Source organism: Magnetospirillum sp. LM-5 (genome assembly GCF_902729445.1).
Lineage (GTDB): Bacteria > Pseudomonadota > Alphaproteobacteria > Rhodospirillales > Magnetospirillaceae > Magnetospirillum.
The window spans coordinates 57,269-112,484 of the sequence record NZ_CACVCE010000012.1; the positions used below are offsets into that span (position 1 = coordinate 57,269).

At 65.6% G+C, this 55,216-nt stretch carries 58 protein-coding genes and 1 tRNA gene (2 of these 59 cut by a window edge); 31 read left to right on the forward strand and 28 right to left on the reverse strand.

All coding sequences use genetic code 11. The features are described 5' to 3' along the window. The 6 genes in view from MTBLM5_RS06335 to MTBLM5_RS06360 are tightly spaced (at most 21 nt apart) and all read left to right on the forward strand, a layout consistent with a single transcriptional unit that may run on beyond the window. Positions 1–24, forward strand: partial view of a hypothetical protein gene (locus tag MTBLM5_RS06335; RefSeq protein ID WP_254430934.1) — the 3' portion only. It extends 333 nt beyond the left edge of the window; the window shows 24 of its 357 coding nt (coding positions 334–357); its start codon lies beyond the left edge, outside the window; it ends in the stop codon at positions 22–24. Beyond that, positions 21–551: a hypothetical protein gene (locus MTBLM5_RS06340; protein WP_173974922.1), complete on the forward strand. Its 531-nt coding sequence runs from the start codon at positions 21–23 to the stop codon at positions 549–551. Before MTBLM5_RS06335 ends, MTBLM5_RS06340 begins: the two co-directional genes overlap by 4 nt. Continuing rightward, entirely contained in the window at positions 536–739 is a 204-nt protein-coding gene (locus MTBLM5_RS06345; RefSeq protein ID WP_173974923.1) for a hypothetical protein, read from the forward strand. Before MTBLM5_RS06340 ends, MTBLM5_RS06345 begins: the two co-directional genes overlap by 16 nt. A 1-nt stretch (position 740) precedes the next feature. Beyond that, entirely contained in the window at positions 741–2,267 is a 1,527-nt protein-coding gene (locus tag MTBLM5_RS06350) for a portal protein (RefSeq protein ID WP_173974924.1), read from the forward strand. Beyond that, on the forward strand, positions 2,260–2,532 hold the full coding sequence (locus tag MTBLM5_RS06355; protein ID WP_173974925.1) for a hypothetical protein: 273 nt from the start codon (positions 2,260–2,262) through the stop codon (positions 2,530–2,532). Before MTBLM5_RS06350 ends, MTBLM5_RS06355 begins: the two co-directional genes overlap by 8 nt. Before the next feature lie 21 nt (positions 2,533–2,553). Beyond that, positions 2,554–3,282, forward strand: coding sequence for a hypothetical protein (locus MTBLM5_RS06360; protein ID WP_173974926.1), 729 nt, complete (start codon positions 2,554–2,556; stop codon positions 3,280–3,282). A 36-nt stretch (positions 3,283–3,318) separates the two neighbouring features. On the opposite strand, the gene MTBLM5_RS06365 is transcribed toward MTBLM5_RS06360, so the two are convergent. After that, complete coding sequence (locus MTBLM5_RS06365; protein WP_173974927.1) at positions 3,319–5,004, reverse strand: ATP-binding protein; 1,686 nt, start codon at positions 5,002–5,004, stop codon at positions 3,319–3,321. A 151-nt stretch (positions 5,005–5,155) separates the two neighbouring features. On the opposite strand from MTBLM5_RS06365, the gene MTBLM5_RS06370 reads away from it, so the two are divergent. Further along, positions 5,156–6,937, forward strand: a complete 1,782-nt coding sequence (locus MTBLM5_RS06370) for an ATP-binding protein (protein WP_173974928.1) — start codon at positions 5,156–5,158, stop codon at positions 6,935–6,937. Here MTBLM5_RS06370 and MTBLM5_RS06375 read toward each other — a convergent pair. Beyond that, positions 6,906–8,603, reverse strand: a complete 1,698-nt coding sequence (locus tag MTBLM5_RS06375) for a sensor histidine kinase (protein ID WP_254430935.1) — start codon at positions 8,601–8,603, stop codon at positions 6,906–6,908. The genes MTBLM5_RS06370 and MTBLM5_RS06375 overlap by 32 nt on opposite strands. A 224-nt stretch (positions 8,604–8,827) precedes the next feature. On the opposite strand from MTBLM5_RS06375, the gene MTBLM5_RS06380 reads away from it, so the two are divergent. Further along, entirely contained in the window at positions 8,828–9,064 is a 237-nt protein-coding gene (locus MTBLM5_RS06380) for a hypothetical protein (RefSeq protein ID WP_173974929.1), read from the forward strand. Between the two features lie 192 nt (positions 9,065–9,256). Here the strand turns inward: MTBLM5_RS06380 and MTBLM5_RS06385 are convergent, their stop codons facing one another. The 5 genes from MTBLM5_RS06385 to MTBLM5_RS06405 all read right to left on the reverse strand — a co-directional run bounded on the left by MTBLM5_RS06385 (position 9,257) and on the right by MTBLM5_RS06405 (position 15,630). Continuing rightward, a complete protein-coding gene (locus MTBLM5_RS06385) occupies positions 9,257–9,811 on the reverse strand; it encodes a hypothetical protein (protein ID WP_173974930.1) in 555 nt (184 codons plus the stop codon). A gap of 84 nt (positions 9,812–9,895) precedes the next feature. Continuing rightward, positions 9,896–12,508, reverse strand: coding sequence for a bacteriohemerythrin (locus MTBLM5_RS06390; RefSeq protein ID WP_173974931.1), 2,613 nt, complete (start codon positions 12,506–12,508; stop codon positions 9,896–9,898). An 80-nt stretch (positions 12,509–12,588) separates the two neighbouring features. Further along, positions 12,589–13,419, reverse strand: a complete 831-nt coding sequence (locus MTBLM5_RS06395; protein WP_173974932.1) for a LysM domain-containing protein — start codon at positions 13,417–13,419, stop codon at positions 12,589–12,591. Positions 13,420–13,675: 256 nt separating this feature from the next. After that, a tRNA-Leu gene (locus tag MTBLM5_RS06400) sits at positions 13,676–13,759 on the reverse strand. Between the two features lie 98 nt (positions 13,760–13,857). Next, positions 13,858–15,630, reverse strand: coding sequence for an HD family phosphohydrolase (locus tag MTBLM5_RS06405; protein WP_173974933.1), 1,773 nt, complete (start codon positions 15,628–15,630; stop codon positions 13,858–13,860). Positions 15,631–15,760: 130 nt separating this feature from the next. On the opposite strand from MTBLM5_RS06405, the gene MTBLM5_RS06410 reads away from it, so the two are divergent. Further along, positions 15,761–17,275, forward strand: a complete 1,515-nt coding sequence (locus MTBLM5_RS06410) for a UbiD family decarboxylase (protein WP_173974934.1) — start codon at positions 15,761–15,763, stop codon at positions 17,273–17,275. Between the two features lie 122 nt (positions 17,276–17,397). Here the strand turns inward: MTBLM5_RS06410 and MTBLM5_RS06415 are convergent, their stop codons facing one another. Genes MTBLM5_RS06415 through MTBLM5_RS06425 form a run of 3 tightly spaced genes read right to left on the reverse strand, consistent with a single transcriptional unit; the run spans position 17,398 to position 19,961 of the window. Further along, positions 17,398–17,991 carry a hypothetical protein gene (locus MTBLM5_RS06415; protein ID WP_173974935.1) on the reverse strand — a complete coding sequence of 198 codons (594 nt, stop codon included), beginning with the start codon at positions 17,989–17,991 and terminating at the stop codon, positions 17,398–17,400. Positions 17,992–18,039: 48 nt separating this feature from the next. Continuing rightward, entirely contained in the window at positions 18,040–19,023 is a 984-nt protein-coding gene (locus MTBLM5_RS06420; protein WP_173974936.1) for an alpha/beta hydrolase, read from the reverse strand. Then, positions 19,020–19,961: an ABC transporter ATP-binding protein gene (locus tag MTBLM5_RS06425; RefSeq protein ID WP_173974937.1), complete on the reverse strand. Its 942-nt coding sequence runs from the start codon at positions 19,959–19,961 to the stop codon at positions 19,020–19,022. Before MTBLM5_RS06425 ends, MTBLM5_RS06420 begins: the two co-directional genes overlap by 4 nt. A gap of 52 nt (positions 19,962–20,013) precedes the next feature. Here MTBLM5_RS06425 and MTBLM5_RS06430 point away from each other — a divergent pair, with 52 nt between their 5' ends. Genes MTBLM5_RS06430 through MTBLM5_RS06440 form a run of 3 tightly spaced genes read left to right on the forward strand, consistent with a single transcriptional unit; the run spans position 20,014 to position 23,301 of the window. Further along, on the forward strand, positions 20,014–20,217 hold the full coding sequence (locus tag MTBLM5_RS06430; RefSeq protein WP_173974938.1) for a zinc-finger domain-containing protein: 204 nt from the start codon (positions 20,014–20,016) through the stop codon (positions 20,215–20,217). A gap of 5 nt (positions 20,218–20,222) precedes the next feature. Then, positions 20,223–23,000 carry a DNA polymerase I gene (gene polA / locus MTBLM5_RS06435; protein WP_173974939.1) on the forward strand — a complete coding sequence of 926 codons (2,778 nt, stop codon included), beginning with the start codon at positions 20,223–20,225 and terminating at the stop codon, positions 22,998–23,000. A 58-nt stretch (positions 23,001–23,058) separates the two neighbouring features. Then, entirely contained in the window at positions 23,059–23,301 is a 243-nt protein-coding gene (locus MTBLM5_RS06440) for a hypothetical protein (RefSeq protein WP_254430936.1), read from the forward strand. Between the two features lie 18 nt (positions 23,302–23,319). Here the strand turns inward: MTBLM5_RS06440 and MTBLM5_RS06445 are convergent, their stop codons facing one another. Continuing rightward, entirely contained in the window at positions 23,320–24,588 is a 1,269-nt protein-coding gene (locus MTBLM5_RS06445; protein ID WP_254430937.1) for a DUF2336 domain-containing protein, read from the reverse strand. Positions 24,589–24,598: 10 nt separating this feature from the next. After that, entirely contained in the window at positions 24,599–26,278 is a 1,680-nt protein-coding gene (locus tag MTBLM5_RS06450) for a diguanylate cyclase domain-containing protein (protein WP_173974941.1), read from the reverse strand. A 130-nt stretch (positions 26,279–26,408) separates the two neighbouring features. Between MTBLM5_RS06450 and MTBLM5_RS06455 the strand changes: the two genes are divergently transcribed. From MTBLM5_RS06455 to MTBLM5_RS06485, 7 genes are all read left to right on the forward strand, one after another. Continuing rightward, positions 26,409–27,101, forward strand: coding sequence for a pyrimidine 5'-nucleotidase (locus MTBLM5_RS06455; RefSeq protein WP_173974942.1), 693 nt, complete (start codon positions 26,409–26,411; stop codon positions 27,099–27,101). 139 nt (positions 27,102–27,240) lie between these two features. Further along, positions 27,241–27,426 (forward strand): hypothetical protein, encoded by a 186-nt coding sequence (locus MTBLM5_RS06460; RefSeq protein WP_173974943.1) that lies wholly within the window; start codon positions 27,241–27,243, stop codon positions 27,424–27,426. A gap of 130 nt (positions 27,427–27,556) precedes the next feature. After that, entirely contained in the window at positions 27,557–27,739 is a 183-nt protein-coding gene (locus MTBLM5_RS06465) for a hypothetical protein (protein ID WP_173974944.1), read from the forward strand. 111 nt (positions 27,740–27,850) lie between these two features. Beyond that, complete coding sequence (gene dapD, locus MTBLM5_RS06470; RefSeq protein WP_173974945.1) at positions 27,851–28,693, forward strand: 2,3,4,5-tetrahydropyridine-2,6-dicarboxylate N-succinyltransferase; 843 nt, start codon at positions 27,851–27,853, stop codon at positions 28,691–28,693. Further along, positions 28,690–29,826, forward strand: a complete 1,137-nt coding sequence (dapE, locus tag MTBLM5_RS06475; RefSeq protein ID WP_173974946.1) for a succinyl-diaminopimelate desuccinylase — start codon at positions 28,690–28,692, stop codon at positions 29,824–29,826. Before dapD ends, dapE begins: the two co-directional genes overlap by 4 nt. After that, a complete protein-coding gene (locus MTBLM5_RS06480) occupies positions 29,823–30,380 on the forward strand; it encodes a hypothetical protein (RefSeq protein WP_173974947.1) in 558 nt (185 codons plus the stop codon). The genes dapE and MTBLM5_RS06480 overlap by 4 nt, the downstream gene beginning before the upstream one ends. After that, on the forward strand, positions 30,352–30,843 hold the full coding sequence (locus MTBLM5_RS06485) for a GNAT family N-acetyltransferase (protein ID WP_173974948.1): 492 nt from the start codon (positions 30,352–30,354) through the stop codon (positions 30,841–30,843). The genes MTBLM5_RS06480 and MTBLM5_RS06485 overlap by 29 nt, the downstream gene beginning before the upstream one ends. Before the next feature lie 4 nt (positions 30,844–30,847). Here the strand turns inward: MTBLM5_RS06485 and MTBLM5_RS06490 are convergent, their stop codons facing one another. Next, on the reverse strand, positions 30,848–31,282 hold the full coding sequence (locus tag MTBLM5_RS06490; RefSeq protein WP_068497718.1) for a MaoC family dehydratase: 435 nt from the start codon (positions 31,280–31,282) through the stop codon (positions 30,848–30,850). 141 nt (positions 31,283–31,423) lie between these two features. Between MTBLM5_RS06490 and MTBLM5_RS06495 the strand changes: the two genes are divergently transcribed. Together MTBLM5_RS06495 and MTBLM5_RS06500 are read left to right on the forward strand one after the other, a co-directional pair. Continuing rightward, complete coding sequence (locus MTBLM5_RS06495; RefSeq protein ID WP_173974949.1) at positions 31,424–31,693, forward strand: hypothetical protein; 270 nt, start codon at positions 31,424–31,426, stop codon at positions 31,691–31,693. Between the two features lie 8 nt (positions 31,694–31,701). Further along, a complete protein-coding gene (locus MTBLM5_RS06500; protein WP_173974950.1) occupies positions 31,702–32,136 on the forward strand; it encodes a hypothetical protein in 435 nt (144 codons plus the stop codon). A gap of 3 nt (positions 32,137–32,139) precedes the next feature. Here MTBLM5_RS06500 and MTBLM5_RS06505 read toward each other — a convergent pair whose 3' ends face one another. Next, a complete protein-coding gene (locus MTBLM5_RS06505; protein ID WP_173974951.1) occupies positions 32,140–32,670 on the reverse strand; it encodes a hypothetical protein in 531 nt (176 codons plus the stop codon). 111 nt (positions 32,671–32,781) lie between these two features. Here MTBLM5_RS06505 and ispH point away from each other — a divergent pair, with 111 nt between their 5' ends. The 3 genes from ispH to rnhA all read left to right on the forward strand — a co-directional run bounded on the left by ispH (position 32,782) and on the right by rnhA (position 35,262). Continuing rightward, the gene (gene ispH / locus MTBLM5_RS06510; protein ID WP_173974952.1) at positions 32,782–33,726 is read left to right on the forward strand and encodes a 4-hydroxy-3-methylbut-2-enyl diphosphate reductase; all 945 of its coding nucleotides are present in this window, start codon (positions 32,782–32,784) and stop codon (positions 33,724–33,726) included. A 109-nt stretch (positions 33,727–33,835) separates the two neighbouring features. Then, a complete protein-coding gene (locus MTBLM5_RS06515) occupies positions 33,836–34,816 on the forward strand; it encodes a homoserine kinase (RefSeq protein WP_173974953.1) in 981 nt (326 codons plus the stop codon). Then, a complete protein-coding gene (gene rnhA / locus MTBLM5_RS06520) occupies positions 34,813–35,262 on the forward strand; it encodes a ribonuclease HI (protein ID WP_173974954.1) in 450 nt (149 codons plus the stop codon). Before MTBLM5_RS06515 ends, rnhA begins: the two co-directional genes overlap by 4 nt. On the opposite strand, the gene dcd is transcribed toward rnhA, so the two are convergent. The 12 genes from dcd to ffh form a co-directional block, all read right to left on the reverse strand. Continuing rightward, on the reverse strand, positions 35,263–35,880 hold the full coding sequence (gene dcd / locus MTBLM5_RS06525; protein ID WP_173974955.1) for a dCTP deaminase: 618 nt from the start codon (positions 35,878–35,880) through the stop codon (positions 35,263–35,265). Then, positions 35,871–37,241 carry a hypothetical protein gene (locus MTBLM5_RS06530; protein WP_173974956.1) on the reverse strand — a complete coding sequence of 457 codons (1,371 nt, stop codon included), beginning with the start codon at positions 37,239–37,241 and terminating at the stop codon, positions 35,871–35,873. Before MTBLM5_RS06530 ends, dcd begins: the two co-directional genes overlap by 10 nt. Positions 37,242–37,250: 9 nt before the next feature. Continuing rightward, positions 37,251–37,667: a hypothetical protein gene (locus MTBLM5_RS06535; protein ID WP_173974957.1), complete on the reverse strand. Its 417-nt coding sequence runs from the start codon at positions 37,665–37,667 to the stop codon at positions 37,251–37,253. A 196-nt stretch (positions 37,668–37,863) separates the two neighbouring features. Then, positions 37,864–38,970: a 3-isopropylmalate dehydrogenase gene (gene leuB, locus MTBLM5_RS06540; RefSeq protein WP_173974958.1), complete on the reverse strand. Its 1,107-nt coding sequence runs from the start codon at positions 38,968–38,970 to the stop codon at positions 37,864–37,866. A gap of 157 nt (positions 38,971–39,127) precedes the next feature. Beyond that, positions 39,128–39,733, reverse strand: coding sequence for a 3-isopropylmalate dehydratase small subunit (gene leuD / locus MTBLM5_RS06545; protein WP_173974959.1), 606 nt, complete (start codon positions 39,731–39,733; stop codon positions 39,128–39,130). 17 nt (positions 39,734–39,750) lie between these two features. Beyond that, positions 39,751–40,146 (reverse strand): endonuclease domain-containing protein, encoded by a 396-nt coding sequence (locus MTBLM5_RS06550; RefSeq protein WP_173974960.1) that lies wholly within the window; start codon positions 40,144–40,146, stop codon positions 39,751–39,753. A 48-nt stretch (positions 40,147–40,194) separates the two neighbouring features. After that, positions 40,195–41,598, reverse strand: a complete 1,404-nt coding sequence (leuC, locus tag MTBLM5_RS06555) for a 3-isopropylmalate dehydratase large subunit (RefSeq protein WP_173974961.1) — start codon at positions 41,596–41,598, stop codon at positions 40,195–40,197. Between the two features lie 187 nt (positions 41,599–41,785). After that, positions 41,786–42,274 (reverse strand): 50S ribosomal protein L19, encoded by a 489-nt coding sequence (gene rplS, locus MTBLM5_RS06560; RefSeq protein ID WP_173974962.1) that lies wholly within the window; start codon positions 42,272–42,274, stop codon positions 41,786–41,788. After that, complete coding sequence (gene trmD, locus MTBLM5_RS06565; RefSeq protein WP_256367161.1) at positions 42,271–42,987, reverse strand: tRNA (guanosine(37)-N1)-methyltransferase TrmD; 717 nt, start codon at positions 42,985–42,987, stop codon at positions 42,271–42,273. Before trmD ends, rplS begins: the two co-directional genes overlap by 4 nt. After that, a complete protein-coding gene (gene rimM / locus MTBLM5_RS06570) occupies positions 42,984–43,517 on the reverse strand; it encodes a ribosome maturation factor RimM (RefSeq protein WP_173975174.1) in 534 nt (177 codons plus the stop codon). Before rimM ends, trmD begins: the two co-directional genes overlap by 4 nt. Positions 43,518–43,523: 6 nt before the next feature. Beyond that, the gene (rpsP, locus tag MTBLM5_RS06575) at positions 43,524–43,889 is read right to left on the reverse strand and encodes a 30S ribosomal protein S16 (protein ID WP_173974963.1); all 366 of its coding nucleotides are present in this window, start codon (positions 43,887–43,889) and stop codon (positions 43,524–43,526) included. A gap of 47 nt (positions 43,890–43,936) precedes the next feature. Continuing rightward, positions 43,937–45,301, reverse strand: a complete 1,365-nt coding sequence (gene ffh, locus MTBLM5_RS06580; RefSeq protein WP_173974964.1) for a signal recognition particle protein — start codon at positions 45,299–45,301, stop codon at positions 43,937–43,939. 238 nt (positions 45,302–45,539) lie between these two features. Here ffh and MTBLM5_RS06585 point away from each other — a divergent pair, with 238 nt between their 5' ends. Both MTBLM5_RS06585 and MTBLM5_RS06590 read left to right on the forward strand, forming a co-directional pair. Then, the gene (locus MTBLM5_RS06585; protein WP_254430938.1) at positions 45,540–48,047 is read left to right on the forward strand and encodes an EAL domain-containing protein; all 2,508 of its coding nucleotides are present in this window, start codon (positions 45,540–45,542) and stop codon (positions 48,045–48,047) included. Between the two features lie 4 nt (positions 48,048–48,051). Next, entirely contained in the window at positions 48,052–48,768 is a 717-nt protein-coding gene (locus MTBLM5_RS06590; RefSeq protein ID WP_173974965.1) for a J domain-containing protein, read from the forward strand. Between the two features lie 144 nt (positions 48,769–48,912). Here the strand turns inward: MTBLM5_RS06590 and ubiB are convergent, their stop codons facing one another. Beyond that, positions 48,913–50,448, reverse strand: a complete 1,536-nt coding sequence (gene ubiB / locus MTBLM5_RS06595) for a 2-polyprenylphenol 6-hydroxylase (protein WP_173974966.1) — start codon at positions 50,446–50,448, stop codon at positions 48,913–48,915. Beyond that, positions 50,449–51,210: a bifunctional demethylmenaquinone methyltransferase/2-methoxy-6-polyprenyl-1,4-benzoquinol methylase UbiE gene (gene ubiE, locus MTBLM5_RS06600; RefSeq protein ID WP_068496609.1), complete on the reverse strand. Its 762-nt coding sequence runs from the start codon at positions 51,208–51,210 to the stop codon at positions 50,449–50,451. 142 nt (positions 51,211–51,352) lie between these two features. Between ubiE and MTBLM5_RS06605 the strand changes: the two genes are divergently transcribed. The 5 genes in view from MTBLM5_RS06605 to MTBLM5_RS06625 are tightly spaced (at most 40 nt apart) and all read left to right on the forward strand, a layout consistent with a single transcriptional unit that may run on beyond the window. Continuing rightward, positions 51,353–52,066 (forward strand): LuxR family transcriptional regulator, encoded by a 714-nt coding sequence (locus MTBLM5_RS06605; protein ID WP_173974967.1) that lies wholly within the window; start codon positions 51,353–51,355, stop codon positions 52,064–52,066. A 40-nt stretch (positions 52,067–52,106) separates the two neighbouring features. Next, positions 52,107–52,946 (forward strand): diaminopimelate epimerase, encoded by an 840-nt coding sequence (dapF, locus tag MTBLM5_RS06610; protein WP_173974968.1) that lies wholly within the window; start codon positions 52,107–52,109, stop codon positions 52,944–52,946. Further along, positions 52,943–54,202, forward strand: coding sequence for a tRNA (N(6)-L-threonylcarbamoyladenosine(37)-C(2))-methylthiotransferase MtaB (gene mtaB / locus MTBLM5_RS06615; protein ID WP_173974969.1), 1,260 nt, complete (start codon positions 52,943–52,945; stop codon positions 54,200–54,202). The genes dapF and mtaB overlap by 4 nt, the downstream gene beginning before the upstream one ends. After that, on the forward strand, positions 54,199–55,182 hold the full coding sequence (gene ftsY, locus MTBLM5_RS06620; RefSeq protein WP_173974970.1) for a signal recognition particle-docking protein FtsY: 984 nt from the start codon (positions 54,199–54,201) through the stop codon (positions 55,180–55,182). Before mtaB ends, ftsY begins: the two co-directional genes overlap by 4 nt. 6 nt (positions 55,183–55,188) lie before the next feature. Beyond that, positions 55,189–55,216 carry the beginning of a trimeric intracellular cation channel family protein gene (locus MTBLM5_RS06625; RefSeq protein ID WP_173974971.1) on the forward strand. Its footprint extends 608 nt past the window's final position, so 28 of the gene's 636 nt are visible here — the first part of the coding sequence; the start codon lies at positions 55,189–55,191; its stop codon lies off the right edge, out of view.

Consider the following 55,216-nt stretch of genomic DNA (forward strand, 5'->3'; position numbering starts at 1 on the left):
CGCCAGCGGGGGATCGTGGCGTGACCGCGCGGGCCTTGGTGTTCTTCGGCGATGGCACGGGCTTGTGGTGGCTGAAATTGCTGCGGCCGGGATTTCGCCATTGCTTTGTCGCCGTCGAGGGTGCGGGGGGCTGGGTGGTGGTCGATCCCTTGTCCGATCGGACCCGGGTGGCGATCGTCCCGGCGGCAAGCGCCGACGAGCTACGTCGATGGTATGCGCGCCACAACTATCAGGCTGTTTTCGCAGAAGTTCATGAGCCCAATGAACGAGCGATGCCGTGGCGACCATACTCATGCGTTGAAGAGGTCAAGCGCGTTCTGGGAATTAACGCCGGGCACATCCTCACGCCATGGCAGCTATATAAGTATATGTCCCGTAATAGGAAAAATACCCTTGCTTTTAACCCGCCTTTGGCATATATCCAAAAGCGTGGTGCCCGAAAAGACCGGGTTTCGCCTGTTACCAGAAGTGCCGATGCGGAATTTTTGCGACGGCAAAAGGAACAAAACAAGATCATTCAGCATAGGAGGTTCCCATGGGTGGTTTTCTAGGTGGCTCGCCCGAGCCGCCGGCTCCGCCGCCGATGCCGGCGGTGATTGATCCCGAGGTCGAGGCGCGCAAGGCCCGGCAAGAGTCCATCGCCCGCAATCGGCGCGGCCGCGCCGGTATGGTTGCCGGCGACGAACGCGGAATCCTGACCCCGGTCGCCGGGCAGGGCAAAAGTCTGTTGGGGGAATGACATGACCGCACCCATCGTACCGTTGGTCGGCCCGGACGACGACGCCCGCGCGTTGCTCGCCCGTTTCCGCAAGGCCAAGGAACGCCGCTCGACCTGGGAGGCTCATTGGCAGGAATGCTACGACTACGCCCTGCCGCTGCGCGATGGCGCCATGCAGGCGACCAATCCCGGCGAGAAGCGTGGCGACCGGCTGTTCGACGGCACCGCCCCGGATGCCGTGGATCAGTTGGCCGCCAGCTTGCTGTCGGAACTGACGCCGCCGTGGGCGCAATGGTTCGGCCTGACCGCCGGCGCCGCCCTCGACGCCGCCGAGGCCGAACAGGCGGCCCAGGTGCTGGACCGTGTCGGGACCGCGCTGCAGGGTCACTTCGACCGCTCGAACTTTGCCGTCGAGATGCATCAATGCTATCTGGACGTCGTCACCGGCGGCACCGCCTGTTTGCTGTTCGAGGAGGCGCCGCCGGGTGAGCCGTCGGCCTTTCGCTTTACCGCCGTGCCGCTGGCCCAGGCGGTGCTGGAGGAAGGCCCCACCGGCCGACTGGATGCCACCTGGCGTCGGTCCGAACTGACCCTGGCCCAGATCGGGGCTCGCTTTCCCGCCTACTCGGTTCCGGACAACCTGGCCCGCCAGGCCACGGACGACCCCGAGGCCAGGTTCGCGGTGATCGAGGCGGTGATTCCCAATCCGGCCGGCACCTACGATTATGCCGCCGTGCTGGAACAAGACGGCGCCGACGAGCCTTTGCTGGCCCAGGGCCGCTTCGGCAGCAGCCCCTTCATCAATTTCCGCTGGCTGAAGGCGCCCGGCGAAATCTATGGCCGTTCGCCGGTGATGAAGGCGCTGCCCGACATCAAGACCGCCAACAAGGTGGTGGAACTGGTGCTGAAGAACGCCACCATCGCGGTGACCGGCATTTGGCAGGCCGACGATGACGGCGTGCTGAACCCGGCCAACATCAAGCTGGTGCCGGGCACCATCATCCCCAAGGCGGTGGGCTCGGCGGGGTTGCAGCCGTTGGAAGCGCCCGGCCGCTTCGACATCTCGCAATTGGTGCTGGACGACATGCGCGGACGCATCCGCCATGCCCTGCTGGTCGATAAGCTGGGCCAGCCCAACGCGCCCGGCATGACCGCCACCGAGGTCATGGAGCGTTCCGCCGAGATGGCCAGGCTGCTGGGCGCCACCTTCGGCCGCCTGCAAAGCGAGCTGCTGACGCCGTTGATCATGCGCGCCGTCCACATCCTGCGTCGGCGCGGCGAGATTCCGCCCCTGCTGATCGACGGCCACACCGTCGATTTGCAGTACCGCTCGCCCTTGGCGCAAAGCCAGGCCCAACGCGATGCCCGCAACATGCTGACCTGGCTGGGCTCGCTGGCCCAGCTGGGGCCGGCCGGCATGCAGGCGGTCGATGCCGCCGCCGCCGCCCGTTGGCTGGGCCGGGCCTTCAACGTGCCGGCCGAGTTGATCACCCGCGCCGATCTTGCCCCCGAGATGGCGGTTCCCGCCAACGAGGTGAGCCATGCCTAAGCCCGAACCCGGCTGGGGCTGGTTCGCCCTGCCGCCGCCGCCGCCCGACGAGGCGGACCGCCACGCCGTCGCCCGTGCCTTCACCCGGGCCTTCGCCGGCCCGGACGGGGCGGTGGCGCTGGATCATCTGAAGGCTCTGACCCTGGACCGTTGCCTGGGCGCCGATGCCAGCGAAGCGCAATTGCGCTGCCTGGAAGGGCAGCGCCAGTTGGTGGCGCACATCCTGAACCTGATCGAACGTGGCCGTCACGAACCCGGCCTGTGAACCCTCGAAAGGAGACATGTCATGTATTACGAAGATTCCCTCGAACCCGGCCCGGCCGAGGCGCCCGTCCTGCCGCAATCGGTGCCCGACAAGTTCCGTGACCCCGAAACCGGCGCGGTGCGGGTCGAGGCCCTGTTGAAGGCCTATCAGGAACTTGAACGCCGTCTGGGCGGCATGGTCCGCGTGCCCGGCGAGCAGGCCGGCGAGGATGAGATCCGGGCGTTCCACCGCGCCGCCGGTGTGCCCGAAAAGCCCGAGGATTATTGCATCGAGTGCCGGCACCCGATGCTGGAAAGCGACCCCGAGGTCAATCGTCGCCTGCACCAGGCCGGCTTCACCCCGGCCCAGGCGCAGTTGGTCTATGATTTGGCGCACGAGCGGGTGATTCCGACCTTCGAGCACATGGCCGGCGAGCACCAGGCCAGCAGCCATCTGAGCCGCCTGCGCGAGCATTTCGGCGGCGACGCCAAATGGACCGAGACCGCCCGCCAGCTGGCGGCCTGGGGCCAGGCCAACCTGCCGCCCGAGGTCTTCCAGACCCTGTCCTGCTCGGCCGACGGCATCATTGCCATGCGCCACATGATGGCCTCGGGCGAGCCGGGCCTGGGGGCGCTGCCGGCCGGCCGCGACGACCAGCCCGACGAGGACGAGCTGAAGCGCATGCTGCAGGACCCGCGCTATTGGAAGAAGAAGGACCCGGCCTTCATCGAGAAGGTCTCGGCGGGCTTTCGCCGTCTGTACGGCGAATAGGGCTGCCGCCCCCCGGACCGACCGCGTCCGGGGGGCTCAGTCCTTTTGGTCTTCCACCTTGGCGTCTTGCAAGGTGAAGAAGAAGGTGGTGCCGATGTCGGGCTTGGATTCCACCCAGATGGTCCCGCCGAAGCGGGTGACGATGCGCCGGCACAAGGCCAGCCCGATGCCGGTGCCGCCGGGAAAGCGGTTCGGCTCCAGTCGCTGGAACACCCCGAAGATCTTGTCGAAATATTGCGACTCGATGCCGATGCCGTTGTCGGCCACCGCGAAACGCCACATGCCGGTCGGCCCCGGCTCGGCGGTGACGGAAATCCGCACCGACCGGTCGGGGGTGCGGTAGGTCAGGGCGTTCTCGATCAGGTTCTGGAACAGGCTTTCGACCTGGCGCGGTTCGGCCCGGACGCTCGGCAGCGGGCCGACGGTGATTTCGGCCCCGGCGGCGGCGATGGTCGAGCCAAGGTTGGTCTGTACCGATTGCAAGATCTCGTCCAGTTTGACCTCGGACAGGACCTGCGGCGCGGTCGAGGCGCGGGCGTAGTTCAACAGATCGGGGATCATCGCCGACATGTGCTGGGCGCCGCTGACGATATAGTCGATGAACTCGTCGGCATCCTCGTCCAGCCGGCCCTTGTAGCGCCGGGCCAGCAATTGGGCATAGCCGCTGATGTTGCGCAGCGGCGATTGCAAATCGTGGCTGGCGACATAGGCGAACTGTTCCAGGTCGGCGTTGGACCTGGCCAGTTCCTCGGTCCGCCGCTCAAGCGTGCGCCAGGTCCGAAGAAGGCCGATGCCGCTTAGGACTGTGACCAGCAGGAAGGCGCCGGCCAGGCCGGCCAGCTTGGTCGCTTCCTTGCGCCACTCGCCGACGTAATCCTCGGTCGCCAGGCCGACCAGGGTGATCAGCGGGTAGTTGGCGATCGGGCGGTACGAGAAGGTCCGGTGAATGCCGTCGGCTCCGGCCGCCGCCTGGTAGGTGTCGCCCTCGGGCTTGGCGGTGATGCGGGCGCGGAAGGTCTCGGACACCTTGGTCTGGCCGACATAGCCGGCATGGGGGACGCGCGCCAGCAGATCGAAGTCGCGGCTGGCGTCGCCGCGCATCACCACCGTCCCGCCGACGCCGACCTCGAGGCCGTTGAACTTCTGCTCGAACCAGTCGATGGTGACCGACGCGAAGACGATTCCGCCGAAGCCGCCATCGGCAAGATCGACCCGTCGCGCGAAGATCAGCACCCATTTGTTGCTCACCCGCCCCAGAATCGGCTGGGAAATCACCAGCCCGGTGGCGGCCTTGTCGCGCAACTTCGCGAAATACTCGCGATCCGCGACGGTGATTCCGGCCGGCACACCGCCCGAGCCGTCGATGACCGCGCCGTCGGGGCCGGCCAGGCGGACGCTGTCGGCCATGGGCAGGCGTCCCTGCAGGCGGGTCAGAAACGGGGTCAGGGTGCCGGGGACCAGCATCGGCGAGGTCTGCCGCAGACGTCCGATTTCGTCGATGGTGGTCAGCAGGGCCAGGTCGATGCGGTCGATGTCGCCGGCGATGCTTTGCGCGACCAGGCGGTTGGTGTTGCGAGAGGTGATTTCGGCCCGATCCTGGTATTGGCGACGGCTATTGTCGAGAGACACCCAGATCAACGCCAGGACCGACAGGTTGACGAACACCAAGAGGGCGACGATCGGCCATTTTGCGGCCACGAATCGCAAGGCGTTCAACGGCATCCCCCCAATGGTTCCCTGCACCTTCGATACCACAATACCCGAAGCCGGGGTCGGGGAGAACAGGGTGCCGACGCGGTCTGGACCTTTTTCGGGGTTCTGCTAGGCAGGCCTAGGCGAAGGGTCTATATTCCTCTGGCGTGGGGAGGAAGTGGTGGTCGAGACTCGCAGCATCAGAGCTGAATTGCTCGTATTGTTGGCGGCGGCCACCATCCCGCTATTCGCGTTGCTGGCCTACGCGATCTATTCCAGCGCGGCCACCGGCGTCGCGCTGGCGGAATCGAACGCGCGCAACCTGGCCAAGATCACCGCGTCCGACACCGATCGGATCATCCGCACCAACCGCGAGGCGCTGGCGCGGATCGCGCTGCGTCCGATGATCCGCAATGCCGCCCTGGGGCATTGCGACGATTTCCTGAACGATTTTCACGCCGTCTTCCCGGTCTTCGCCAACGCCACGGTGATCGATCCGACCGGGCTCGCGGTCTGCTCGGCGGTGGCACAGCCGGGCGGCAAGCCGGTCAACGTCGCCAAGGCCGAATGGTTCCAGCGGGCCCTGGCCAGCCAGGATTTCGTCGTCGGCCGGCCGTTCCTGGAACCGATCACCGGCCGCTGGGTGTCGGTGCTGATCTCGCCGGTACGGGGCGAGGGGGGCGATATCAGTGGCTATCTCGGCTTTCCCATCGACCTGGCCGCCTATCGCCCCAGCGTTTCCCAGGCCGATCTGGGGGAATACGTCACCGTCGGCATCCTGGACGACCAGAGCACCTTGATCTGGCGAAACATCGATCCCGAGAATTGGGTGGGCAAGAATCTGGCCCATATGCCGGCCTCGCAGCGCATGATAGAAGGCGAGCGTAAATTCACCGAGACCGGCGTCGATGGAATCGAGCGGGTCTACTTCGTCGAGAGTTTGACCGAGGCCGATTGGCACGTTTTCGTCGGCGTGCCCAAGCACACCCTTTACCAAGGCGCCATCCGAAGCGGCCTGATCAATGCCGGAATCGGCATCGTGGTGCTGGTGCTGGTGCTGGTGCTGGCGGCCAGGATCGGGCATCGGATCAGTTCGCCGATGCGCAAGCTGGCCCAGGTCGCCGTCGGCATCAAGCACGGCGACGTGGCGCTCAGGGCCACCCTTGACGGCCCGCGCGAGTTGGTCGAGGTCGCCCGTGAGTTCAACGCGATGATCGAGGTCCGCGAGGATCAGCGTCGGCGCATGAGCGAACGGGAGGAAGCCTTGCGCCAATCCAACGCCGAATTGGAACGCTTCGCCTATGTCGCCTCGCACGATCTGCAGACGCCGTTGCGCAATATCGCCAGCTACAGCCAGTTGCTGGAGCGGCGCTACAAGGGCCGGCTGGACCAGGACGCCGACGACTTCATCACCTTCATCGTCGATGGCGCCAAGCATATGTCGCGGCTGATCAACGACCTGCTGTCCTACTCGCGCATCACCAGCCAGGGCCGCCCGCTGGTGCCGGTGTCGGCCCATCAGGCGGCGGCCCTGGCGCTGGACAACCTGCAACTGGCCATCGACGAGGCCGGCGGCCAGGTCGAGCTGGCGCCGTTGCCCGAGGTCCTGGCCGACGAGCAGCAACTGGTCAGCCTGTTTCAGAACCTGATCGGCAACGCCATCAAGTATCGCGCTTCCGATCGGCCCCCGGAGGTGCGTATTTCTGCAGGCGACCATTCGGCCTCGCACTGGATCTTCACGGTCGCCGATAACGGGATCGGGATCGACAGCCAGTATTTCGGCAAGATCTTCGAACTGTTCCAGCGTCTGGCGCCGTCCGGCGACGTCGATGGCACCGGCATCGGCCTGGCCCTGTGTCAGCGCCTGGTGACCCGGTTCGGCGGCACGATCGGCGTGGACTCGATTCCCGGCCAGGGCAGCACCTTCTGGTTCACCCTGCCGAAGGTGGGCAATCCCCGCTGATCGATCCCGCATCGCGCAGGGTGAAATGAAAGGTCGAGCCCTCGTCGGGTTGGGACTCGACCCAGATGCTGCCGCCGAAGCGGGTGACGATGCGCCGGCACAAGGTCAGGCCGATGCCGGTGCCTTCGGCCTTGGCGGTCGGGTCGAGACGCTGGAAGATCTCGAAGATCTTGTCGTGGTACTGGGCCGGAATGCCGATGCCGTTGTCGGCGACCGAGAAGCGCCATTGGGTTGGGCTGATGGGCGCGGCGGTCACCTCGATCTTCACCGGGCGGTCGGGGCTGCGATACTTGATGGCGTTGCCGATCAGGTTCTGGAACAGGCTGACCAGCCGGGTCTGGTCGGCGATCACCCGAGGCAATTCGCCGACATTGATGGTCGCGGCGGTCTTTTCGATGTCGGTGCGAAGATGCATGAGCGCCATGTCCACCGCAGCACGGGCCGACACCGGCAGAAGCGGCTTGGCCTGGCTGGTGACGCGCGAATATTCCAGCAAATCGTTGATCAGCCGCGACATCTGCTTGGAATTATCGACGATGAAGGTGATGAAATCGTCGGCGTCCTTGTCCATCTGCCCCTTATAGCGCCGCTCCAGCAACTGGGTGTAGCCGACGATGTTGCGCAGCGGTGTCTGCAGATCGTGCGAGGCGACGTAGGCGAACTGTTCCAGGTCGGTGTTGGATTGCGCCAGCTGGTGGGTCCGTTCCTGCAATTCGGCCTTGGTTCGCTCCAGCACCTCGATCTGCTGGCGCATGTCGTTGGTGTGCACGATCATGCTGCCGGTCAGCGGCCGCAGCACCAGCATCAGGCCGACCACCCCGAACAACGCCAGCAGCAGGGCCGACAGCGTCACCACCAGCACCAGCCGATCGACCGAGGCGGTGGCCTGGGCGGCGCTGGTGCGCATCACCATCACCCACTCGGCGCTGGGAAGTGCTGCCGACACCAGGATCGGGTCGCCGGTCGAATCGATCGTGGGCGGGGCGCCGGTGACGGCGGCGGTGGCGGCGCGCGAGACCGGATCGTCCTCGGGCAGGCTCATGCCCGGCTGGATCGGGCTTTGTCCGAAGGGGATCAGCAGGCGGGGCGGCTGTTGCTTGCCGACGATGGCGATGTCCCCGGTATCGCCCAGGCTTTGGCCGTCGCGCAGGATGTTCAGCAGGCGCTGGGCGTTGATCAGCAACAGGTCCGACCCGATGCGCTCGCCGCTCCGACTGAACAAGGGGGCGCCCACCACCAGATGCGGCACACCGTCGATCATTTCCGGCGGCGACAAGGTCGGCCCGCGGCTATCGGCGGCGGGAACCGCGCCACGCGGCCAGACAAAGGCCTTGCCGACCGCCACCACCAACTGGTTCTGGGCGTCCAGCCGGGCGATCCCTTGCAACTCGGTCGACAGACCCAGCGAATCTTGCAGCTTGTCCCGGGTGAAGTCCGCCAGGGCCTCGCGGGTCATGCGGCCCTCGTGGAAGTCGGCCAGTTTGTCGCGGATGACGGTGCGGCTGGTGACCTGCTGCGCCAGCATGCGCCCGCGCGACAGGAACTCCTCGGCGGCCATGACCTTCAACTCGACGACGTGGCTGAGCGAGGCGTAGCTGCCAGCCCGAAGCGTCAGTGCCAGAGGTCCGACGCTGGCACCGGCGACCACCAGGCAGATGGCGGTCATCACAACGGCCGAATAGAGCGCGATGGAACGGCGTAGCCGCTCCGCATTGACTTCGGTCAGGCCAACCTCCCCGAATATGAACAATTTGGAATGCTATGCGAATCGGCCGCGCAAGTGAACGGGATTTAACCAGCGGGGGCGGGAATTGTCGGCTTGGCGGCCCGGATGGTGAACATCGATCGCCGACCGGCTATTGTGTCCGACCCGATGCGGAGACGAGATCGATGACCTGTAAAATCTGCGGCGCGCCGACCGAAGGACGTGACCATTGCGGCGAACCCTGCCGGCTCAAGCTTGAATGCCTGCGCATCGCCTGGGACCGCGCCGCCCGCATGGTCGGGGTCAACGGCTATTACGACCGCCGCACCCGCGAGCATCTACGCAATCACAACAGCCGCGGCGCCAAGGTCATGTACAAGGAATGGGAAGCGGCCAAGGCCCGGCTGGGCGAGCGGCCGTGATGCGCTTGCATGGCGGGTTGGGGCGGCGAAAGACGCGGATTATACCAGCGGCCGCAATGCCTGACCTTCGGTCCGTCATTACGGCGCCCTCACGCGCCGGGCGGCGGACCTCCGTCCGCCTTGGCTTCCGCGCCATAAGGCGCGCGGCCGCACTTGCGGCCGTCCAACGGTCGAAGGCTTCGACCGTTGGTATTATACCTCGTCGTTCATGTTCAGCGTGGGGGGCGGCTCTTCCTGTTTGATCACGCCGCCCAGGCGCAGGCCGGGGACCGGGATGTCGGCGACGAAGCGGGTGTTGACCAGGTCGGTGCGGGCCTTGGTCAGGGCCAGCTGGGTCAGGATCAGCGCCACCAGATTGGCGACGAACAAAGCGGCGGCCGGCAGCAACGCCGCCCTGGACAACGCGCCGAACAGCGGGATGGCAAACAGTGCCGGCACGGCGGCGAACATGCAGGCGTCGCGCCAGCGCTTGGCCTTGACCATCCGGGCCGCCCGCCAGGCGGCCGGGGATTTCAGCACCAGCTTGGTGCCGGCCTGGGCCACCAACTGGGCGGCATAGCCGGCATAGGGGGCTGGCAGGTCCTTGAACTTGCCGATCAGGTAAAGCCCGTCGGCCGACGGCGTGAAGGGGACGTGAAGCGCGTTGATCGGCCACTTCCCGCGCGGCACATGCGGGCCGATGATCTTGAACACTTCGATCGAGAACGCCGTGTTGGCGTTCAGCACATAAACGTCGATACCGCTCACGTCCACCCCCGCCTGGTGTGGTGATTCCAAAGCTCACGTCATCATGCGGATTTCGGAAACACCACACAATTCAATGAATGAACCTCAATAGACGCCGGCAGCGTTCAACGCCGCCGCATATTTCCGATCCTCGATCAGGATGTGAGTCACGATCCAATCGTGCAGGAACTCCAGGACTTCGACGGCCTGGACCGGCTCGCGCGCGATCCGCTCCTCCAGTTCCAAGACCTGTTTCGTCAGCTTGACGTGGCGTTGCTTGTGCTCTGGCGTGTCGCCATAGCCGTAGCGCTGCATCAAGGCTTCTTCCTCGGCGAAGTGATATTTGGTGTAGGTGATCAGGAAGTCCAGTGCGGCGGCGACCTCTTCCCGGCTGCGTTCGCTTTCGACCGCGTCCAACAGGTGGTTGGCGGTGGCGAACAGCCGGCGGTGCTGCGCGTCGATTTGCTGGATGTTGATGCTGTATTCGTCGTTCCAGGCCAGCACCGTGCGGCCGGCCTGCGACACCGACGATTCCTGGCGGTTGCGCCGTTCGAAGGTCTCGAACAACTTCCAGCGGACGTTGGGGATGGCGCCCAACAGGTTGGCGGGGATCGAATGGATCTCGGTCGGTTCCTCGGTGCGCAGGCGGGCGATGCCGGGGGCGTCGAACACGGCGGCCTCCTCGCCGAAGAACTCGCCCTCGCCCAGGGTCTCGATCACCTCGCCGCCCAGCACGCGGCTGACCCGGCCCGAGCGGATCAGGCCGACAGCGCGCTCGTTGTGGTCGATGAAGCTGCCGGGCTCGTAGACGCGGCGCCGCATCGATTTGGTCAGGGCGTTCAAGGTGCCGGTCGAGACCACGCCGCCCAGCAGCCAGGTGCGCGACAGGAACTCGCGGCCCTCCATCAGGGTGGAAATGCCGCTGAACAATTGGTGGCGCAGGACGAAGGTGGTGTAGACGTCGCAAGGGATCTCGAGGACCTGGACGAAGCTGACGGCGCGGCAGGTTTCGGCGGCCGGCAGGCCGTGCAGGCCGGTCAGCTCGCCCAGAAGGGCGCCCGCCGACAGGGCGGCGCGGGCCTCGCCGTCCTCGTCCAGCATTTCGACCTGGCCGGTCAGCAGCAGATAGATGCAATCCTGCGGCTGGCCGTTCTTGTAGATGATGGTCTCGGGATTGAACATGCGCATCGGGCCGTTCAGGATGGCCTCGATGTGGTCGGGATTGACCTGCGGGAAATAGGCGGTCAGCAGCTTGAAGGCGGTCCGGCCCAGGAAGTCGCGGTGCGCCGAGATCAGCACGTCGACGGTGCCGAAACTGGCCCCCGAGCCGATGCGCTTTTGTTCCGGCGTCAGGGCCTGGGCGGTGTGGGCCAGCAAGATCTTGCCCGATTTGTCGGCGATGAAGTCGGTGGCGACGCCGTGGATCAAGCCCCCGCCGATATCGACCTTCTTGATGTCGGCCGGTTCATGGTAATTGGCGGCCACTTGGTCGAAGGCCGCCTGCGACAGGCCGGGCTTGGACTCGTCGTCGGTGACGAAGCCCTTCAGCACCGCCAGGCTGACCAGGTCGGCGTAATGGGCATAGGTCCTCAGGCCCCCGGCCCCCATGGCGCGGAACTGGAAGATGGTGTTCTCGACCGGATGCGGCGAGAACAGCGGCTTGACGTCCATGCCGTCGATGTCGTTCCACTGCCCCAGCGCCAGATCGTGGACATCGAAATATTCGTGGAACTCGCTTTCCTCGATGGACAGCAGTGCCGACAGCTTCTTGGCCACCGAATGGCGCACCATCGGCACGGCGAAATACTTGATGCGGTGGTCGGCCTGCATCAGCGAGGTCAGGCCGGCGAAATGGTCGTCATGGCCGTGGGTGTGGAAGATACCCTCGATCTCGTTGATGCCGATGCCCAGGGCGGTCAGGCTGTGATCCAGGTTCGGCCCGGCATCGACCAGGTAGACCCGGCCCTGGAACACCACGACCGACCCCATGCTGGGGCGGCGGATGTCCCAGCCGTCGCCTTCACCCAGATGGACCACGGCGAAATAGTCGCGGCGGAACTGGAAGCTGCCCAGCGGATAGGGACAATCGTGACTGCGGTGCGGCGCCAGGTTCAGATCGACGATGGCGGTGTCGTCGCCATAGCTCACCTCGAAGACGTTCAGGCTGACGCGGCGGATGGTGACGCCGTTCTTGATCTCCATCGGGCGGTCGTCGAGGATCAGGCCGTTCAGCAATTCGCGCGGATGCTGGATGCGGCCGAAGGCGAACTTCAGCTTCAGGCGCATCATCTCGCGGGCCTGGTCGGCGGGCACGCCGGCATCCATCAGTTCCAGCTCGGAAATCAGGCCGTAATTGCCGCGATAGATGTATTGCATCTGCGCTTCGACCTGCTCGCGCCGGCCGATCAGGATCGGCTTGGCCCCGGAATTGTTGGGGTGGCCGGGCAGCAGCAGGCCCTGGCGATAGAACATCTGCAGGACGGGGAATTCGGCCAGGTTGCACACCTCGCCGTTCTGGACCATGACGTCCGACAGCAAGATGGCGTTGGGGCCGGTCTCGCACATCACGCCGCCGACATTGATCGGCCGGATCAGGCCGCGCCGCATCAGGTGCTTGACCGAGTCGGCCGGGCATCCGCACAGGATGCGCAGGTCGGCATCGGGGACCGCCAGCCAGATGATTCCCGGTTCGATCTCGATGGTGACGATGCTGGCCATGCCGGCGGCTCCCTTTATTCCCCGGCCACGAGTCTAGCGCATGAAACGTGGCGGGGAAACCGGGACGTGCAAGGCGAGTTTCAGCAGTTCCAGACGACGTAGCCCTGGGTGGTGACGCCGGCCTGGGCCAAGACTGTCTTCGCGTCGGCATAAAGCGAGGCGGTGACGATGCTGGGGATCACCGCCGCCTTGGCCGTGCCATAGCTTTGCCAGGTCACGCCGGCGGTCGTCGCCCAATCGTTGGCGGTTTCGCTGCCCGAGGTATAGAGCTGCGGCGACAGGAAGTCGATATTGCCGTCCTGGAAAAAGCCTTCCATCAGTTGGGCGGCGTCGGCGATGCCATAGGGCCCCGAATGGCTGACGGTGACCAGGACCTTCAGACCGGCGGCCTTGGCGGCGGCGAAGGATTGCGCGAACGGCACCGACAGGCCGCTGTCGCCTTCCTCGACGTCATAGGCCAGGCCCTGATAGGCGGCAAAGCTGCCGGCGGCGATGGCGGAATTGATCTTTTGCAGCAGGTCGGCGCTGAAACGGCCGTTTTCATTGCCGCCCCCCAGGCCCAGATACTTGGTGCCCACCAGGCCGGCGACGGTGGCGGCGCTGTTGGAAAGGGCCTGGTCGGGATCGGTCCAGCCGCTGAAGGCGATGCCCAGATTGGCCCCGGCCGGCGGGGTGACGCTCAGCCAGGTCCGGCGCCAATAGCCGATATTGGCGGCCGCGACCGGCTGCGGCTGCGGTTGCGAGCCGGCGGGGATCACGATGGTCTGGCCGACCTGCAGCGCCGATGCCGGCATATTGGGATTGGCGGCGGCGATCTGGTCGGCGGTGACGCCCTGGCAGCCATTGACGGCCTGGGCGATCGACCAATAGGAATCGCCCGGTTGGATGGTGTACTTCAAGCCCTCGGTCATGATCAGCCCCCCCGCCCTGGTTTCGTCGGTATCGGCCGAACGGTCGATCCGGCCCCAGGATGGCACTGATACCGGCCAGTAAAAAGGGAAAAAGTAGAACTTAAATACCATGTTACATTACGCGCGCCGGTGGGGCCGCTTCTTCACGGCGCCATGAACCTGCATCGGGCGTCTGAAAATTGGTGAGGAATGCGGGACTTGAACCCGCGCAGGCGCAGCCTGCAAAACCAACACCCTTGCGGGTTCGTCTGAAAGTTGGTGGGGACGGCGGGACTTGAACCCGCAAGGCCGAAGCCGGGCGATTTTAAGTCGCCAGTGTTTACCGTTTCACCACGTCCCCTTGATCCGCCGTGGCGGCTCAAGATTTTGCCTGGGGCGCGCCCGTGCCGGGCGGCTCAGACGCCGCTCGGGCTGTGTGCGCGAGGTGGGGCGGCCGTCCTACGGGGCGGCCTTGGGGAGATATTTCGAGATATCGACGTCGTCGATCTGCTCGGGCTTCAGATATTGCTCGGCATAGTCCTTCCACACGCCGGACTGCAGGAACAGCACCCACAGATCGGGGTCGATGTGGGCATCCTTGACCATGAACGACATGATCTTCAGGGATTCCGACAGGGTCTTGGGCTTCTTGTAGGGGCGGTCGGCGGCGGTCAGCGCCTCGAAGATGTCGGCCACCGCCATCATGCGGGCCGGGTCGCTCATCTGCTCGCGCATCAGGCCCTTGGGATAGCCGCGGCCGTTCATCTGTTCGTGGTGGCCGCCGGCCCATTCGGCGACCCGGGTCAGGTTCTTGGGGAAGGGCAGGGCCTTCAGCATCAAGATGGTCTGGGTGATGTGCTCGTTGATCTTGAAGCGGTCCTCGGCGGTCAGGGTGCCGCGGCCGATCGACAGATTGTAGATTTCACCCTGGTTGTACTTGTTGGCGCAGGGCTTCATGGTGAAGCCCTCCTCGTCATAGCGGCTCCAGTCGATGGTCGCCTCGTGCGGGATGATGTGCCAGTCGTGGTCGGCCAGCACCTTTTCCACCACCGGCGGCTTGGGCTCGTCCGGCTTGCGGCGCTTCATCTCGTCGATGGACAGACCCAGATGGTCGTCGATGGTGCGCACCCAGGTCATCTCGGCGATCTGCTTCAGGCGCTCGATGCGTTCGGGCGCCATGAACTCGCCGCCGACATTGCATTCGGCGACGAAGCCGAAATCCTCGTCCAACTGGGCCAGGCGGGCTTCCATCTCGGCCTTCAACTCGGCCTCGGGCTTCTCGTCGGCGATGACCGCCTGCAGATAATCGATGACGGCGTCGCGCTTCATCACCTCGAACCGCATCCGCACTTCGTGGATCCGGTTGTAGATGGTTTCCAGCTTGGTCGCCTTGTCGACGATGTATTCCGGCGTGGTGACCTTGCCGCAATCGTGCAGGCCGGCGGCGACTTCCAGTTCGTACCACTCGTCCTCGGTCAGGTCGAAGTCGGCGAACGGGCCTTCGGTCTGGTCGCAGGCCGCCTTGGCCAGCATGGCGGTCAGGGCGGGCACGCGATTGCAGTGGCCCCCGGTATAGGGGCTCTTGGCGTCGATCGCGCCGGCGATGACTTGAATGAAGCTCTTGAACAGATGTTTCTGGGCTTCGATCAGGCGCTGGTTGTCCAGCGCCACCGCCGCCTGCGAGGTCAGGGCCTCGATCAGCGGGGTGATGTCGGGGCCGAAGGCGATGACGGTGTTCTTGGCGTCGCGGGCGTTGATCAGCTGCAGGACGCCGATCACCTCGTTCTCGTAGTTCTTCAAGGGCACGGTCAGGAACGACTTCGACCGATAGCCGGTCTTGGCGTCGAAGGCCTTGGTGCCGGAAAAGTCGAACTTGTCGACGTCGTAGGCGTCGGTGATGTTGACGGTGGTGCCCGACAGCGCGCAGTAGCTCGAGACGTTCTTGTGGTTGGGCACGCCCTGATCGTCATGCAGCCTGAGCGGCGGGAACGGGATCGGCTTGCCGGTGGTGCCGCCCATCGCCACGTCCAGCGTGTCGTTCAGCATGATCTCGAACTTCAGCGCGTCCTTCTTTTCGGTGACCAGATACAGCGTGCCGCCGTCGGCGTTGGTCATCGACTTGGCGCCCAGCAGAATCTTTTCCATCAGCCGGTTGTGATTCCGCTCGGCCGAGAGGGCGATACCCAACTCGATCAGCGTCCGATATCGCTGTTCCTGCGATGCCGCGGCCATGTGCGCAACTCCCTCATCCCTGCCCAGGGCAATATTTAAGGGTAACCGTTCTCGCGCACAAGGCCAAGGCCAAGGTTGACCTTTCCGCTCGCTTCGCGCTTCCATGGGGCGCCATCTGCCGGAGGTCTCCTTGCCCCACGATTCCTTGCGCGATTTTATCTCCAGGTTGGAAAGCACGGGCCGACTTGTGCGTGTCGGTGTGCCGGTGTCGCCGTCCCTGGAGATGACCGAGATCCAGACCCGCCTGCTGGCCGAGGGCGGCCCGGCGGTTTTGTTCGAGAATCCTGTGCGCGCCGACGGCAGCGCTTACGGCATGCCGATGCTGGTCAACCTGTTCGGCACCGTGGAAAGGGTGGCGTGGGGCATGGACCGCGAGCCCGGCCAGTTGCGCGAGGTGGGCGAGACCCTGGCCTTCCTCAAGCAGCCCGAGCCGCCGGGCGGCTGGCGCGAAGCCTTGGAAATGCTGCCTTTGGTCCGAAATGTCATGGCGATGAAGCCGAAGACGGTCGGCAACGCGCCCTGCCAGCAGGTGGTGCTGACCGGCGATCAGATCGATCTGGGCCGGCTGCCGATCCAGGGCTGCTGGCCGGGCGAGCCGGCGCCCCTGATCACCTGGCCGCTGGTGGTGACCCAAGGCCCCAACCCGCCCGAGGACAAGCGCGACGCCTTCAACCTGGGCATCTACCGCATGCAGGTGACCGCCAAGGACGAAACCTTGATGCGCTGGCTGAAGCACAGGGGCGGCGCCCAGCATTTCCACCGCTGGAAGCAGGTGAAGTCCGAACCGATGCCGGCCGCCGTGGTGATCGGGGCCGATCCCGGCACCATCATCGCCGCCGTGACCCCGGTCCCCGAGACCTTGTCGGAATACCAGTTCGCCGGCCTGCTGCGCGGCAAGAAGGTCGAACTGGTCGATTGCAAGACGGTGCCCCTGAAGGTGCCGGCCAATGCGGAAATCGTGCTGGAAGGCCATGTCCTGCTGGACCGGACCGGGCCGGAAGGCCCCTATGGCGACCACACCGGCTATTACAACAATGTCGAGGATTTCCCGGTCTTCAAGGTCTCGGCCATCACCATGCGCAAGGACCCGATTTATCTGTCGACCTTCACCGGACGCCCGCCGGACGAGCCCAGCGTGCTGGGCGAAGCCCTGAACGAGGTGTTCATTCCGCTGCTGACCCAGCAATTCCCGGAAATCGTCGATTTCTGGCTGCCGCCCGAAGGCTGCAGCTACCGCATCGCCGTGGTGTCCATCAAGAAGGCCTATCCCGGCCACGCCAAGCGGGCGATGTTCGGCATCTGGAGCTTCCTGAAGCAGTTCATGTACACCAAGTTCGTCATCGTGGTGGATGACGACATCGATTGCCGCGATTGGAAGGACGTGATGTGGGCGATCTCGACCCGCATGGACCCGGCCCGCGACATCACCGTGGTCGAGGGCACCCCCATCGATTATCTGGACTTCGCCAGCCCCGAATCGGGCCTGGGCGGCAAGATCGGGCTGGACGCCACCAACAAATGGCCGCCCGAGACCCATCGCGAATGGGGCGTCAAGCTGACCATGGCCCAAGAAATCGTCGATCAGGTGACCAGGCGCTGGGGGGAATACGGCCTGCCCGGATCGGGCAAGCCGATCTGGAAATAGTGTCCTGCCCCCGAAATTCGCATCGCGAATTCCGGGGATAAGCAGGCCACTCATTTGTTGAATTGTGTGGTGATTCTGAAATTCGCAGCCTTCTGCAAATTTCAGAATCACCACACGAGCGGTTACTTCCTGGCGGCCGGGGCCATCGCCTGCATCTTCGCGTCCATCTGGGCCTGCAGCACCAGGTCGAACATCATCAAGGTGGCGGTGTCGCCGTCCTCGTGCACCAGGACCGCTTCCTGCTTGGGGGTTTTCCAGCGGATCAGGGTGTCGCCCTGATCCTGCGGCGCGCCGAAGCGGCTGGTCAGGAACTTGCCCAGGTCGGCGAAGCCGGCGCGCGGGAACTCGATGAACAATTGCACCATGCGCCGGGTGCCGCCGGCATCGGGGCCGAAGGTGGCGGCCATCTGGCCGGGCTGGCCGGCGATCTTGCGCTTGGCCTGGCTCCACACCCCCTTGTCGTCGACGGACAACAGGGCGCAGCGGGTCGCCCCCATATTGGTCATCTGTTGCGGCATGGTCAAAAGCTTGCCCAAGGTGCCCGGCTTGTCGGGGTCGTCGCTGCAATAGACCGCCATGCCCGGCGGCCAGGCCCCGAAGCGGAACTGGCCCTGCATCATGCCCGGCCGGGCGAAGCCCAGGTCGAATTCCCTGTCGGCGGCCAGGGCGGGCGACGACAACAGCAAAAAAGCGGCCAGCAAGTGACGGAACATCATGATCCCCCGGTGGTTCGCGGGCAGTTTAGCGCAAGGTGAATGTGCGCATCATCTGTCGGAAAGCCGCGCCCGCGCCCGGGAATCCGCGCCCGACGGCAAGGGGGCGGCGCGGTCGGCCATCCAGGCGGCGATGTCGTCCAGCACCAGTTTGGCCTGCAGGTCGCGCAGCAGCATGTGCCAGCCCTGGGCGTACAGGGCGACCTGCTGGTCGCGTCCCAAGCCGGGCAGGGCGCGGATCGCCCGCCAGGTCGGCTCGGCCGGGATGACCTCGTCCTTCTCGCCATACAGGACCAGGGTCGGGCCGGAGACCTTGGGGGCCAGTTCGGCGGCGCGGTCCATCAGATCGACCACCCCCTTGATGGCATCGACACGGGTTTCCTTGATGACCAAGGGGTCGGCGCCCAGCTTCTTCAGCATCTCGATATTGTCGGACGGGCGGATGTTCAGCCCGCGCCCCGACGGCTTCCAGCCCGGCGCGACATGATAGGCCAGCCACAGGACGGCCTGCTGGTACCACGGCATGGCGGCGCGGCCCCACACCGCGGGCGCCGACAAAATTTTCGCGGTCATTTCCGCGGGCGTGCGGCCCTGGGCTTCCATCACCATCAAGACGGCCCCGCCCATGCTTTCGCCCAGGGCGAACACCGGCAGGCCGGGATGCTTGGCCGCCAACAGGCGAATGGCGGTGGCGGAATCGTCGGCCATGGCCTCGGTCGATGACCACGTGCCCGGATGCGGCCCCTGGCCGAAGCCGCGCTGGTCATAGGCATAAGAGGCGATGCCCAGCCCGGCCAGATACGCGCCCGGTTCGTCGAAGAAGTTCGAGTAATCGTTCATGCCGTGCAGGGCGACGATCACCGCCTTGGGAGGCCCGGCCGGCAGCCACTGGCGTAGCGGCAGGCGGGCGCCGTCGGCCATCAGCAGATGATCGGGGGCGAGCGCGGGGGTGACCACCGGTGGGCCGGGCGGGTGGCTCACGGCGGCGCAAGCCGACAGCAGCAGGGCGAACAGCAGGACATTGAGCCGCCTCATGCCTTGGACGAGGTCAGTTGCAGGAAGATGTCTTCCAGGTCGGCTTCCTCGGTCGACAGGTCCTGGATGACCAGCCCGGCCTCGCGCACCAGATCCAGGATCTTGCCCATGGGCAGCACCGACGGCTGATAGCGGATGACCAGCCGTCCGTCGGGCCTGATCTCGGGGGCCAGTGCCGCCAGGGCGGCTGGCACGGATTCGGGACGCCGGTCCAGGGTCAGGACCACCGCCTTGGAATCCATCCGCGCCAGCAGGTTCGGCGTGGTGTCGCAGGCCACCAGACGGCCCTGGTTGATGATGGCGATGCGGTCGCACAATTCCTGGGCTTCTTCCAGGTAATGGGTGGTCAGGACCACGGTGGTCCCGGCGGTGTTCAACTGGCGGATCATCGCCCACAGGCTTTGGCGCAGTTCGATATCGACGCCGGCGGTCGGCTCGTCCAGCACCAGGACCGGCGGATTGTGCACCATCGCCTTGGCCACCAGCAGGCGGCGGCGCATGCCGCCCGACAGGGTGCGGGCATAGGAATCAGCCTTGTCGGCCAGGCCGACGGCTTCCAGGATCGCCTCGGTGCGGCGCTCAGGTCTGGGCACGCCGTACATGCCGGCCTGGACCTCCAGCAATTCGCGCGGCGTGAAGAACGGGTCCAGGTTCAGCTCTTGCGGGACCACGCCGATGGCCGCCTTGGCGCCCCTCGGGTCCTTGTCGATATCCCGGTCCCACACCGCCACGGTCCCGGCGCTTTTCATCACCAGCCCGGCCAGGATGTTGATGAAGGTGCTTTTGCCGGCGCCGTTCGGCCCCAAAAGGCCGAAGAACGAGCCCCTGGGAATCGCCAGCGACACCTGGTTCAGCGCCTGCTTGCGGCCCTGCCTGCCGGCATAGACCTTGGAAAGGCCGTCGGCGTGGACGGCGTTGTCGGGAAGTGTTTGCTCCATCGTCAGCAATGGGTATCATCCGCCGGTTTCAACGGTCAACGGATCATCCATCATGTCCAACGCCCCGGCTGCCCAGAAGGCCCCCCAGTTCGAGACCATCACCGTCGAGTCCGCCTCGGTCGGCTGCGACGGCGGCGGCGGTCCGCTGGGCCATCCGCTGGTCTATCTGCATCTCGGCCACGACCGCCAGGTGACCTGCCCCTATTGCTCGCGCAATTTCGTGCTGGCCGAGGGCGCCAAGCTCGGCGGGCATTGATTCCGGTGGCGGACGCTCCTCGTCACGTCTTCCTGGTGGACGGCTCGGGATTCATCTTCCGGGCCTTCCACGGTCTGCCGCCGATGACCCGGCCCGACGGGGTTCCGGTCAACGCCGTCTACGGCTTCACCACCATGCTGATGAAGCTGTTGGACGACACCGACGCCGACCATGTGGCGGTGATCTTCGACGCCGCCCGCAAGAGCTTCCGCAACGATATCTACCCCGCCTACAAGGCGCACCGCCCGCCCGCCCCGGAAGAGCTGGTGCCCCAGTTCCCGCTGATCCGCGAGGCGGTCAGGGCCTTCAACGTCCCCTCGGTCGAGATGGACGGCTTCGAGGCCGACGACCTGATCGCCACCTATACCGCCCAGGCGGTGGCGGCCGGTGCGCGCGTCACCATCGTCTCGTCGGACAAGGATCTGATGCAGCTGGTGGGCGACGGCGTCACCATGCTCGACACCTTGAAGAACCGCACCATCGGCGTGGCCGAGGTGGCGGAAAAGTTCGGCGTCGCCCCCGATCGTGTGGTCGATGTCCAGGCCCTGTGCGGCGACAGCGCCGACAACGTGCCGGGCGTGCCGGGCATCGGCATCAAGACCGCCGCCCAATTGATCGCCGAATATGGCGATCTCGACACCTTGTTGGCCCGCGCAGGCGAGATCAAGCAGCCCAAGCGGCGCCAGACCTTGCTGGAAAACGCCGATGCCGCCCGCATGAGCCGCGAGCTGGTGCGCCTGAAGACCGACGTGCCGGGGGTCGAGCCGTTGGAAGGCTTCGCCAAGCGACGGGCCGACCCGGCCGAGCTGGCCGCCTTCCTGGCCGCCCAGGGCTTCAAGAGCCTGATGGCCCGCCTGGGCGTCAAGGCCCACGCCCCGCAACAGCCGCCAGACGCCGCCCCGGTGCCGGAAACGCCGCCGCCGGTGGAACGGGTCAGCCAGGATTACGAACTGGTGACCAGCGCTGACGCCCTGGCCCGCTGGGTCGAGGCGGCCACCGCAGCCGGCATCGTCGCCCTTGATACCGAAACCACCGGTCTTGACCCGCTGCGCGCCGAACTGGTCGGATTGTCGCTGGCGGTGGCGCCGGGACGGGCCTGCTATATCCCGGTCAAGCACACCACCGGCGAGGCCCAGGGCTCGCTGCTGCTGGGCGATGGGGGCGCCCCCAAGGCCCCCGACATCCTGCCCCGCGCCCAGACCTTGGCCGCGCTGGCGCCCTTGCTGGCCGACCGCTCGGTGCTGAAGGTCGGCCACAACATCAAGTACGATCTGCAGGTGCTGGCCCAGGCCGGCCTGTCGGTCGCCCCCATCGACGACACCATGCTGCTGTCCTATGTGCTGGATGGCGGCAGCCACGGCCACGGGCTGGACGAACTGGCCCAATTGCATTGCGGCCACACCAACATCGCCTTTTCGGCGGTGTGCGGCAGCGGCAAGACCATGATCACCTTCGACCGGGTGCCGCTGGACAAGGCGCTGGCCTATGCCGCCGAAGACGCCGACATCACGCTGCGCCTGCACGGCTTCCTGAAGGCCCGCCTGCTGGCCGAGCGCATGGTCACCGTCTACGAGACGCTGGAACGCCCGCTGGTGCCGGTGGTGGTGGCGATGGAAGCGGCCGGCATCAAGGTCGATGGCGCCGTGCTGGCCGGGCTGTCCGCGGAATTCGGCGGCCGCATCGCCGTGCTGGAGGCCGAGATCCAGGACCTGGCCGGCACCGCCTTCAATGTCGGCTCGCCGCAGCAACTGGGCAAGGTGCTGTTCGAGGACATGGCCCTGCCGGGCGGCAAGAAGACCAAGACCGGCCAGTGGGGCACCGGCGCCGACGTGCTGGAAGAACTGGCCGCCCAGGGGCATGTGCTGCCGGCCCGGGTGCTGGACTGGCGGCAATTGTCGAAGCTGAAAAGCACCTATACCGACGCGCTGCAGGCCCAGGTCAACCCCAATACCGGCCGGGTCCACACCAGCTATGCCCTGGCGGTGACCACCACCGGGCGGCTGTCGTCGTCGGACCCCAACCTGCAAAACATCCCGATCCGCACCGAGGAAGGCCGCAAGATCCGCACCGCCTTCGTCGCCACCCCCGGCCATACCCTGCTGTCGGCCGATTATTCGCAGATCGAGCTGCGGCTGGTGGCCCATGTCGCCGGCATCAAGGGCCTGATCGAGGCCTTCCATCACGGCGACGACATCCACGCCATCACCGCCTCGCAGGTGTTCGGGGTGCCGGTCGAAGGCATCGATCCGGCCCTACGCCGCCGCGCCAAGGCGATCAATTTCGGCATCATCTACGGCATCTCGGCCTTCGGGCTGGCCAACCAGCTGGGCATCTCGAACGGCGAGGCCAAGTCCTATATCGAGGCCTATTTCGCCCGCTATCCGGAAATCCGCACCTTCATGGAGACCACCAAAGAGGAAGCCCGGGCCAAAGGCTTCGTGGTCACCCCCTTCGGCCGCAAGGTGTGGACGCCCGGCATCAAGGACAAGAACGGCGCGTTGCGCGCCTTCGCCGAGCGGGCCGCCATCAATGGCCCGATCCAAGGGGGCGCCGCCGACATCATCAAGCGGGCGATGATCCGCCTGCCGGGCGAACTGGCGGCGGCCGGACTGACCGCGCGCATGCTGCTGCAGGTCCATGACGAACTGGTGTTCGAGGTTCCCGACGCCCAGCTGGACTCCACCGCCTCCCTGGTCAAGCAGGTGATGGAGCAGGCGGCGAGCCTAAGCGTGCCTTTGGTCGTGGAAACCGGAACAGGTCCATCCTGGGCTCTTGCCCATTGACGGGCCTGCCTCCCCTTCCAATAGTATGGAGGCGGGGTTCGGTGGAAGGGATGCGATCGTGACCGAGGATTTGGCCTTCCTGACCGCTGAAAAGAAGCGGCTGGACCAGCTGCTGGACAACGCCATGGACCAGTACGCCCTGGTCGAGGAAGATCTGAACGTCCGCATGAAGGGCAAGAGCGGTGCCGAACTGGATGCCTTGATGGCCGAACGGGCCCGCATCGAGGACACCCTGGGCATCGTCGCCCTGGTCGAACGGATCGACGTCATCCGCGAAAAGATCGAGGCGCTGCGGGGGTAGGGGCGCGCCCCTCGACCGTCAATCCGCCAGGAATTCCAACTGCCAGGTCATCTCGTCGGGCGACAGCGGGAAGCCGCCGTCGCGGGCGTGCAGGGTGCGGCTGGCCGGCAGCTTCAGCAGTCGGCTTTGCAGGGTCATGCACAAGGACATCGACAGCCCGGCCTTCCAGGCGATCGACACCATGCCCTTGGCGCTTTGGGTCTCGACCGTCTTCTTGATCACCTTGGGCGACAACTCGGCCAGCACCGCCAGCGAGGCGGTGACGAAGGCGATGTCGTTGCCCGACAGGGCCGTGTCGATGGTGCTTTCGTTCAATTGGTGCTGGGCGTGCAGGTGACGGGCGCGGATCAGGGCCGCCTCTTCGTCGGCGGCGCGCTTGGCCTCGCCCTTGGCCGGGCCCTGGACCTCGAGCTCGTCCAGGCGCTTCCTGACGGCGGCGGCCACCGCGGCGGTGGCGGCGGTGTCGAGATCGTTGCGCAAGGCCAGGCCCTGCAGCAGGTTGGCGGCGACGAAACGGGCCAGTTTGATGGCCGCCTTCGACGGCAGCGACGGGCGGTTGACCAGCGGCTGGTGCCAGGCCTCGATATCGACGGCGCGATCGACCAGCCGGTCCAGGGTCTCCTCGCGGATCTGGGCGCTGGCATTGCCCAGCAGGACGGCGATGGCATCGGTGTCGTCGGTGGCGGCGATGGCGTCGGCCACCCGCACATTGACGCCGTCGCGCTTGGAAATGGCGGTAAGCGCGCCGGGGATCGGGCTGGAGGCGATGATTTCCAGCAGATCCTCGTCGGTCAGCACCGGCGAATATTGAAGCACCGGGCCGGCCACGGCGATTTCGGCGTCGCGGGCCAGCCGGCCGATCACTTCCGGCGGGGCGTCGGCGACGTCCTTCAGGGCTTGGGACAGGATCTCGCGGACCCGGGTGATCTGGTCGCGGGCCAGGGTTTCCAGCGCCTCGTAGGCGGCGCGGCGCAGGCGGTCTTGTTCCTGCGCGGTCAGACCGCGGGCGACCCGGGCGATCTTCATGGCCAGGTCCTGGCGCACGGCGGCGTCGATGTCGCGGGCCAGCAGCAGGTTGGCCTGGGCCGGGGTCCCCGGGTTGGCGGCGACCAGGCGGCGGACGTCGGGGTCGGAATCCTCGGCCAGGAAATACAGGATCTCGGCCCGCATCTCGGGGTGGCCGGCCAGCTTCGAGCGCACAGCCGGATCGGGGTCGGCGGCCAGGTCGCGGGCTTCTTCATAGGTCACCTTGCGGTCGCCGCCCAACAGGCGCTTCAGCAGGCTCATCACCATGGGCTCAGCCTCCGGTCGCGCCAGGCGGCGGGGCCAGGCGCCAGTGGCCCTTGCCGTCGCGCTTGACCTCGTACATCGCCTTGTCGGCGCGCGCGATCAGCTCTTCCAGGGTTTCATGGCTGGGGCCGCCATGGACGGCGACGCCCAGGCTCATGGCCAGCTTCTTTTCCGGGGTGCCGGAATAGCGGACCAGCTCCTTGCTGGCCTCCAGCATGTCGGTGCAGCGCTGGATGGCGATATGTTCCTCGGCGCCTTCCAGCCAGATGGCGAATTCGTCGCCGCCCAGCCGCGCCACCAGATCGATCGGGCGGGTCGATTGCAGCAGCAGATCGCGCACCGCCAGCAGGGCCTGGTCGCCGGTCTGGTGGCCGTGCACGTCGTTGACCGCCTTGAAATTGTCCAGGTCGGCATAGATCAGGGCGGCCGGCCGGTGTTCACGCGACAGGCGGTTGAAGCGCCGGGCGATTTCCTCGAAGAAGGCGCGGCGGTTGAACAGGCCGGTCAGGCTGTCGGTGCGCGACAGCTTCAAGATGCGTTCGTGGTTGGCGATCTGCTCGTTGGCCAGGCCGACCTGGTTGGCGACATCGTCGATCAGCAGGCGGTCGTCGTCGCTCCAGCCCGGGCGGCAGGGGTCACGCCACAGCAGGACCGCCCCGTTGATCGAGGCGCGGTAGCGGCTGACCGTGGCCAACACGTTCCAGCCGCCGATGGCATCGTCGAAATGGTCGGATTCCAGGAAGCTGTCCAGGATGGTCTTCTCGTCGCCGCCTTCGCCGTATTGGGCGGCCAGGGCGAAATCCGACGCTTCGGGATGGATGCGGAAGATCTGACAGCCGGTGGCCCCCAGGGCGCGCGCGGTGGCCTCGGCGGCGGCGCGCAGCATGTCGGCGGGATCGACCTCGTCTCTGATGGTGCGCACGATATAGGACAGCAGACGCTCGCGGCTGTTGGCGCGCGACAGGGCGGCGTCGCGCAGGCGTTCCTGGGTGACGTCGCGACAGATGCCGCGCGCGCCGATCCATTCGCCCTGCTCGCCCAGGATCGGCGTGGCCGAGGCCAGCAGACAGGCTTCCGAGCCGTCGGCCTGGCGCATCCACACCTCGGCATCCTCGACCGAGATCGAGGCCAGGAACGGCAATGCGGTGGTGTGGTCGGTCGAGGCCGAATATTCCTTGGGATGGTGGGCGACCAGTTCCGAGGCGGCATAGCCCAGCGCCCCCTTGGGGCTGACGAACACGAAGCGGCCGTCGGCGCCGACTTCCCAGGCGAAGTCGGAGCTGATCTCGACCAGATCCTTGTAGCGTTGGCGCGATTCCACCAGGGCCGAGCGCAGGTTGCGCTCCAAGGTGACGTCGCGGCCCAGGATCAGAAGGTGGTTGTCCTCGGTCGGCAGCGACGACAATTCCAGGATCAACACGCCGCCGCCGGGGGCGGCCAGGGTCTCGATGGTCGCAGCCGGCTGGCCTTCGGCGGTGGCCAGCAGGGCGGGCAGGTTCTTCAGGCGGTTTCCGGCGATGGCGGCCTGCAGCGGCTCGGCGCGCCGGTTGGCCTGAACCACCGCGCCGTCGCGGGTCAGCACCAGGGCCGGACCCGGATAGGCCGCCAAGGCGCTATCGCCCAGCGTCACCGAGCGGCGCTGCGGCTCGACCGGCCTTTGGGGTCTGGTTTCTTGGCCCGAACTCATGCGACTTGGATTCCCGCCCATCCGATCATCGAAACGTCTTACCACGAAGTACCATAAGTATGGCGGCCAAACACCCCCGAAACGCGAGCGGCCATTGCTTTTCGGCGGCTAAAGCCGCACCCTGTCGGCCATGACCGCGACCCGTCCCCTCGACCAGATCGAAACCTGGGTGTTCGACCTCGACAACACCCTGTATCCGGCCTCGTCCAGCCTGTTTCCGCAGATCGATGTGCGCATGCGCCGCTTCATCTCCGAGCGGCTCCACATGCCCTTGGGCGAGGCTTTCGCCCTGCAGAAGCGCTATTACCGCGAATTCGGCACCACGCTGCGCGGGCTGATGCTGGTGCATGGGCTCGAGCCCAAGGATTTCCTGGACTATGTCCACGACATCGACCATTCGGTGCTGGCCGTTGCCCCCGATCTGGATCGGGCGCTGGCCCAACTGCCGGGGCGCAAGCTGATCTTCACCAACGGTTCCGAGCGCCATGCCGAGAAGGTCCTGGCGCAACTGGGCATCGGCCAGCATTTTTCCGGCATCTTCGACATCGAGGCGGCCCGCTATGTGCCCAAGCCGCAGCCGGAATGCTATCTGGACATGGTGGCGCGCTTCGCCTTCGACCCGCGCGCGGCGGCGATGGTCGAGGACATCCATCGGAACCTGAAACCCGCCTTCGACATCGGCATGACCACGGTGTGGGTCCGCCAGGACGACCACCCCGATGCCAAGGTGGTGATGCAAGACGATACCGATCTGGCCCATGTCGATCACGTGGTGGATGATCTGGTCGCCTGGCTGCGCATGGTCCAGGCAGGCGGAAAATGATGCTTCCGCCCTGGATTCGTTTGTAGTAGCGTGTTCCGGGTGAGTGGCAAGCAACTTGCGGATGCGAAACGTCTGCCAAGCCTTGATTTTTCGATGCGCATCGGTATGCTGCTGCCTCTGAATTTTCCGAGGGTGTCCCATGAGCCACGGCGAGACCGTATTTCCCCGGACGCTGCCTGACGAGGCGCGGCAGGCCATTCGTGCGCGGATGGCGGCCAAGGGGCTGATCATGGAACCGGAAAACGAAGGCGAGGACCTGTCCTATCTGGGGCGCCTGTTTGACCTGACCTGCGACCGTCTGGATCGCGAGACGTCCGAACGATAAGCAGTGGGGCACGCCGTGACCACCAGGGCCGAAGCCCATCAGGATCGCGCACACCAACGACGACCGACAGTTCGCCTGCGTCAACGAGCATCTGTCGCTCTGGCTGGCCTGCGAGCAGTTGAAGAGCCACATGGATGCATCCGTCGCCGACCGGGGTGAGCAGGCGCGGAAACTGCGCGACGAGGTGGTGTCGCGAATCGACCGCTCCCTCAAGGACGCCAAGGGCCTTGCCTATATCGTCCATTGCATGCGGTCGCGGACGTTCGGGCCGCACCATTATGTGATTTTGCTGCGGCAATTCACCATCCTGTGACGATCCCACCCGCGGCGGGCAGGGGTGACCCTACGCGGGCGCGCGTTGACTTGGAGCGCCGAAGCGCTATGTTTCGGCCTGTGATTTCTCGCCCTTCAAGGACACGACCCCATGAGCTTCGCCCAACTTCAGTCCGACATCGACGCCGCCTGGGAGGCCCGTGACGGCATCAACGCCCAGACCACCGGCAAGATCCGCGACGCCGTCGAGACGGCGCTCGGCATGCTCGACACCGGACATCTGCGGGTCGCCGAGAAGCTGGACGGCAAGTGGGTGGTCAATCAGTGGCTGAAGAAGGCGGTGCTGCTGTCCTTCCGCCTGAACGATTCGGCGCCGGTCGCCGGCGCGCCCAACGGCTCGACCTGGTACGACAAGGTGGCCACCAAGTTCGAGGGCTGGGACGATGGCACCTTCAAGGCCCACGGCTTCCGCGCCGTGCCGGGCTGCGTGGTGCGCCGGCCGGCCTTCATCGCGCCGGGCGTGGTGCTGATGCCCAGCTTCGTCAATGTCGGCGCCTATGTCGATACCGGCACCATGATCGACACCTGGGCCACCGTCGGCTCGTGCGCCCAGATCGGCCGCAATGTCCATATCTCGGGCGGTGCCGGCATCGGCGGCGTGCTGGAACCCCTGCAGGCCGGCCCGGTCATCATCGAGGACAACGTCTTCGTCGGCGCCCGCGCCGAGGTGGCCGAGGGCGTGGTGGTCGAAGAAGGCGCCGTGCTGTCGATGGGCGTCTATCTGGGCCAGTCGACCAAGATCGTCGATCGCGCCACCGGCGAGGTGTTCTATGGCCGCGTTCCGGCCTATTCGGTGGTGGTGTCGGGCACCATGCCCGGCAAGCCGTTCCCCGACGGCACCCCCGGCCCCAACCTTTATTGCGCCGTCATCGTCAAGCGGGTCGATGAAAAGACCCGCTCGAAGGTGTCGATCAACGAATTGTTGCGCGATTGACCACGGTCCTCACCGACCCCGTCGGCCTGGCCGCCGGCCTGATCCATTGCCCCAGCGTCACCCCTGACGATGCGGGCGCGATCGGGTTGCTGGCCGGCTGGCTGGAGCGCTTGGGCTTTACCTGTCACCGGATCGAATCCGCCACCGGCGGGCCGCCGATCCAAAACCTGTACGCCCGGCGCGGCACGGCGGGGCCGAATTTCTGCTTTGCCGGCCATACCGACGTGGTGCCGCCCGGCGCCGGCTGGACCGTCGATCCCTTCGCCGGCCAGGTGATGAATGGCCGGCTGTATGGGCGCGGCGCCGTCGATATGAAGGGCGCCATCGCCGCCTTCGTCGCCGCCATCGCCCGGCGCGGCGACAATGCCGATTCCGTCAGCCTGCTGATCACCGGCGACGAGGAAGGCCCGGCCGTCGATGGGACCGTCAAGGTGCTGGACTGGCTGACGGCCAGGGGCGAGACGCTGGATGCCTGCGTGGTCGGCGAGCCGACCAATCCGGCCCGTCTGGGCGACATGCTGAAGATCGGCCGGCGCGGCTCGATGAACACCCGCATCACCGTCCACGGCACCCAGGGGCACGCCGCCTATCCGCATCTGGCCGACAACCCGATCCCGCGCCTGCTGGACATGCTGCGCCGTCTGACCGCCGAGCCGCTGGATCATGGCTCGCCCTTGTTCCAGCCCTCGACCTTGGCGCTGACCACCATCGACGTGGGCAATGCAGCCACCAACGTCATCCCGGCCCAGGCCCGCGCGGGCTTCAATATCCGCTTCAACGACCTGCATTCCAGCGCCTCGCTCGAGGAATGGATCCGGCGCACCCTGGCCGAGATCGGCGGCGATTACGATTGTGCGATCGAGGTGTCGGGCGAGAGCTTCCTGACCCAGCCCGGCCCGCTGTCGGCGGCGGTGTCCGACGCGGTCCAGCGCATCACCGGTCTGCGGCCGGAATTTTCGACCTCGGGCGGCACCTCGGATGCCCGCTTCATCAAGAACCATTGCCCGGTGCTGGAATTCGGCCTGATCAACCAGACCATGCACAAGGTCGACGAACACGTCGCCCTCTCCGATCTCGAGCAATTGACCGAGATCTACCAGGCGGTCCTCGACCGCTTTTTCGAGGCAGAATGATCACCGCCGACGAAATCGCCCGCGGCATCACCGGGGCTTGGCTGCTGGCCAAGCGCAATCCGGCCGGCATCGAATGGTTCGACGACAGCGACGACGGCTTTTTGAAGTCGTTCTGGGCGGCGGTGCTGGTGGCGCCGGCCTTCCTGGGGCTCGACCTGCTGGCCGGCGAGTTCGCCGATGCCGGGCCGCGCCAATTGGCGGTCAAGCTGATCGCCTATGTCATCGACTGGACCGCCTTTCCGCTGGTGATGTTTTATATCGCCGCGACGCTGGGTCGGGGCGGCCAGTGGGCCCGCTATGTCGTCGCCTATAATTGGTCGGCGGTGGTGCAGGTCGGCATCTTGTTCCCCGTCGCCGTCCTCGCCACCTTGGCGCCGATGGCGGCGACCGCCCTGCTGGCCCAGGCCCTGACCATCCTGATGCTGATCTATCGCGCCTTCGTCGCCCATGTGGCGCTGAAGGTCAATCTGGGCACCGCCGCCGGCATCGTTCTGCTGGATGTGTTGCTGGCCGGGTTGCTGAAGAATGTCGCCGAACGCATCGCCGGCGGCTGAGCCCGTCTGGCGGCCGATGGGGGCGGCCGATCTGGCCCGGGTTCAGGTCATCGCCGACATCGTCCATGTCGATCATCCCGAACGCGCCGAAGTGTTCGCCAACCGTCTGGCGCTGTTTCCGGCCGGCTGCCTGATGGCGGCGGGCGGGGGCGGCTATTGCCTGGCCCATCCCGGAAGGCTTGGCTGGGCGCCGGCGCTGGATACCGTCCTGGACCGATTGCCGGCCGACCCCGATTGCCTGTACCTGCACGATCTGGCCCTGCTGCCCCAGGCGCGCGGCCTGGGCTTGGGCCGGGCGGCGGTGGCGGACCTGGCCCGGGTGGCCCGCGCCAACGGACTGCCCCGTATCGCCCTGACGGCGGTGGGCGAATCGCCGGCCTTCTGGGCGGGGCTGGGGTTCATTGAAACGGGAAAGGGCGGCGCCAGTTACGGCACCGCCCTCGCCATGGTTCTGAAGCTTTAGATATTTAGCCCTTCGACGGGACCATCAAGGTGGCCTCGCCGTCCATCACCACCTTGTCCTTGACCGAACAGGTGGTGCGGAAGGTGGCGAACTTCTTTTCCGGCACCAGGGCGGTCAGCTCGACGCGGGCGGTGACGGTGTCGCCGATGCGCACCGGGGCCTTGAACTTCAGAAGCTGCGACACGTAGATGCAGCCCGGGCCCGGCAGCTTGGTGCCGAACACGGTCGAGATGAAGGCCGCCGACAGCATGCCGTGGGCGATGCGGCCCTTGAACATGGTCTGGCTGGCGAATTCCTCGTTGATGTGGACCGGGTTGAAATCGCCCGAGATCCCGGCGAAGGCGACGATGTCGGCTTCGGTGACGGTCTTGGCGAAGATCGCCGACTGGCCGACGCTCAGATCCTCGAAATAAAGGCCGTTCAAAGTTTCGCCGCTCATCTGCTGGTCTCCCCTTATTGGCGGTGATTGCGTTGCAGTATAGACCGCGCGCCGGGACGCCACAAATGACGATTCCGGGGTTGCGTGCCCGGCCGCACTGTGGCCGAATGGCGCCGAATTTCTTGGGTTTAGAAGGTTTGCATGCGCCGTTTCGCTTCCATCGTCCTGATCTCGGCCGTGGCCGGCTGTGCCCAGCCTGCGGTGCCATGGCAGAATCCGAACGTGCCGCAGGATCAGTGGCGGACCGATTGGAACGGCTGCCGGCGCTGGTCCGACTCCCAGGTCGGCTATCAGGACACCAGCGAGGACTCGCTGTTCAAAGACTATGACCGCGCCCGTGCCCGCAAGCAGATGGATGCCCTGACCGCCGGCTGCATGCGTGACCGCGGCTACTTTCCGATCCGAAAGTGAGGACCAGGATGCGTCTCGCCATCTGCCTGACCGCCATGCTGCTGGCCGTGCCGGCGCTTGCCCAGGACTTGCCGCAATTCCCCAAGGCCGGCCCGCCCGAACCGCTGCCCGAGGCGATCTGCGACACCACCATCGCCAATAACGGCGAATGGCTGGTCGGGCGCTGGGTGGCGCCGCAGACCAAATGGGAATTCGCCCGCAAGGATGGCCGCCTGGCCTGGGCGATGGATCGCAAGGGATCGATCGCCAACGATTTCGGCTGGACCGACGGCACCCAGATCGGCGGCTTGGTCGATCAGGCCAGCGGCTGCACCGTCGCCTTGTCGGGGGGCGAGGGCGTCTTCAAGTTCGAAGGGGTGCTGTCGGACGGCGGCAAGCTTTACGGCTTCGCCACCAACAAGCGGGGCGAGCACGTCCGCTTCATCCTGCGGCGCGAAAGGTAGCGCCTATTTGCGGCCCTGGCGGTTCCGCTCGAGCTGCTCCTGGGTGGCCTGGAAGCCCAGATAGATCTCGTAATTCTGGATGATGTCGGAATCCTTGACCGGGATGCGCAGCACCAGCGGCTCGTCGGTATAGCGGACATAATTGGTCGCTTGCGGGAATTCGACGCTGAGCGGGAATTCCGCCTTGGCATCCTTGGCCGGATAGAACAGCGGAACCGCGGCGAAATAGGTGAACTCGGCCTTGCGGTCGGCATCGCCGGGGCCGCGCTTGATCGAGAACGACACCTGGATTTCCACCAGTGCGCCCTTCTCGTCATATTTGCAGTCGCCCTGGAAGCCGGTGATCTCGGCCTCGAACTCGACGTCGGTCAGGTCGCGGCCCTTGCCGTCCTTGTACTTGGTCAGCGTGCCGGCATCGCCCAGGATATAGACCGGCGGGCAGGGCGGCGGCTCCTTCTTCTGGAACACCGAGCAAGAGGCGAGCGCCGGCACCAGGGCCAGGGCGGCAAACGGCAGAAGCGGGCGAAGTTTCATCGATGATCTCGGAAAAGCCGTTGAGGAGGGGCAGGCATCCGTGGCATTGGTCGGGGCGACTTTAGAGAAGGCGGGCGCTGCCCGCAACGACGTTTGACGGAAAACCCGACCATGACCTTGCCGCCGCTGACCATCGTGCTTGCCAGCCCGCGCGGTTTCTGCGCCGGCGTCGATCGCGCCATCCTGATCGTCGAGGCGGCCATCGCCAAGTACGGGGCGCCGGTCTATGTCCGCCACGAGATTGTTCACAACCGCTTCGTCGTCGATTCCTTGAAGGCCAAGGGTGCAGTGTTCGTCGATGAATTGTCGGAAGTGCCCGACGGCGTGCCGGTGGTGTTTTCCGCCCATGGCGTGCCCAAATCGGTGCCGAATGCGGCCGAGGCGCGCGGCCTGTCCTATCTGGATGCCACCTGCCCGCTGGTCACCAAGGTCCACCGCGAGGCCGAGGCCCACCACGCCTTCGGCCGCCAGATCATCATGATCGGTCACAAGGGCCACCCGGAAGTGATCGGCACCATGGGCCAGGTCCCCGAGGGCGCGGTGATGCTGGTCGAAAGCGTCGCCGACGCCGAAGCGGTGCAGCCGGCCCATCCCGACCATCTGGCCTATATCACCCAGACCACGCTGTCGGTCGATGACGCGGCTTCCATCGTCGCCGTGCTGACCAGGCGCTTCCCGGCCATCGTCGGACCGAAGAAGGACGATATCTGCTACGCCACCACCAACCGCCAGAACGCGGTCAAGACCATCGCCGCCCGATGCGATGCGGTGATGGTGATCGGCGCCCCCAACTCCTCGAACTCGAAGCGGCTGGTGGAAGTGGCGGCCCGGGAAGGCTGCGCCAAGTCCTTGCTGGTCCAGCGCGCCGCCGAAATCGATTGGTCCGGCCTGGCCGGCATCAGCCGCCTGGGCATCACGGCGGGGGCCTCGGCCCCGGAAGTGCTGGTGGAAGAGGTGATCGACGCCGCCCGCGCCCATTTCGCCGTGACCATCGAAGAGGTCAAGGTCACCGACGAGACCATCGCCTTCAAGCTGCCGGCTCAATTGCTGGATTGATTCCGGCGCGAGGCGCGGCCCGTGCCGGGCGGCTCAGTCGCCGCTCGGGCTTGAGTAAGTGGCGTCAACATCGTACCTTCCCGGCCAATGACGGCGCCCGAGGGGATCAATGGCGGTCTATACCGAAGTTTCCGACGAAGAGATGGAAGAGTTCGTCGCCGCTTACGGCATCGGCGAACTGGTGTCGTTCACCGGCATCGCCGAAGGCGTCGAGAATTCCAACTTCCTGGTCCAGACCGAGACCGGCCCCTATATCCTGACCCTGTACGAGCGGCGGGTGAATCCCGACGATCTGCCGTTCTTCCTGGGGCTGATGGAACATCTGGCGGCGCGCGGCCTGGTCTGTCCGACGCCGTTGCATGGCGCCGATGGCAAGGCCTTGCGTGAATTGTGCGGCCGTCCGGCGGCGATGGTGACCTTCCTGAAGGGGATGTCGGCGCGCAGGCTGGGCCTGGGCCATTGCGCCGCCCTGGGGGGCGCCCTGGCCGAGATGCACCAGAAGGGCGCCGACTTCGCCATGACCCGGCCCAACAATCTGTCGGTGGCCGGCTGGCGCCCGTTGTTCGCCCAGGTCAAGGACCGCGCCGACGAGATCCGCCCGGGCCTGGCCGCCTTCATCGAGGCCGAGCTGGACGCGCTGGAAGCCCACTGGCCGAAATCCCTGCCCTCGGGCCTGATCCATGCCGATCTGTTTCCCGACAACGTGTTCTTCCTGGCCGACCGGACCACGCGGGAAGATCGGGTGTCGGGCCTGATCGACTTCTATTTCGCCTGCACCGACTTTCTGGCCTACGACATCGCCATCTGCCTGAACGCCTGGTGCTTCGAACCCGATGGCGCCTTCAACGCCACCAAGGCCCGGCTGATGCTGGGCAATTACCGCAAGGTGCGGCCCTTGTCGGCCGACGAGCTGGAAGCCCTGCCGCTGCTGGCCCGCGGCGCCGCCATGCGCTTTTTGCTGACCCGCACCTATGACTGGCTGAACACGCCGGAAGGGGCCTTCGTCAAGCGCAAGGACCCGCTGGAATATCTGAAGAAGCTGCGCTTCCACCAGGGCATCACCAGCCCCGCCGCCTACGGTCTGGAATGAACGACCAACCCGCGGTCGAGATCTTCACCGACGGCGCCTGCTCGGGCAATCCCGGCCCGGGCGGCTGGGGCGCCATCCTGCGCTTCAAGGGCACCGAGAAGGAGCTGAAGGGCGGCGAGAACCCCACCACCAACAACCGCATGGAAATGATGGCGGTGATCGCCGCGCTGGAGGCGCTGACCCGGCCGTGCAAGGTGGTGGTCACCACCGACAGCCAGTACGTGATGAAGGGCATCACCGAGTGGATGTTCTCGTGGAAGAAACGGGGCTGGCGGACCGCCGACAACAAGCCGGTCAAGAATGACGACCTGTGGAAACGCCTGGATGCCGCCCGCGCCGGCCATCAGGTGGAGTGGCTTTGGGTCAAGGGCCATGCCGGCCACCCCGAGAACGAACGCGCCGACCAGTTGGCCCGCGAGGGCGTGGCCATGGCCCGGGGTGGGTGATTATCGCCTTTTGGGGGGCGGGAAAAGTGCACGGGACAAGGTGTCGCTTTTCACCTCTCCCAATGCAGGGCGCCGATAGCCGCCAAGACGCCCCCCGGTGACGCCCTCTTCTCTGGTGACCTGAAAGAGTGATACTTGGGCTAACGGCATTCCTGGTCGCAATACGACGGGCAGCTCGCCGAGATTGGTCAGTTCGAGGGTCAGACATCCTGTGAATCCAGGGTGAATCATCGACGCGGTCTCAACAACCAATCCCCTGCGACCCCAGGACGATTTGCCTAGAATTTGACCGGCAAGTGTTCCCGGCAAACGGACCCACTCCAATGTGGCCCCGAGTACAAAGCTACCGGGGTGAAGGTGGAATTCCTTGCGGAACGGCACAAAAGTCTTGGTCATCAGCGCGCGAAGAGGCGCTCCACCCTCGACCTGATCATCGGAGTCGATAGCAGGCGCTTTGGCGATGCGCGGGATCAAGAACCACCGACCCAGGTGAACGTCGAACGACGATGAATGGGACTGACGCAGGGCGTCCAGGTCCAAGGCTGGCTCGACGATCAAAGGATCCGGGCTGTCCTTGACATCGATACAATCTGCGATCTCTCGGGTGGTCAGCAGCATGATGAGCGCTCCTGCTGGTAAAGCCCCTCGATCTCCAGAAGCTCGATCGATTTCAAGATCAGCTCGTTGATCACCACTTCGCGGCGAAGATGCAGTCCATGACCGGCGGGAAAGACCGCGGAATCATTCCGCGCCATCCAGCCGGCCAGAATGATTCGGGCAAGATTCTCGCCTTCTCGGGCGTTGATCGGAGCGCCAAGCGCAAGGCGGGTCTTTAACTTCGCCGCATCGAAGTCAGTGGGCAGCGGAAGGCATCGTTCTCCGAACCATGTGATTACCTGATTGACCAGCAGCTCGTGGATGCTGTCGATGACGGATTTGCCATAGAACTCGTCACTCATTTGCGCGGGAGTGGGAGGGTCGATTTCATGCCACCAATCCGTTCCTTCAGGCAGAGCCAGCTTCCCGATCCCACCCAGCATCTCCAGCGTCTTTATCATCACCTGATAGCGGTGGGTCGTGGCCGGGTAGTTGTGGTTGTAATTCCTGCTGATGCCAGGGCAAACAAGGTAGTGGAATGCGTATAGATATGATGCGCCGAACAAACGTAATCCGACGATATCTGAGAATACCTCCTCCACTTGATTGATGACTGTGTCGAGAATTGCGCCTATTTCTGGTGCGTCAGGAGAAATTTTTTTTAACCCGTCCTTCTTCGCCGAAACCAGGTTGTCTTTGATCGCCTTGCGAATGGTAAGGTAAGGGTGCTTGTCCGCCTTTGCGCGCGCCCCGGCCAAGACCTTGTCCCGGTCTGCGGAGCGAGGCTTCTTCAAGACGCTCTCGATGCCGGAATCCAGGGCATCGGCCTCTGATCGGAGTTTCGACCACAGAACGTGGCCGAGTTCATGGCCGGCCAGGGGGATGACAAGCGGATTGGCTGCTTCAGTCACCGGCAGGCCGACGAAAACAACCTGCAGGTCATCGATATGCAGGTCGGAGTAGCGGGCGAATGGGGAACTGTCCCACTCCGAGGATAGGACGACATCGGTTTCATCGCCCAGGAACTTGCGGGCAAGGTCCACAAGGGGGCCGTAGAACTCGTAAGAGTTTCGTTCATGCGCCGAGCGTCGCAGGAAGCCAAGCAAAGGGGCATAGCCAGCCACCTGGACCGAAAGAGCGAACAGTGCCTCGCGCTTGATCTTGAATGAGGTGTGGTCCGTGACCATCGCCACCCCACCTTCGGCCATTCGTTTGCCGACGTGCAGGCGGGACGCCATTTCATCCAGAACACGGCTCGTGGCGGCTTGGGGAATGACTTCCCCTCTGAGCTCATCGACTTCATCCAGGAGAGCCTGGATGCGTCTCAGGACAATATCACGTTGTCCACGGATAATATCCTGAAGCGAGGGAGGCTGCGTCACAAGTCGAGCCTATATGCTCAGGAGACGGGCGAACCAAGTGTTGCGGGAACTCTCGGGGCGGGCACCGTCCTGAACGGCCAAGCTGTAAACCCGGACGCTGAGCTCCCAGCGCTTCCGCCACAATTCCTCGCGATCAGTGCGAGAAAGCGGAATATCCAGGATATCGACATTCGGTTCTGCCGCCGCGGGCGCCTTGCGGCGGCGCGCATGGTTTTTCGTGCCGACGAGTCGGGCCGTTTCTTCGGTCTTGCTGGAAAATGAGAACGGCGAGTCCCGGGTTGCTTCGAGGAAGCTGCGAACGGGTTCGATGTCCCATGGCTCGACGTGATTGAGGCGGCGCTCAGTCTCGATAATCGCCAGCTGAGCCAGTTGTCCCAATTGACGAAGCGTGATCGGCACGTCCAGCGAATCCCTGACGGTATTCATGGGATGCTCCGCAGCAGCATGCAGCTAACATAGAATCTCACGAACGCCCTCTAACATCAAGAAATATAGAAACATTGGGTCGCGCACGGTAGGCGCGAAAAGGTTAAGCAACACTTAACTCCAGTGAACAGTATCACGCCACCACGCGCTTGGCGAGTGGTGGCGTGACAAAGGCCGGGAGCTGGGATCGCTGTCCTTACGACAGCTTGTCCATCTCGCGCACGATGGCTTCGCCCATGACCGTGGTCGACACCTTGGCCTTGCCCGGGGCCATGATGTCGGCGGTGCGCAGGCCGCCCTTCAGCACGTTCTTGACCGCATTCTCGATCAACTCGGCTTCGGCATCCATGTTGAACGAGTACTTCAGGCACATGGCGAACGACAAGATGGTCGCCAGCGGGTTGGCGATGTCCTTGCCCTGGATGTCCGGGGCCGAGCCATGCACCGGCTCGTACAGCGCCTTGCGGTTGCCATTGGCATCGGCCGCACCCAAGGACGCCGACGGCAGCATGCCCAAGGAACCGGTCAGCATGGCGGCGCAGTCGGACAGGATGTCGCCGAACATGTTCTCGGTGACCATCACGTCGAACTGCTTGGGGTTGCGCACCAGCTGCATGGCGGCGTTGTCCACATACATGTGGGAAAGCTCGATGTCCTGGTACTCGGTCTGCTGCAGCTTGATCATCTCTTCACGCCACAGCACGGTGCATTCCAGCACGTTGGCCTTGTCGACGCTGCACAGCTTCTTGTTGCGCTTGCGGGCCAGGTCGAACGCGGCGCGGCCGATGCGGACGATCTCGCTGGTGGTGTAGGTCAGGGTGTTGACACCCTTACGCTCGCCGTTGGGCAGGGTTTCGATGCCGCGCGGGCTTCCGAAATACAGGCCGCCGGTCAGCTCGCGCACGATCATGATGTCCAGGCCCGACACCACTTCGGTCTTCAAGGTCGAGGCGTCGGCCAGGGCGTCGAACACCACCGCCGGGCGCAGGTTAGCGAACAGGCCCATTTCCTTGCGGATCTTCAACAGGCCGCGCTCGGGCTTGACCTCGAACGGCAGGTCATCCCACTTCGGCCCGCCGACCGCGCCCAGCAGCACGGCGTCGGCGGCCATGGCGTCGGCCAGGGTCTCGTCCGACAGCGGCGTGCCGTGCACGTCATAGGCGGAACCGCCGATCAGGCCTTCCGAGATGTCGAAGGCGATGTTCCGCTTCTTGGCCATCCAGTCGATGATGCGGCGCACCTGCACCATCACTTCCTGGCCGATGCCATCGCCGGGCAGAATAAGGAGCTTCTTGGCGGTCATAAAACGATCCTCTCTTTGAATAAGAGAAATTGAACCACAGAGGCACAGAGACACAGAGGCATCCCTCCAGACGGAAACAGAGAGCCCCCGAAGGGAGGGCATGGCGTCTGTCGCGAAGACGCTCTCTCTGTGCCTCTGTGCCTCTGTGGTTAATCCTTTACAGCCAGGGCTGCGACTGCTTGCGCGCCGCCTCGAAGGCCTCGATCTTGGCGTTCTTCTGGAGCGTCAGGCCGATATCGTCCAGTCCGTTCAGCAGGCAGTGACGGCGGAAGGAATCCACCTCGAAGGCGGTCTTCGAGCCGTCGGGAGCGGTGATTTCCTGGGTTTCCAGATCAACGGTGAAGGTGGCGTTGGCGCCGTTCTCGGCCTGCTTCATCAGCGCATCGACCTGGGCCTGTGGCAGCTTGATCGGCAAGATGCCGTTCTTGAAGCAATTGTTGAAGAAGATGTCGGCGAAGCTGGCGGCGATGACGCAGCGGATGCCGAAATCGGCGATGGCCCACGGCGCGTGCTCGCGGCTCGATCCGCAGCCGAAATTGGCGCCGGCGATCAGCACTTTGGCCTGACGATAGGCCGGCTTGTTCAGCACGAAATCGGCGACTTCACCGCCCTCGGGGGTGTAGCGCATCTCGTCGAACAGGTTCTTGCCCAGGCCCGACCGCTTGATGGTCTTCAGGAACTGCTTGGGGATGATCATGTCGGTGTCGATGTTGATCATCGGCAACGGCGCCGCGACGCCGGTCAGTTTGGTGAACTTTTCCATATCTTCATCAAGCTCCCTCAATCATCTCCCCTCCCCTTGATGGGGAGGGGTAGGGGGTGGGGTGTCGCCGACGCATCACGGAACCCAAGCGCCTCTCGCACCACCACCATCACTCCATCGGCGTTGCCCAGAACATCGTTGTTCCAGAAACGCAGCACTCGATACCCTTGGCTTTCCAGCCACACCGTCCGGTCGCGATCCCGGTCACGGTGCTCGGGAACGGCATGTTGCCCACCATCCAACTCGACGACGAGCCGCCTGGCATGGCAGGCAAAATCCACGATGAAGGGGCCAATCGGTGCCTGACGGCGAAAATGGGACCCTTCGGAACGCAAAACCCTCAATCGCAGCCACAAATGGCGTTCAGCCTCGGTCTGGTTGGCGCGAAGCCAGCGTGCCCGCTTGTCGGCCATGTGCGGCGATCCCCCCGCCCCACCAGGGGGAGGGGCTTTAAGGAACGGTCAAAGAGTCCGCACATCCGTCAGGTGACCGGTGATGGCGGCGGCGGCGGCCATTTCCGGGCTGACCAGATGGGTGCGACCGCCGCGGCCCTGACGGCCTTCGAAATTGCGGTTCGACGTCGAGGCCGAGCGCTGACCCGGCTTCAACTGGTCGGCGTTCATCGCCAGGCACATCGAGCAGCCGGGTTCGCGCCATTCGGCGCCGGCCTCGATGAAGATCTTGTCCAGGCCCTCGGCTTCCGCCTGTTCCTTGACGAGGCCTGAGCCCGGCACGATCAGCGCCTGCACGCCCGGAGCCACCTTGCGGCCCTGGAAGATCGAGGCGGCGGCGCGGAAATCCTCGATGCGGCCGTTGGTGCACGAGCCGATGAACACCACGTCGATCTTGATGTCGGTGGCCTTCATGCCGGGCGTCAGGCCCATATATTCCAGCGAGCGGGTCACCGCCTTCTTCTTGCCCTCGTCGGCGATGTCGGCCGGGTTGGGCACGGTGCCGGTGATCGGCATCACGTCTTCCGGGCTGGTGCCCCAGGTGATCTGCGGAACCAGCTGGCTGGCGTCGATCACCACCTCGGCGTCGAAATGGGCGCCCTCGTCGGTCTTCAGGGTCTTCCAGTAGGCCAGCGCGGCCTCGAAGGCGGCGGCCTTGGGGGCGCGCGGCTTGCCCATGACATAGTCGAAGGTGACCTGATCGGGGGCGATCAATCCCGCCCGCGCCCCGGCCTCGATGGTCATGTTGCAGACCGTCATGCGGCCTTCCATCGAAAGCGCGGTGATGGCGTCGCCGGTATATTCGACCACATAGCCGGTGCCGCCGGCGGTGCCGATCTTGCCGCAGATGGCCAGCACGATGTCCTTGGCGGTCACGCCCGGAGCCGCCGGCCCGTTGACGGTGATGCGCATGTTCTTGGCCGGCTTCTGCACCAGGGTCTGGGTCGCCAGCACATGCTCGACTTCCGAGGTGCCGATGCCGAAGGCCAAGGCCCCGAACGCCCCATGGGTGGCGGTGTGGGAATCGCCGCAGACGATGGTGGTGCCGGGCAGGGTGAAGCCCTGTTCGGGGCCGACGATGTGGACCACGCCCTGGCGGATGTCGTCCATGCGGAAATATTCGACGCCGAAATCGCGGGCGTTGGCTTCCAGGGTTTCGACCTGGATGCGCGATTCCTCGTTCTCGATGCCCTTGGAGCGGTCGGTGGTCGGCACGTTGTGGTCGGCCACGGCCAGGGTCGCCTCGGGGTGGCGGACCTTGCGGCCGGTCATGCGCAGCCCTTCGAACGCCTGCGGGCTGGTCACTTCATGGACCATGTGGCGGTCGATATAGAGCAGGCAGGTGCCATCATCCTGAACGTCCACCAGGTGGGCGTCCCAGATCTTGTCGAACAGCGTGCGCGGCTTGGCCATAGGGCTTCCTTGGGACATCGGTCTTCCTTGACGGTTATCGCGGACGTCCCGGAACCTCGGGGCGTCATCGTGGGGCCATCATAGCGATGTCCCGCGCACCGATCCCCCCGGGATTATCCGGGGAGATCGGCGTCGGGACAGCAGGTCGTATCCGAACATGGGCGGCAAGGCGCGGCCCATCTCGGTCTTACTCTTCGGCGGCAGCCTGGGCGGCGGCTTCGGCCTTGGCGGCGGCAGCCTCGGCCTTGGCGGCGGCGGCGGCGACCTTGGCGGTGGTGGCGGCCTCACGCTCGGCGGCATTGACCTTGGCGGCGTAGCCGGTGGTCTGCTCGGCGATGCGGGCCGACTTGCCGCGACGGTCGCGCAGGTAATACAGCTTGGCGCGACGGACGTCGCCGCGACGGACCACCTCGATCGAGGCGATGTTCGGCGAGTAGAGCGGGAAGATACGCTCGACGCCTTCGCCGTAGCTGATCTTGCGGACCACGAACGAGCTGTTCAGGCCGTCGTTCTTGCGGGCGATGCAGACGCCTTCATAGGCCTGCACGCGCTCGCGGTTGCCTTCGATCACCTTGACGTTGACCTTCAAGGTGTCGCCCGGGCTGAATTCCGGAATCGCCTTGCCGTCGGTCAGCTTGGCGATCTGCTCCTTCTCGAGCTCTTGAATGATGTTCATCTCATACCATCCTTACTGTCCTTGGCCGCCTTGTACCGGTCCCACAGGTCCGGACGCCGCAGCCGGGTTATGTCCTCGGCCTGGCTTTTCCGCCAGGCGCGTATCTTCTCGTGGTGACCGGACAGCAGAACCTCCGGCACCGACCGTCCCTGCCATTCGGCCGGACGGGTGTAGTGGGGATATTCCAGCAAGCCCCACTCGAAACTTTCCTCGGCCAGCGTTTCCTGGTTGCCGACCACGCCGGGCAACAGGCGGACGATGGCGTCCAACAGCACCAAGGCCGGGAGTTCACCCCCCGACAGCACGAAATCGCCCAGCGACAGCTCGACGGCCTCGTGCGCCTCCAGCACTCGCTGGTCCACTCCTTCGAACCGGCCGCACAGCAGGGTCGCCCCGTCGCCCGCCGCCAGTTCCCGCACCAAGGCCTGATCGATCAGGCGCCCGCGCGGGGTCAAATAGATCAAGGGCCCGCTGCCGCGATTGGCCCGGATGGCCGCGTCCAGCACTTCTGGGCGCATCACCATGCCGGCCCCGCCGCCGAAGGGGAGATCGTCGACCGACCGATGGCGCCCGCTCGCGTAATCGCGAATGTTGGCCACGTCCAGCCGCCAGGTTCCCTTCTCCAGCGCCCGCCCGGCCAAGGATTGGCCCAGCGGTCCCGGAAACATCTCGGGGAAGATGGTCAGCGCCGTCGCATGCCACGACCCGCTCACCGTTCCGCCCCGCCCTGATCGTCCTCATCCTCTTCGGCGAAGGAAGGCGGATCGACGACCAGCCTGCCCTTCGCCACGTCCACCTGGGGCACACACGCCTTGGTGAACGGCACCATGATCGAGCCGCCATCCCGAAGCTGGATTTCCAGGACCTCGCCGGCCCCGAAATTCGCCACGCCCCGGACCCGGCCCATCTCGGCCCCATCCACGCCGAAAGCGATCAATCCGGCCAGATCCGAATAGAAGAACTCGTCTTCCTCGGGCTCCGGCAGTCGGTCGCGCGGCACGAAGAACCGCGTTCCCTTCATCGCCTCGGCGGCGTTGCGGTCCGTCACCCCGTCGATCCAGGCGATGACCAGTCCCTTGGACTGCCCGACCACCTTCAGACCGAACCGGCGCTTGCCGTCTTCGCTCTCCACCGGACCATAGGCCGCCACATCGGCGGGATCGTCGGTGAAGCTCTTGACGCGGACCTGCCCCCTGACCCCGTGCGCGCCAACGATGGCGCCGACGCACACCCGGGTCGTCATCAACACTTACTCGCCGACTTCCGCGGCGGCGGCCGCGGCGCGCTCGGCGGCGTCCTTGGCACGCTGCTGGGCCTTGGCCTTCGGCTTCGGCTGCTTGGTCTGCTCGGGGCGCGCCGGCAGGGCCATCAGGCCCTTGGCGGCGAACACGCGGACCAGGCGGTCGGTCGGCTGGGCGCCGACGCTCAGCCAATGCTTGATGCGCTCTTCGTTCAGGGTGATGCGCTGGTCGTGATCCGACGGCAGCAGCGGGTTGTAGGTGCCGACCTTCTCGATGAAGCGGCCGTCGCGCGGGCAGCGGGCATCCGCCACCACGACGCGATAATACGGAGCCTTCTTGGCGCCGCCACGGGCAAGACGAATCTTCAGAGCCATTAGAATGTCCTTCTAGATCAAAAAACCAAAAAACAGACCAATCGGCCTTAGCGGCCGAACCTCATGCTGGGCGGCAACAGCCCGCCCAGACCGTGTCTCATCAAGCCTTTCTGCCCCATCTTGCCGACCTTCTTCATCATGTCGGCCATCTGCTGGTGCTGCTTGAGAAGCTTGTTGACGTCCTGGACCGAAACGCCCGAGCCGGCGGCGATGCGCTTCTTGCGCGACGCCTTGATCAGGTCGGGGTTTCTGCGCTCGGCGGCGGTCATCGACAAGATGATGGCCTTCTGGCGGCCGACCACCTTGCCGTCGAGCTTGGCGTCCTTCAACTGGTCGGCCATCTTGCCGATGCCGGGCAGCATGCCGATGATGCCCTTGAGGTCGCCCATCTTCTCGACCTGCTTGAACTGGGCCAGCATGTCGTTCAGGTCGAACTTGCCCTTCTCGATGCGCTTGGCGAGCCGCTCGGCCTCTTCGACCTCGATGGTCTCCATGGCCTTCTCGACCAGCGAGACCACGTCGCCCATCCCTAAGATGCGGCCGGCCAGACGGTCGGGGTGGAACACCTCCAGGGCGTCCAGCTTTTCGCCCTGGCCCAGGAACTTGATGGGGCGGCCGGTGACGGCGCGCATCGAAAGTGCTGCGCCGCCGCGGGCATCGCCATCGACGCGGGTCAGCACGATGCCGGTGACGCCGACCTTCTCGTTGAATTCGTGGGCCAGGGTGACGGCGTCCTGGCCGGTCATGGCATCGACCACCAGCAGGGTCTCGACCGGCTTGGCGACGTCGCGGACGCTTGCGACCTCGGCCATCAATTCCTGGTCGATGTGCAGGCGGCCGGCGGTGTCGAGGACGACGACGTCATAGCCTTCCTTGCGGCCCATCTCCAGGGCGCGCTTGGTGATGGCCACCGGCATCTCGCCCATGATGATCGGCAGCGAGCCGACATCGGCCTGGCGGGCCAGAATCTCCAATTGCTGCTGCGCCGCCGGGCGATAGACGTCCAGCGAGGCCAGCAGGACCTTCTTCTTCTGCGCCTTCAGGCGAACGGCCAGCTTGCCCGAGGTGGTGGTCTTGCCCGAGCCCTGCAGGCCGACCATCAAGATGACGGCAGGCGGCACGGCGTTGAGGTTGAGCTCGACCCCCTCGGTGCCCAGAATGTTGATCAGTTCGTCATGGACGATCTTGACCACCATCTGGCCCGGGGTCACCGAGCGGATGACATCCTGGCCGACGGCGCGGTCCTTGACGCGGGCGACGAAGTCCTTGACCACCGACAGGGCGACGTCGGCTTCCAGCAGGGCGACGCGGACCTCGCGAAGCGCCTCGACAACGTCGGCCTCCGACAGCGCACCGCGGCCGGTCAGCTTGTCGAACACTTTCGACAGACGTTGAGAGAGCGATTCGAACATCAAGCACTCCAAAACAAATTCGCGCCAGTGCGCGTATCTTCGCGGACTGACGGGCCACCGTAGTAGCAGATGTCTCCAGGGAAACTGAAGAGGATGGGGTTTTAGGCCCGACGCCGCCCCAGAGTCAAGCCGTTTGTCAGTCAAGCCGTTTGTCCGGGTGCGGCTCGGCCGTTGCCTTCGGGCACGCGCGGGCTTACACTTCGTTTGGCGGCAGCAAGGCCGCGCCAGGGAGGCAGGATTGGCTGGTGAGAATGGCGAGCAGGGGCCGTCCATGGGACTGAGCACCGCCGAATTAGCGGCGCGTCTGGATGGTTTGTCCGCCAGTCTGCCCGGATTCTCCTTTCAGCGTTGCCTGGCCCCCGACGGCACCATCAGCTATCCCCAATTCGGCGAAACCCTGGTCGCGGTGCTGGGGATCGGCCCCGACGCGATGACCGTCAATGGCAAGGGATGCCTGAACGTCATCCATTGGGCCGATCGCGACGACCATTTGGCGGCGATCCGTCATTCCGCCGAGGTCTTGGGGGTCAACCAGGAAGAATTCCGCGCCATTTCCGCCGCCGGACAGGTTTGTTGGCTGAAGGGCGCGGCCAAGGCGCGGCGCCTGGATGACGGCACGGTGCTGTGGGACGGCGTGCTGATCGACATCACCGACGGCCGCCGTGCCGAGTTCCGTCTCGACATGTTGATGGAACACGCCGCCGACGCCATCTTGGTGCTGGACGAGAACGGCCGGGTCGATACCGTCAACGCCGCCGGTGAACGTTTGTTCGACTGGCCGGCCAAGGAACTGGTCGGCCGGGACTTCCTGACCTTGCTGGCCGAAACCGACCGCCGACCGGAATTGCTGCAGGTCGGCGACGGCGGCATGGTCGGCGGCGGCCCGCACGAAATGGTCGGCCTGCGCCGCAATGGCGCCACCTTCCCGCTGGAAATCTCGACCGTCGAGGTGCGGCTGGAAGGGACTCGCCTGTTCGTCTGCATCGGCCGTGACATCACCGCGCGCAAGGCCACCGAGGCGGCGCTGCGCGAGACCGAGCAGCGGCTGCGCGCCATTGCCGGCAACATGCCGGGCATGGTGTTCCAGCGCGTTCTGTCGAAGGACGGAAGGGTCGGCTATACCTATGTGTCCGAGGGCTGTCGCTCGTTCCTGGGGGTCGAGCCCGAGGAATTGATGGTCGATCCCGACGTCTTCATGCAGATGCTGACCGCCGACGAACGCCAGAAGTTCGTGGCCGGCCTGACCCATTCCGCCAAGATGATGGAGCCCTATGACGAGGAGCTGGCGGTGCTGGGCGGCGACGGTCGGCGGCGCTGGCTGCGCGGGCAAAGCCGCCCGACCAAGCGGCCCGACGGCTCGGTGGTGTGGGACGGCGTGATGATCGACGTCACCGACCGCAAGATGGCCGAACAGCGCCTGTCTTTCCTGGCCTATTACGATCCGTTGACCCGGCTGCCCAATCGCGCCGCCTTCCTGGATCGCTTCAATTCAGCCCGCGACCTGGCGGTCGGGCGCGGCAGCCTGCTGGCGGTGCTCAGCCTGGGCATCGACCGCTTCGGCATCATCAACGCCACCATGGGCCATACCATCGGCGACCAGGTGCTGATCGCGGCGGCCGACCTGCTGCAATCGGGGTTGGGGCGCGACGACATCATGGCCCGGGCCTCGGGCGACCGCTTCCTGGTGCTGATCACCGGCCATCAGGCCCTGCGCGACCTGACCGAGGCGATCGAGCATCTGCACCACCTGGCCCAGACATCGGTGTCGGTGCAGGGCGACGAGTTCGACATCTCGGTGTCGATCGGCGTGGCGTTGTTCCCGCGCGACGGCGACGACGCCGAGGACCTGATCCGCAACGCCGAGGCGGCGCTGCAGCGGGCCAAGGGCCAGGGGCCGGCGACGCTGCAATTCTTCACGCAGGAAATGAGTTCGCGGGTCGCCAAGACCCTGTCGCTGCAAAACAAGCTGCGCCGCGCGTTGGACCAGGGCGAGTTCCTGCCCTATTTCCAGCCGCAGGTCGATCTGGTCACCGGCGCGGTGGTCGGCATGGAAGCGCTGGTGCGGTGGAACAGCCCGGAACTGGGCATGGTATCGCCGGTCGAGTTCATCCCGGTCGCCGAGGAATCCGGCCTGATCGACGGTATCTGCGAGATCATGCTGGACAAATGCGCCCGCCAGAACAAGGCGTGGCAGGAGATGGGGCTGCCGCCGATCCCGGTGGCGGTCAACGTTTCCGGCCGCCAGTTCCAGTACGCCAAGCGGCTGATCCACGCGCTGGAAAGCACATTGTCCGATACCGGCCTCGACCCGCGTTACCTGGAAGTCGAGCTGACGGAAAGCTCGGCGATGCGCGACGCCGACAACGCCATCGCCGTGGTGCAGACCCTGAAGGATATGGGCATTGCCTGCTCGATCGACGATTTCGGCACCGGCTATTCGTCGCTGTCGGTCCTGAAGCGCTTCCCCATCAGCAAGCTGAAGATCGATCGCAGCTTCGTGATGGACGTCATCACCGACCCCAACGACGCCGCCATCGTCGATGCCATCGTCGCCATGGCGCGGGCCTTGAAGATGAAGGTGGTGGCCGAGGGCGTCGAGCACGTCCAGCACCTTGAGTTCCTGCGGGCGCTGGGCTGCGACCAGATGCAGGGCTATCTGTTCTCGCGCCCCTTGCCGGCTGCCGAGATGGGCGCGCTGCTGGAAGAAGGCCGCCGCCTGAAATTCGAGGAACGGCGGCGGGCCTAGCTCAATGACCGACCCCAAGGCCGGAAACAGCGTCAAGCATTCCTATACCATTGCCTGCGCCTCGGCGTTTCGCGACGCCGTCGAGGCGTTGGCCGCCCGGCGCCGGGTCAATGTCGGCGATATCGCCCGTTCGGTGCTGCTGGTGGTGCCGGCCGAAACCATCGCGGGCTTTCCCGATCCCGGCGATCCCGACCCGCTGGACCGCGAAACCGTGGTGCTGAAATCAGGCCCCAGCCAGGGGCGGCCGTGGCGGCGCAAGCCGCGCCTGCAGGTCCGCATGGCGCCCGGCTTCGACGCCTTGTTCATCCGCCGGGCCTTGGCGCTGGCCCTGGCCATGGACCAGGGCGCCCTGGCCATGAAGCTGGAAGACCCATCGGCGCCGCCGCCGATCCCCGATCCGCCTCCACCCCCACCACCACCGCCGCCACCACCGCCTCCGCCTCCGGTCGTCGATACCCGGATTCTGGACGCGGTCAACGAGGAGGTCGAGCGCCTGCGGGCCATCGTCAACGTGCTGTCGTTCGAGCCCTTGCCGCATGGGGTGTCCAGCAAGGCCGACGCCCTGCACGTCCTGGGCTTCCCGCCCGGCACCCATCCCGACAAGCGGATGGTGCGGGCGCGCTTTCGCATGCTGGCGACCATCCATCATCCCGACAGCAATTACGGCAGCCACGACCGCATGAGCCAGCTGAACCAGGCGATGGAATATCTGAAGGACTAAAGCATCGAGCCTTTAATCTGAGGCGCGTTGCTCCTGCGGCCATTGAGGCCGCGGCCAAGCGGCCGGATGGCCGCGCCCGGCGAGGGACAACCAAATAATGAGACCATCGTGCGCCATATTTGGCGCTCGATGGTCTAGCGGGCCCTATTTCAGGACCAGCAGCGCCGCCAGCACGGCGGCCAGCACCCACGGCAGCCAGGTCGGTGCGCCGCGGCGCCGGCCGCCTTCGCCGCGCATGGCGCTCATGGTGTCGGGGTGCAGTTTCAGGCCGCCATTCAGCATGGCGGTATAGGCCTTCTCGGTCTCGGCCAGCATGCGCGGCAGGCGTTCCAGCGCATGGACGGCGCCGACCACGGTTTCCTTGACCCGCGCCTGCGGCCCCAGATTGTCGATCATCCAGGTCTCGATCAGCGGTCGGGCCATTTCCCACATGTTGACCGACGAATCGAGCCGGCGCCCGACCCCTTCGGCCACCAGCATCGACTTTTGCAGCATCAGCAATTGCGGCTGGGTCTGCATGGCGAATTGTTCGGTGATCTGGAACAATTGGCCCAGCAGGCGGGCGATGGAAATCTCGTGCATCGGCTTGCCCATGATCGGCTCGGCGATCGAGCGGCAGGCCTGGGTGAAGGTATCGACATTCTTGTCGGCCGGCACGAAGCCGGCCTCGAAATGGATCTCGGCGACGCGGCGGTAATTGCCGTTCAGGAAGCCCAGCAGCATCTCGCCCAGGAAGCGGCGCGTGCGCTGATCGACCCGGCCCATGATGCCGAAATCCACCGCCACCAGATTGCCGTCCTTATCGACGAACAGGTTGCCCGGATGCATGTCGGCGTGAAAGAAGCCGTCGCGGAACACCATGTTGAAGAAGGATTCGGCGGCCTTTTTCAGGACCTCGTCCAGATTGATGCCGGCCGCCGCGATCTGCTCGCGCTCGTCCACCGGGATGCCATAGACCCGTTCCAGGGTCAGCACCCGCTTGCCCGTACGGGTCCAGTCGACCTCGGGGACCTGGAAGGTGTCGTCGCCTTGGAAGTTTTCGGACAATTCGGCGGCGGCGGCGGCCTCGAAACGCAGGTCCATTTCCAGGACCACCGATTCCTCGAAGGTCTCGACGCTTTCGACCATGCGCAGGCGCCGCAGACGCGGCTGGGTCAGTTCGACCCACTCGGCCAGCCAGCGCAGCAGGTCGATGTCCTTCTTGAAGGCCTGGTCGATGCCCGGGCGCAGCACCTTGACCGCGACATCGTGGCCGTCCTTGGTGACGGCGAAATGGACCTGGGCGATCGAGGCGGCGGCGACGGGGGTGTCGTCGAAATGCGAGAACGCCTCGTCCACCGGCATCGCCAATTCCTCGGCGATGATGGCGCGGGCTTCGTGCGACGGGAAGGGGGCCAGGCGGTCCTGCAGGTCCGACAGGTCGGCGGCCATTTCCTCGCCCAGCAGGTCGGCGCGCGTCGATAGCGCCTGGCCCAGCTTGATGAAGGTCGGCCCCAGCTCGGTCAGGGCGGCGGCCAGGCGCTGGCCGGGGCGGCCGTCATGGATCGGCGGCTGACCCAGCCGCAGCAGGCGGGCGGCCAAGGTGGCGATGGGCAGGTCGACCACGTCCAGCGCGTCATGGCGGGCCAGCACGCGGGCGATGGTCCACAGACGGGACAGGTTGCGGGCGGCGCGGATCATTTAAAGGCGCCAGCCGGAATGGATGGCGGCGATGCCGCCCGACAGGTTGCGGACCGAGACGTGCTCGAAGCCGGCGGCCCTGACCATCTCGGCCATCTCGGCCTGGGGCGGGAACTTGCGGATGCTTTCCACCAGATACTGATAGGCCTCGCGGTTGCCGGTAACCATGGCGCCGACCTTGGGCAGCACATTGAAGGAATAAAGGTCATAGGCTTCGCGCAGGCCCGGCACCACCACGGTCGAGAATTCCAGGCACATGAACCGCCCGCCGGGCTTGAGCACGCGGTAAGCCTCGCGGATGGCCTGGTCCCAGTGGGTGACGTTCCTTAAGCAGAAGGCGATGGTGTAGCGATCGACCGAGCCATCGGCGACCGGCAGGTGCTCGGCGTCGCCGCACACCCAGGCCAGCGCGCTGGTGACGTTCTTGTCGACGGCGCGGTCGCGGCCGACCGCCAGCATCTCGCGGTTGATGTCGCAGACGATGGCCGGGCCGCCACCGCGCTTCTTCCAGCCGAACGCGATGTCGCCGGTGCCGCCGCCGACATCCAGCAGAGTCTGGCCTGCTTGCGGTCGCAGCCAATCCAGGAAGGTCGACTTCCACAATCGGTGGATGCCGGCGCTCATCAGATCGTTCATCAGGTCGTACTTGCCTGCGACCGAATCGAAGACTTCGCGCACCAGCGAGGACTTTTCGTCCTCACGCACGGTCTGGAAGCCGAAATGGGTGGTGGCGGGCCCTTGGCCCTGCGGCTCGCTGCTCATGGGTCGGCACCTTAACCGAAAGCGTTTTTCCAGGCGAGCGCTTCGTGACGCCCGAGCGCCATGCGCACCTGCCGTGATGCACTTGCGCTTGAAATGCTACCTGGGGGTGCTATAGTTGTGGGCACGGGGAAGGGGAATTGCCATGGACCAAGCCGTCCTGCACTTCATTGAATCCGCCGCCCGGGCCAGCGACGTTGCGCAGTTGAATGAATCGTTTCTGCACACCATGCGGGGCTACGGCATCGGCCTGTTCGCGGCGGCGGTCCTGGACCCGCTGCGCCTGCGGCCGGAACATTTCCTGGCCTCGAACTATCCGTCCCATTGGATCGAGCATTACACCGACCGCGGCTACGACAAGGTCGATCCGGTGGTCCTGCGCAGCCTCAGCGCCGACCAGGCCTTCGTCTGGACCGAGCCGCAGGCGCCGCGCCCGGCCAAGCAATTGTTCGACGAAGCCGCCGAGGCCGGCATCGTCTCGGGCTTCGCGGTGCCGATCACCCTTCGGAACGGCCGCCATTCGGTGGTATCGGTGACTTCGGACCTGGCGGGCGACGAATTCGAGCGCTTGATGAAATCGTCCGGCCGCGCGGTGCAGACCGCCATCTACTGCTACCACGACACCCTGTGCGACCTGGCCGGCATCGGCGGCCATCGGCCGTCGCCGATCCCCAAGCTCGAGGCCGAGGTGCTGCGCTGGCTGGCCGCCGGCAAAAGCACCCAGGCCATCGGCGAAATCCTGTGCATGCCGGAATGCGCGGTCGAACGCCATGTGGTCAACGCGCTCGAGCGGCTGAACCTGACCAGCCGCGACCATCTGGCCGCCGAGGCCTGGCGCCGGGGCTACCTCAGCGCCTGACGCTGGACTCTTCGGGGGCTGGCCCCATATAACCCGGACCATGAACACCACCGGACAACCCTTCATCAAGATGCATGGATTGGGGAACGACTTCGTCATCCTCGATTCCCGCGCCCACGCCTTGGCCTTGACGCCCGACCGGGTCCGCGCCGTGGCCGACCGCCATACCGGCATCGGCTGCGACCAGTTGATCGTGATCGAGACAGCCCGCAATCAGGTGTCCGACGCCTGGATGACCATCTACAATCCCGACGGCTCGCAATCGGGCGCCTGCGGCAACGCCACCCGCTGCGTCGCCTGGCTGCTGATGCAGGAATCCGGGGCCGACAAGGTGGTGATCGAGACGGTGGCCGGCCTGCTGGATGCCGAACGGCGCGGGCCGCTGCGGGTCGCCGTCGATATGGGGCCGGCCCGGCTGGACTGGCGCGACATTCCGCTGGCGAGCGCGGTCGATACCCTGCACCTGCCGATCTCGACCGGCCCGCTGGTCGATCCGGTGGGGGTGTCCATGGGCAACCCCCACGCGGTGTTCTTCGTCGATGATGTCGAGGCGCTGGATTTGGCGGCGCTGGGACCGGTGCTGGAACACCACGCGCTGTTCCCCGAACGGGCCAATATCGAGATCGCCCAGGTCCTGGCCCCTGGCCGCATCCGCATGCGGGTGTGGGAACGGGGCGCCGGCATCACGAGAGCCTGTGGTTCGGGCGCTTGCGCGGTGGCGGTGGCGGCGGCGCGGCGCGGCCTGATGGGGCGCGCGGCCGAAGTGGTGCTGGATGGCGGCACCCTGGCGATCGAATGGCTGGCCGACAATCATGTGTTGATGACCGGTCCGGTGGCGACCAGCTTCGCCGGCCGGCTCGATTCCTCGCTTCTGCCATGAGCGAGGCCCGGATCGTCACCTTCGGGTGCCGTCTGAACGCCTACGAGTCCGAGGTGATGCGCGAGCATGCCCGCGCCGCCGAAACCGGTGTCGAGACCATCATCGTCAATACCTGTGCGGTGACCGCCGAGGCCGAGCGCCAGGCCCGCCAGACCATCAGGAAGCTTCGGCGCGACAACCCGACGGCGCGCATCGTGGTGACCGGCTGCGCCGCCCAGGTCCACCCCGAACGCTTCGCCGAGATGGCCGAAATCGACCAGGTTCTGGGCAATGCCGAAAAGATGCAGCCGGCCATCTTCGCGGCCCCGCCCGAGGACCGCATCGTGGTCACCGACATCTTCCAGGTGCGCGAAACCGCCGAACATCTGGTGTCCAGCTTCGAGGGCCGTGCGCGCGCCTTCGTCGAGGTCCAGCAGGGCTGCGACCATCGCTGCACCTTCTGCATCATCCCGTTCGGGCGCGGCAACAACCGCTCGGTGCCGCTGGGCCGCGTGGTCGAGCAGGTGCGCGGCCTGGTGGACAGCGGCATCCGCGAAGTGGTGCTGACCGGGGTCGATGTCACCGCCTATGGCTCGGACCTGCCGGGTACGCCCGGCCTGGGCCAATTGGTGCGCCGGCTGCTGGCCCAGGTGCCGGAACTGCCCAGGCTTCGGCTGTCGTCCCTGGACCCGGTCGAGGTTGATGACGATTTGCTGCGCGCGGTGGCGGAAGAAGAGCGCCTGCTGCCCCATTTTCATCTGTCGGTCCAGGCCGGCGACGATCTGATCTTGAAGCGCATGAAGCGCCGCCATGCCCGTGCCGATGTGGTCGCCCTGGCCGCCCGCCTGCGCGAGCTTCGTGGCGACGTCGCCCTGGGGGCCGACATCATCGCCGGCTTCCCCACCGAGGACGAGGCGATGTTCAACAGCTCGCTGGAGTTGGTGGACGAAGCCGGCCTGACCCATCTGCACGTCTTCCCCTTCTCGTCGCGGCCGGGCACGCCGGCGGCGCGCATGCCCAAGGTCCCCGGCGACGTGGTCAAGGAACGTGCCGCCCGGCTGCGCGCCAAGGGCGAAGCGGCGATGGACGCCTTCCTGGATACCCGGCTGGGCCGCGAGGTGGCGGTGCTGGTGGAACAGGACGACCAGGGTTTTTGCGAGCATTATCTGCCGGTGCGCTTGAAGGCGCCCGCCGCCGAGGGCACCATCGTCCGCGCCCGGGTGACCGGCCGGGACGGCACCAGGTTGTTGGCGCAAGCTTCAGGGGACCAGGAATGAGCATTTTCGGGATTTTCGGCAAGAAGGATAAGGCCCAACCCGAGGCCGAAGCCGAGACCCCGCCGGAAGGCTGGCTGGGGCGCCTGAAATCCGGCCTGGCCAAGTCGTCGTCGCGCCTGACCCAGGGCATCGGCGACCTGTTTACCAAGCGCAAACTGGACGACGAGGCGCTGGAAGACCTGCAGGACCTGCTGATCACCGCCGATCTGGGGGTGGCCGCCGCCGGGCGCATCACCGCCCGATTGGCCAAGAACCGCTTCGGCCAGGATATCGGTCCCGACGAGGTCAAGGCGGCTTTGGCCGAGGAAATCACCGCCATCCTAGAGCCGGTGGCCAAACCGCTGGAGCCGGATTTTTCCAGGCGGCCCCATGTGGTTCTGGTGGTCGGGGTCAACGGCTCGGGCAAGACCACCACCATCGGCAAGCTGGCCAAGTCGTTCGCCGACCAGGGCCGGTCGGTCATGCTGGCGGCCGGCGACACCTTCCGTGCCGCCGCGGTCGAGCAATTGAAGGTCTGGGGCGACCGCACCGGCTGTCCGGTCATCGCCCGCGAGACCGGGGCCGATTCCGCCGGCCTGGCCTTCGACGCCCTCAAGGAGGCCCAGGCCCAAGGCGCCGACCTGTTGTTCATCGACACCGCCGGGCGGCTGCAGAACAAGGCCGACCTGATGGAGGAACTGGCCAAGGTGGTGCGCGTCATCAAGAAGGTGGACGAGACGGCGCCGCACGACGTGCTGCTGGTCCTGGACGCCACCGTCGGCCAGAACGCCCATTCCCAGGTCGAGGTGTTCAAGGACATGGTCGCCGTGTCGGGCCTGGTGCTGACCAAGCTGGACGGCACGGCGCGCGGCGGCGTGCTGGTGGCCCTGGCCGAGAAATTCTCGCTGCCGGTCCACGCCATCGGCATCGGCGAGAAGGCCGAGGATCTGCGCGCCTTCGAGGCTGGGTCCTTCGCCCGCTCGCTGGTCGGGCTGGATTAGGCGGCCATGACCGCGCCGCCGGCCGATCTGCTGC

Coding starts and splice junctions, on each gene's coding strand:
- dapF (WP_173974968.1), top strand. CDS start 52,107: ATGAACACCACCGGACAACCCTTCATCAAGATGCATGGATTGGGGAAC.
- rimM (WP_173975174.1), bottom strand. CDS start 43,517: ATGACGACCCGGGTGTGCGTCGGCGCCATCGTTGGCGCGCACGGGGTC.
- MTBLM5_RS06450 (WP_173974941.1), bottom strand. CDS start 26,278: ATGAGTTCGGGCCAAGAAACCAGACCCCAAAGGCCGGTCGAGCCGCAG.
- ffh (WP_173974964.1), bottom strand. CDS start 45,301: ATGTTCGAATCGCTCTCTCAACGTCTGTCGAAAGTGTTCGACAAGCTG.
- mtaB (WP_173974969.1), top strand. CDS start 52,943: ATGAGCGAGGCCCGGATCGTCACCTTCGGGTGCCGTCTGAACGCCTAC.
- ubiE (WP_068496609.1), bottom strand. CDS start 51,210: ATGAGCAGCGAGCCGCAGGGCCAAGGGCCCGCCACCACCCATTTCGGC.
- MTBLM5_RS06430 (WP_173974938.1), top strand. CDS start 20,014: ATGTCCAACGCCCCGGCTGCCCAGAAGGCCCCCCAGTTCGAGACCATC.
- rpsP (WP_173974963.1), bottom strand. CDS start 43,889: ATGGCTCTGAAGATTCGTCTTGCCCGTGGCGGCGCCAAGAAGGCTCCG.
- MTBLM5_RS06550 (WP_173974960.1), bottom strand. CDS start 40,146: ATGGCCGACAAGCGGGCACGCTGGCTTCGCGCCAACCAGACCGAGGCT.
- leuB (WP_173974958.1), bottom strand. CDS start 38,970: ATGACCGCCAAGAAGCTCCTTATTCTGCCCGGCGATGGCATCGGCCAG.
- ubiB (WP_173974966.1), bottom strand. CDS start 50,448: ATGATCCGCGCCGCCCGCAACCTGTCCCGTCTGTGGACCATCGCCCGC.
- MTBLM5_RS06380 (WP_173974929.1), top strand. CDS start 8,828: ATGACCTGTAAAATCTGCGGCGCGCCGACCGAAGGACGTGACCATTGC.
- ispH (WP_173974952.1), top strand. CDS start 32,782: ATGACCTTGCCGCCGCTGACCATCGTGCTTGCCAGCCCGCGCGGTTTC.
- MTBLM5_RS06495 (WP_173974949.1), top strand. CDS start 31,424: ATGCGCCGTTTCGCTTCCATCGTCCTGATCTCGGCCGTGGCCGGCTGT.
- MTBLM5_RS06375 (WP_254430935.1), bottom strand. CDS start 8,603: ATGACCGCCATCTGCCTGGTGGTCGCCGGTGCCAGCGTCGGACCTCTG.
- MTBLM5_RS06605 (WP_173974967.1), top strand. CDS start 51,353: ATGGACCAAGCCGTCCTGCACTTCATTGAATCCGCCGCCCGGGCCAGC.
- MTBLM5_RS06415 (WP_173974935.1), bottom strand. CDS start 17,991: ATGATGTTCCGTCACTTGCTGGCCGCTTTTTTGCTGTTGTCGTCGCCC.
- MTBLM5_RS06505 (WP_173974951.1), bottom strand. CDS start 32,670: ATGAAACTTCGCCCGCTTCTGCCGTTTGCCGCCCTGGCCCTGGTGCCG.
- ftsY (WP_173974970.1), top strand. CDS start 54,199: ATGAGCATTTTCGGGATTTTCGGCAAGAAGGATAAGGCCCAACCCGAG.
- dapD (WP_173974945.1), top strand. CDS start 27,851: ATGAGCTTCGCCCAACTTCAGTCCGACATCGACGCCGCCTGGGAGGCC.
- MTBLM5_RS06360 (WP_173974926.1), top strand. CDS start 2,554: ATGTATTACGAAGATTCCCTCGAACCCGGCCCGGCCGAGGCGCCCGTC.
- rnhA (WP_173974954.1), top strand. CDS start 34,813: ATGAACGACCAACCCGCGGTCGAGATCTTCACCGACGGCGCCTGCTCG.
- MTBLM5_RS06425 (WP_173974937.1), bottom strand. CDS start 19,961: ATGGAGCAAACACTTCCCGACAACGCCGTCCACGCCGACGGCCTTTCC.
- MTBLM5_RS06500 (WP_173974950.1), top strand. CDS start 31,702: ATGCGTCTCGCCATCTGCCTGACCGCCATGCTGCTGGCCGTGCCGGCG.
- MTBLM5_RS06515 (WP_173974953.1), top strand. CDS start 33,836: ATGGCGGTCTATACCGAAGTTTCCGACGAAGAGATGGAAGAGTTCGTC.
- MTBLM5_RS06445 (WP_254430937.1), bottom strand. CDS start 24,588: ATGAGCCTGCTGAAGCGCCTGTTGGGCGGCGACCGCAAGGTGACCTAT.
- MTBLM5_RS06460 (WP_173974943.1), top strand. CDS start 27,241: ATGAGCCACGGCGAGACCGTATTTCCCCGGACGCTGCCTGACGAGGCG.
- MTBLM5_RS06420 (WP_173974936.1), bottom strand. CDS start 19,023: ATGAGGCGGCTCAATGTCCTGCTGTTCGCCCTGCTGCTGTCGGCTTGC.
- MTBLM5_RS06395 (WP_173974932.1), bottom strand. CDS start 13,419: ATGACCGAGGGCTTGAAGTACACCATCCAACCGGGCGATTCCTATTGG.
- MTBLM5_RS06405 (WP_173974933.1), bottom strand. CDS start 15,630: ATGGCCGCGGCATCGCAGGAACAGCGATATCGGACGCTGATCGAGTTG.
- leuD (WP_173974959.1), bottom strand. CDS start 39,733: ATGGAAAAGTTCACCAAACTGACCGGCGTCGCGGCGCCGTTGCCGATG.
- MTBLM5_RS06480 (WP_173974947.1), top strand. CDS start 29,823: ATGATCACCGCCGACGAAATCGCCCGCGGCATCACCGGGGCTTGGCTG.
- MTBLM5_RS06455 (WP_173974942.1), top strand. CDS start 26,409: ATGACCGCGACCCGTCCCCTCGACCAGATCGAAACCTGGGTGTTCGAC.
- MTBLM5_RS06590 (WP_173974965.1), top strand. CDS start 48,052: ATGACCGACCCCAAGGCCGGAAACAGCGTCAAGCATTCCTATACCATT.
- MTBLM5_RS06490 (WP_068497718.1), bottom strand. CDS start 31,282: ATGAGCGGCGAAACTTTGAACGGCCTTTATTTCGAGGATCTGAGCGTC.
- MTBLM5_RS06355 (WP_173974925.1), top strand. CDS start 2,260: ATGCCTAAGCCCGAACCCGGCTGGGGCTGGTTCGCCCTGCCGCCGCCG.
- MTBLM5_RS06535 (WP_173974957.1), bottom strand. CDS start 37,667: ATGAATACCGTCAGGGATTCGCTGGACGTGCCGATCACGCTTCGTCAA.
- MTBLM5_RS06390 (WP_173974931.1), bottom strand. CDS start 12,508: ATGGCCAGCATCGTCACCATCGAGATCGAACCGGGAATCATCTGGCTG.
- MTBLM5_RS06465 (WP_173974944.1), top strand. CDS start 27,557: ATGGATGCATCCGTCGCCGACCGGGGTGAGCAGGCGCGGAAACTGCGC.
- MTBLM5_RS06345 (WP_173974923.1), top strand. CDS start 536: ATGGGTGGTTTTCTAGGTGGCTCGCCCGAGCCGCCGGCTCCGCCGCCG.
- dcd (WP_173974955.1), bottom strand. CDS start 35,880: ATGCTGCTGACCACCCGAGAGATCGCAGATTGTATCGATGTCAAGGAC.
- MTBLM5_RS06485 (WP_173974948.1), top strand. CDS start 30,352: ATGTCGCCGAACGCATCGCCGGCGGCTGAGCCCGTCTGGCGGCCGATG.
- leuC (WP_173974961.1), bottom strand. CDS start 41,598: ATGGCCAAGCCGCGCACGCTGTTCGACAAGATCTGGGACGCCCACCTG.
- rplS (WP_173974962.1), bottom strand. CDS start 42,274: ATGAACATCATTCAAGAGCTCGAGAAGGAGCAGATCGCCAAGCTGACC.
- MTBLM5_RS06350 (WP_173974924.1), top strand. CDS start 741: ATGACCGCACCCATCGTACCGTTGGTCGGCCCGGACGACGACGCCCGC.
- MTBLM5_RS06365 (WP_173974927.1), bottom strand. CDS start 5,004: ATGCCGTTGAACGCCTTGCGATTCGTGGCCGCAAAATGGCCGATCGTC.